The following is a 57,671-nucleotide window of genomic DNA, read 5'->3' on the forward strand; positions in this document are numbered from 1 at the left end:
CTACCTGCTCGGCACCCTCGCCGTCTTCGGCGCCGTCCCGCACGCCGAACTCGTCGCCTCCAGCGCTCCGTTCACCGACGCTGCGGATCACATGGCGGGCGGTTCCTGGGCCGGCAACGCGGTTGCGGTGGCCGCCATCGTGTCCGGGATCGGGGCGCTGGGCGGCTGGACGATGATCTGCGCCGAGATGCCCTACGCCGCCGCCCGCGAGGGCCTGTTCCCCAAGGCATTCGCCCACAAGCGCGGCGACATCCCCGTCTTCGGCATCCTCGCCGCCACCGTCCTGGCGTCGCTGATCACGGTGGCCGCCTACACCAGCTTCGACAACGTGTTCACCAGCATCGTGTTGCTGAGCGTGCTGACCGCAGCGATCCCCTACCTGTTCTCCGCCGCCGCGCAGCTGTACTGGCTGCTCACCCACGCCCGCCAGGCGAGCCGGGGCCGCTTCGTGCGCGACGTGCTGATCGCCGGCACCGCGTTGGCGTTCTCCTACTGGTCGATCCAGGGCAGCGGCTACCAGACCGTCTACTACGGACTGTTCGCCGTACTCCTCGGCATCCCCGTCTACATCTACCTCAAGCGAGACCGCGGGGAGTACGGGGAGCAGGAGGCTCCCCCCGCCGTGACGTCCCTCGGGCAGCCCACCCCACCGCGGAGTCCCTCGATGCCCCAAGGACACGCCGCTTGACGCCCCCTGCGGGCCGGCGAACGTGCCCGCACGTCGACGAACCCGGACGGGGCCGAAGGTCCCGTCCGGGAGCCATCTGCCTCTGGCATCGACCGCCGCTCCCACTGAACCGGTCGCGCAGCCGCCCCGGCGGAACCCGCATCCCAGGAAGCCGGGCTCTTTGTGATCACCATCGCGACGACTCCGACCGGCCACCGCGGCGCGACATCGCCCGGCACGTCCCTCATCGTCGAGCTGCGCGGCGAACTGGACCTGGACGGCGCGGCGAGCATCGAACCGACCCTGACCGCCCTCGCCCGAACCGGCCCCGCCGAACTCCGGCTCGACCTCGGCGCCCTCGCCTTCTGCGACACCTCCGGCATCAACCTGTTCCTACGACTTCGGCACCAGTGCACCCGCGCCCACACCCCGTTGGTCCTGACCGGGGTCCGAAGCCAACCAGCCCGTGTCATCCGTCTGGTGGGACTCGACCGCACGATCGCCTGCCGCTTCGTGGGCCCGGCCGCGCCCCGACGAGGCCCGATCGATCCCGCGGTCGTCCGCAGGGCCCGTGGGGGCGGGGGCCACCCGGCCCTGATGGTCCCGGGACCACCGACCCTGTTCCGATGATGCCGCACGCCCCGAAACTGATCACCGCGTCGACCCGAGCGGGCGAACGTGTCCGTCACCTCGAGGAGCAGACCATGGAAACCGGGATCACCACCGAAGCCGTCGCCGGAGCCCGCCTGCCCCGCCTCTCCGGCGCCACCCGCACGCTCGCACCGACGGTGTCGAGTGCGGATTCGCCCGCCGCGATCAGGGTGTTCCTCCTCGACGACCACGAGATCGTCCGTCGCGGCCTGGCCGACCTGCTCGGCGCCGAGGCGGACATCGAGATCGTCGGAGAATCGGCGTCCGCCCTCGAAGCGATGAGACGCATACCCGCCCTGCGCCCCGACGTCGCCGTCCTGGACGGGCGACTGCCCGACGGCAGCGGAGTCGACGTGTGCCGCGCGGTGCGGTCGTCCTTCCCCGAGATCAACGCGCTGATCCTGACCTCGTACGACGACGAGGACGCGCTGTTCTCCGCGATCATGGCCGGCGCCGCCGGATACGTCCTCAAGCAGATCCGCGGCGGCGAACTGGTGCGCGCGGTCCGTGAGGTGGCCGCCGGCCGCTCGCTCCTGGATCCGGCGATCACCGCGAAGGTCCTGGAGCGGGTGCGTACCGGCACACACGAGGACCCCAGGGTGGCGTCCCTTTCGGATCAGGAGCGCCGGATCTTCGACCTGGTCGCCGAGGGCCTGACCAACCGCCAGATCGCCGAACGTCTGCACCTGGCGGAGAAGACCGTCAAGAACTACGTCTCCACCATGTTGCACAAGCTCGGCTTCGAACGTCGCGTCCAGGCCGCGGTCTTCGCGGGCACCTTGCCACACCGCGCATCCGCCTGACCCAAACTGCGCACCGCGGTCGCGGGCGCGCGCGGTCACGCCGAACTCGCCCTGCGTCACCCCCGACCGATGCCGCCGCAGGTTCGACACTCCCCCGAACGCACCCGGACCGAGTCGCGGCCCCCGGACGTTCGCGCGCCACAGGGTCGATCGCACGGGGCCTGGCCATCGTCAAGGCGGTCGTCACCGCGCACGGCGGACCGTCGAATCGGCCGGTCACGAAGGGCGCCCGAAGTTCCTGGTACGTCTTCCTCGCAACCGGTAGCCGACGCGACATCTTCCCGGCACCGACCGCGGACCTCGTCGAGGTCCGCGGTCGGTGCCGGGACGTCTACGTGCCGGCGCTCACCGAGATCTTCCGGCTCTCGTGCTTGTCCTCGTGGAGCGGGACGGTGATGGTCGGGATGCCGTCCTTGTAGGCAGCCTTGATCTCGCGCTCGTTGGTGCCGGCCGGGAGCCGGACGCTGCGGCGCGCGGATCCGTACCGGAACTCCGTCTGATGCTTGCCCTCGGGTCGTGTCGGTCGGCCCCCTCGGTCGGGCCACTCGGCCCTATGGCGGTCGTCCGCGCGTTGTGACGCTGGGGTCGAAAGCGTTACCGCTCACGTTCGGAACGGCGGACGCCATGAAAGCCCTGACCTACCACGGCGCCGGACATCACCGCGGGGAGGACGTGCCCACGCCCACCCCGCGCGACCCCCAGGACCTCCGGCGGCCACGTCGCCAACGTCGGTGTGCACGGCAGGCCCGACGGCCTGCACCTCGAAGACCTGTGGATCCGCGACCTCACCATCACCACCGGCCTGGTCGACACCATCAGCACCCCACTGCCCCTGGACCTGCTCGGCGAGGGTCGCCTGGGCATGGAGCGGATGATCACCCACCGCTTCGGCCTGGACGAAATGCTCGCCGCCTACGACACGTTCGCCCGCGCGGGGGAGACCGGCGCACTCAAGGTCGCCCTCTTCCGCAACTGAACCACCCCTACCCAGCCGTGTTCCACGAGATGCGAGGAGGCTCCCGCGATGACCGTACGAGTGGGAATCAACGGCTTCGGCCGGATCGGCCGCAACTACCTGCGCGCCGTCCTGGGTCGCGCCGACGACGGCACCACGCCGGTGGAGGTGGTGGCGATCAACGACGTCGCCCCCGCCGCCACGCTCGCCCACCTGCTCGAGTACGACTCCACCTACGGCACCCTCGCCCGCTCGGTCGAGGCAGACGGCGACACGATCGTCGTGGACGGCGTCCCCATCGCCGTCAGCGCCCACCGCGACCCCGCCGCACTGGCGTGGGGCACGCTCGGGGTCGACATCGTGATCGAGGCCACCGGCCGCTTCCGCACCCGCGACGAAGCCGGGACCCACCTGAAGTCCGGCGCCGCCAAGGTCCTGCTCTCGGCTCCCGGCCGAGGGGTCGACACCACGATCGTGATGGGCGTCAACGAGGGCGACTACGACCCGGACACCGACCACGTCGTCTCCGCCGCCTCCTGCACCACGAACTGTGTCGTCCCGATCGTCAAGGTCCTCAACGACGCCTTCGGCATCGAACGCGGCCTGATGACCACCATCCACGGTTACACCAACGACCAGTCCCTGCTCGACGCACCCCACAAGGACCTGCGCCGGGCCCGCTCCGCCGCGCTCAGCATGATCCCCACCAGCACCGGCGCCGCCCGCTCCGTCGGCCTCGTGCTGCCCGAACTGGACGGCGCGCTGGACGGGATCTCGATTCGCGTCCCGGTCGAGGACGGCTCGCTGACCGATCTCGCCCTGATCCTGCACGACGAAACCGACGCCGCCGGCGTCAACGCGGCCTTCGAGGCCGCGGCCGAGGGACCATTGCGCGGCATCCTGCGGGTCACACGCGTGCCGATCGTCTCCCGGGACGTGATCGGCGACCCGCACTCGTGCGTCGTCGACGCCGAACTCACTCAGGTCAAGGGCGACCTGGTGAAGGTCTTCGGCTGGTACGACAACGAATGGGGCTACACCAATCGCCTGCTCGACCTGACCGAATACGTCGCCCACCGGCTCTGACCCGCCACCCCACACGACCTCGCAGGAAGGCCGGCCATGACCACCGCGTACGTGTACGACTTCACCGAAGGCTCCCGTGAACAGGCCGCGTTGCTCGGCGGCAAGGGCGCCAACCTCGCCGAGATGACCCGCCTGGGACTGCCGGTGCCGCCGGGCTTCACGGTCGGCACGGACGCGTGCCGGGCCTTCCTGCGCACCGGGCGCGTCCCCGAGGGCCTGGAGGACGAGATCACCGCCCACCTCGCGCGTCTGGAACGGGTCATGGGGCGCCGCCTGGGACACGCCGACGACCCGCTCCTGGTGTCGGTGCGCTCGGGCGCACGCTTCTCGATGCCCGGGATGATGGACACCATCCTCGACGTCGGACTCAACGACGCCTCCGTGCTCGGCCTCGCCAAGGCCACCGGCCGCGAACGCTTCGCCTGGGACTCCTACCGGCGCCTGGTCCAGATGTACGGCGCCACCGTGCTCGGCGTGGACGCCGCCCGTTTCGAAGCCGTGCTGACCCGACGCCGCAGGCAACTTGGCGCGACCGACGACCTGGGCCTCGATGCGCACCAACTCGGCGAGACCGTAAGGGAGTTCCAGAAGCTCATCCACGACACGACGGGCGAGGAGTTCCCGCAGGACCCACGCGAGCAGCTGCGCCGCTCCGTGCTGGCCGTGTTCGAATCCTGGAACGGCGAACGCGCCGCGGTCTACCGTCGCCGCGAGCACATCCCGGACGACCTCGGCACCGCCGTCAACATCCAGGCCATGGTCTTCGGCAACCTGGGACCCGACTCGGGCTCGGGAGTCGCGTTCACCCGCGACCCGGGCACCGGACGGGCGGGCGTGTACGGCGACTACCTCCCGGATGCCCAGGGCGAGGACGTGGTCTCCGGCGTGCGCGACGCCCTCGCCCTCGACGAACTGGAGCACCTGGACCCGGACTCGTACGGCCGACTGCGCACCCACCTGGCCCTCCTGGAGGCGCACTACCGCGACCTGTGCGACGTCGAGTTCACCGTCGAACGCGGCCGGCTGTGGGTGTTGCAGACCAGGGTCGGCAAACGCACCCCCGAGGCCGCGTTCCGGATCGCCTGCGCCCTCGTGGACGAAGGCATGATCACCTGGCCCGAGGCCCTGTCCCGGGTCGACGCCGGGCAACTCGACCACCTCACCTTTCCGCGTTTCGACGCCGACCCCGACACCCCGATCCTCGCGCACGGCGTACCGGCCTCGCCCGGAGCGGCGGTCGGCGCCGTCGTCTTCGACGTCGCCGAGGCGGTCCGCCGGGCCGAGGCCGGCGAGCACGTGGTCCTGGTCCGCCACGAGACCAGCCCCGACGACCTGCCCGGCATGATCGCCGCGGAAGCGGTGCTCACCGGCCGCGGCGGCAAGACCAGCCACGCGGCGGTGGTCGCCCGCGGCATGGGCAAGGTGTGCGTGTGCGGCGCCGCCGAACTCGACATCGACTCGGAACGCCGCCGGTTCACCACCGCCGACGGCACCGTGGTCGAGGAGGGCGCCGTCGTCTCCGTCGACGGCACCGCCGGCACCGTGCACCTCGGCGCGCTGCCGCTGGTCGCCTCCCCGGTCACCCGCTATCTGGAGACCGGCACTCGAACGAAGGGCATCGTCGATGCCGTCGCCCGCTGCCTGGAACAGGCCGACACGATCCGTCGGATGGACGTGCTGGCCAACGCGGACACCCCCGAGGACGCGGCCCGCGCCCGGCGCTATGGTGCGCACGGCATCGGCCTGTGCCGCACCGAACACATGTTCCTGGGTGACCGTCGCCGCCTGATCGAGGACGTGATCCTGGCCCGCACCGACGCCGAACGCGATACCGCTTTGGAAGCCCTTCTCCCGCTCCAACGCAACGACTTCATCGGCATCCTCGACGCCATGGACGGACTGCCGGTCACCATCCGGCTGATCGACCCGCCCCTGCACGAATTCCTGCCCGACCACACCGAATCGGCCGTACGTATCGCCCGTGCACACGCCCTCGGACGACAACCCGACCCGCGCGATCTGCGGCTGCACGAGGCCGGCGAACGGCTCCACGAGCAGAACCCGATGCTGGGCCTGCGCGGCGTGCGCCTCGCGCTCGCCGTACCGGGCCTCATCGCCACCCAGGTCCGCGCCGTCGGCGAGGCCGTCGCCGCCCGCGTGCGCGCCGGCGGCGACCCCCGCGCGGAGATCATGATCCCGCTCGTGGCCACCGAGACGGAACTGCGCATCGTCCGCGCCGAGGTCGACCGGGTACTCGCCGAGGTCCGCGAAAGCTCCGGCGTGGACGTGCGCTGCCCGGTCGGCACCATGATCGAACTGCCCAGGGCCGCTCTGACCGCCGACGAGATCGCCCGCTCGGCCGACTTCTTCTCCTTCGGCACCAACGACCTGACCCAGACCACGTGGGGCCTGTCCCGGGACGACGCCGAGGCATCCTTCCTCGCCACCTACCTGGAGCGCGGCATCCTGACGGTCTCCCCGTTCGAGACCATCGACCGCGAAGGCGTCGGCCATCTGGTCCGCGCCGGCGTCGACCTGGGCCGCACCACCAAGCCGGACCTGCGCATCGGCGTTTGCGGCGAACACGGGGGCGACCCCGACTCGATCCACTTCTTCGACGAGTGCGGCATCGACTACGTCTCCTGCTCGCCGTACCGCCTCCCCGGCGCCCGCCTGGAGGCCGCCCGAGCCACGATCGAGCGGACCGAGCCCGGACGCGCCCAACCCGACCCCGACTGAGCAACATCGGGACCGTTCGCGCCGACACGACGGCCCCATCGCGAAGGAGCACCCATGGACAACGAAACGGCAGGCACCCGCCTTCCCGATATCGTCGACATCCCTCGCAACATCCGACGCCGGCGCGAGCAACTGGGCATGACCCGAGCTCAAGTCTGTGCCCGGGCGGTGCTGCCCCCGAAGTGGCTCGTGGAACTGGAGGCCGGGGACGCCCCGTTGACCCGCGCCGCCCTCGGCGGCTTGGCGGCGGCGCTGAAAACCGACATCAACGCCCTGATGTCCGGCGCGTTCGATGCGCCGGAGGTCGCCGCGCCCGACATCCGCAGCCTGATCGCGATGAATGAAGCGGAATGTTACGCCCGTCTGGCCACGCACGAGGTGGGTCGACTTGCCGGAGGTATGGACCACACGCCGTGGGTACTCCCCGTCAATTACGCGGTCGACGGGAAGGAGATCGTGTTCACCACCGGCCCCGATTCCCCGCTCGCCCATGTCCGGGGCACGACGGCCTTCGAGGTGGACGACGTGGACCGCTACGACCGACTGGGCTGGAGCGTCCTGGTCATCGGTGTGGTCGAACCCGTCACCGACCCCGTCGGCATCGCCCGGCTCGCCCAGGCAGGCGCCGGTGCCTGGCCGGGCCGCCGCGGCGAACTGTGGCTCCGGATCCACCCGGGCCGCGTCACCGGACGCCGGCTGTGCTCGGGCTCGACGCGACGGTGAACGGAACCCCGGGAATACCGGCCGGCCGCGGCGAACTCGCGTCGTCTGACGAAGCCGTCCCGACGAACCGTCCGAACGACCGACCGCCCGAGCCTGGACATCAGGCTCGGGCGGTCGGGTGACGGGTGATGTGTGGGATCAGGCGTCCGGTGCGGGGACGCATACCACCGGGGTGGCGCTGTGGCGCAGGCAGTACAACCCGGTGGGGCCGGGGATCGGGGGACATTCGATGCCGCTGGTGCCCGGTACGAGCAACCGGGCGTCCCGTGCACGGGCGACCAGGACCTCCCCGGCGCTGCCGCGAAGTGGGGTGGCCACGATGCGTTCGGGCGGGATCGGGGCCCGTACCAGGCGCGCCAGTGCGCGCTCCAGACGCCCACCCGCCACCGACAAGGGGGAGTCGGGCCGGTCCAGCGTCGGACGTTCGGGGTCGGCGTCCGTCCATGCGGCGACCACGTCCAGGACGATGCCGAGTTCGGCCGCCTCCCGTGCGGCCCACCTCACCGCGGCGGCGGATCCGTACGAGCCGTCCAAACCCACCACGATGCGGCCCTTTGGGCGGACCATAGTGGCCTCGTCGGCGGGCGGGGTGTCCTGCTGTGGGGAGGTGCCTGTCGCCTCCCGGTCGGACCGGGTGCCGAGCGATTTCATGTCGAGCTCCTTCGGTGGTCTTGTCGGTCTCGGTTGCGATGACATGTCGAATGTCGAGAGTTCGGGCGGGTGGGTCAGGTGTGGCGCGCCGGCGGAAGCACCGGTTCCAGCCGGAAGAACACCGGTCCGTGATCCCGGGGCCGCGATCGAGTTCGCCGTGGAGCGGGCCCGCCGCATCGGCGCCAGGGTGATCCCCGTATACAAGTGGACCCCGACGATGGCGGGCTACTTCCCCGGCGTGGTCGCGCCGCTGCCAGGCGACCCGCTGGACATGGCAACCAGCCACGACCATCTCCTGACCGAGCACCGGCACCGCCCGCGTGCCGCTCGGCGGATCGGTAGGCGACACACCCTGGATCTGGCCCGACACCGCAGGCCGGCCCACCACACCCCCACCGACCCACGACGTGATCGTCGTCGACGAGATCACCGCGGGCATGTTGACCCTCTCCGGCACGCTCATGGTGACGGCCGGGGCCTTCGGCCCGGAGCGGCTCCTCGTAGTCCGCCGTCGGGTGCGCGCCTGGGAACGGGATTGGGCGGCGGTGGAACCCGGATGGAGCGGCCGAATCGAGCACTGAACCCGCGCGAGCCGACCGGCGACGCTCTGTCGAACGAATATCGTCGATACGAGGAACGGAGTACGACATGGCAACCCTACGCAACGCACCCCTGATGCAAAGTGGCCGGTCAGGCGGTCGAGACCACGACTATTCGGCGCGGCCGAAGCCTGCCGTGCTGACCTTTCGGGGTGGGGCGGAGACCGTAACGGGAAGCAGATTCATGGTCGAGAGCCGCACACGCGTGCTGCTCGACTGCGGCCTGTTCCAAAAACTCGCGGACCTTCGACGGCGCAACTGGCGCCCGCTTCCGTGCGACGTGGACAACGTGCGCGCGGTGGTCTTCACCCACGCCCAACGATGTACTCCGCAAGGACACGGACGGCGCCGAATCAAGTCCCGACGCCCCCGGTATCGATTCCCAGGGTGGGCGACGTCATGAGCGCGCCGGTCGCCTACGTAGCTCTCACCGACACCCCACGCAGAGCCCGCGAGCTGATGCTCGCGCTCGGACTTCACCGTCTCGCCGTGGTCGACCCGGGCAACGGCGAGGCCGTGGGGGTGCTGCGTGACCGCGACCTCGCCGAACCGGTTTTGCACCGCTGCCGGCATCTGGGACGAGGTCCCCGTACCGTCGCCGAACTCGTCCGACGGTGCGTGTCGATCGTCCGCCCGGAGGTCGATGTCCTCACGGCCGTCGAATACATGCTCGCTGCCGAGGTCGACGCGCTGATCGTCGCCGGCCGCTCCCGAGTGCCGCTGGGAGTCGTCACCAACCACGACCTGGTACGTGTCCTGACTCGGATCCATCACGACCGGGAAACCGGCTGACCGCACGGACGCCCACGCGGTCGGTGGGCCGGATGCCGGTGTCGATCCGACCCGGCCCACCGGAGCGGACTGTCGCCCGAGGCTCACGACTGACGCTCGGGATCCGTTCCGTAGTAGGCGTCGCGCATGATGGCGATCATGTCGTCGAGCATCGCCATGCGCGGGTTCGCCGGGGCGCATTGGTCCTCGTACGCGTTGAGCGCCTGGCGGGGCAGCGCGTCCAGGAACGTCTTCTCGTCGATGCCCAGGGCCCGGAACGACGGTTCGATGCCGACACGGTCCCTGAGTTGTTCGACCGCGGCGGCCACGGATCGCACTCCCTGCGCCGGAGTCGCGGCGGGGAGGCCGAGTGCTCGCGCGATGTCCGCAAAGCGTTCGGGTGCCCGGTAGTGCTCGTACTTGGGCCAGCCGGCGAGCTTGCCGGGCGGGCTGCCGTTGTAGCGGATCACGTGGGGCAGCAGGACGGCGTTGGTGCGGCCGTGGGCCACGCGGAACGTGGCGCCGAGGGTGTGGGACATGGCGTGGACGATGCCGAGGAAGGCGTTGCCGAAGGCCATGCCCGCGATGGTGCCGGCGTTGTGCATCTTCTCGCGCGCCACGGGGTTGTTCGCCCGATCGGTGACGGCCGGTTCGAGGTTGTCGAAGACCAGTCGGATGGCGTGCAGGGCGAGGCCGTCTGTGAAGTCGTTGGCGTAGACCGAGACGTACGCCTCGATCGCGTGGGTGAGGGTGTCCATGCCGCTGTCGGCGGCCAGGGCGGGCGGCAGTTCGGCGGCCAAGAGCGGGTCGACGATGGCCACGCTCGGGGTGAGGGCGTAGTCGGCGAGCGGGTACTTCTTGCCGGTCGTCGAGTCGGTGATCACGGCGAACGGCGTGACCTCGGCGCCGGTACCCGACGTGGTGGGTACGCACACCAGTCGGGCCTGTTCGCCCAGGACGGGGAAGCGGAAGGCGCGCTTGCGGATGTCGAGGAACTTTTGCCGCATGTCCGCAAAGTCGACGTCGGGCTGTTCGTACAGCAGCCACATGACCTTGGCGGCGTCCATGGGCGAGCCGCCGCCGAGGGCCACGATGGTGTCCGGACGGAAGGTTCGCATGAGGTCGGCGCCGCGGCGTACCGAGTCGATGCTGGGTTCGGGCAGCACGTCGTCGATGATCTGTATCGTCACCGGGAGTTCGCGCGAGTGCAGTACGTGTCGGACGCGGTCGACGTAGCCCAGGCGGGTCATGGTCGCGTCGGTGACGATGGTCACCCGATGCACGTGCGGCATGTCCGCCAGGTAGCGGATCGCGTGCGGCTCGAAGTAGATCTTCGGCGGGATCTTGAACCACTGCATGTTGTTGCGGCGCATACTCATCCGCTTGATGTTCAGCAGGTTGACCGCCGAGACGTTGTCGGACGTCGAGGTACGGCCCCAGGAACCGCAGCCGAGGGTGAGCGAGGGCAGCAGGCCGGTGTAGATGCCGCCGATGGCGCCCTGGGACGACGGCGCGTTGACGATGATCCGCGCCGTTTTCATGTGCCGCCCGTACCCCTCGGCCACGGCCGGGTCGCCGGTGTGGATGACGGCGGTGTGCCCCATGCCGTGGAAGGCGACCATGTCGGCGGCGAGGGTGAAGCCGTGTGCGCGCGAGTCGGCGCGCAGGACGGCCAGGACGGGGCACAACTTCTCGCGCGTCAGGGGCTCTTGCGGGCCCACCCGATCGGCGCGAGCGAGGATAACGGTGGTGTTCGGCGGCACGGTGAAACCTGCCCGGGCGGCGATCCACGCCGGGCTTTGTCCCACCGCCGCGGGATTGACCCGGGGTTCGCGGCCGGGGGCCGTGCCGCTGCCGAAGAGGTAGGTCTCCAGCTTGTGCTTCTCGTCATCGGTGGCCAAGTGGGCCCCGAGCGCGGCGAATTCGGCCAGTGCCGCGTCGTGGATGTCGGTGTGCAGGACGACGGCCTGTTCGGAGGCGCAGATCATGCCGTTGTCGAAGGACTTGGACAGCACGACGTCGTTGATCGCGCGGCGCAGGTCCACGTCGCGGTCGATGTAGGCGGGCACGTTGCCGGCGCCCACGCCCAGGGCGGGTTTGCCCGCGGAGTAGGCGGCCTTGACCATGCCCTCGCCGCCGGTCGCCAGGATCAGCGCGACTCCGGGGTGGCGCATCAGCGCGGTGGTCGCCTCGATCGAGGGGTTCTCGATCCATTGCACGCAGTGCTCGGGTGCGCCGGCGGCGACGGCCGCGTCGCGCACGATCCGGGCGGCCGACGCGCTGCACCGCTGGGCGGACGGGTGGAAGGCGAAGACGACCGGGTTGCGGCTCTTGAGGGCGATGAGCGCCTTGAAGATGACGGTGGCCGTCGGATTGGTGACCGGGGTGACGGCGCACACGACGCCGACCGGTTCGGCGACCTCGACCATGCCGGTGATCTCGTCCCGGGCCACGACGCCGACCGTCTTGAGGTCGCGCATGCTGTCGGTGGTGTATTCGCAGGCGAACATGTTCTTCGCCGCCTTGTCCTCGAAGACGCCCCGGCCGGTCTCGTCCACAGCCTCGCGGGCGAGCCGGGTGTGCTGGTCCAGTGCGGCGACGGACGCCTTCTTGACGATGTGGTCGACCTGCTCCTGGGTGAAACCTTCGTAGGCGGCCAACGCCTTGGCGGCGTCGGAGACCAGGGCGTCCACCGCGGCGTCGATGTCGGATGGGCCCTGGTCCGCGGCGGGGGCGGATAAGGCAGTGGCGGCGCGGCTGCTCATGGCTGTGTTCCTTCCGGGGGTTGCAAGAGACGATCGACGGGCGTCGGGCGTTGAATGGGGCGATGTGCGGGCTCGCGAAGTGCGCGGCGGCGCGATCCGGTTCGGGCGTTGTGTTTCTTCGCGGGCACGGTGTGCGTCAGTGCGGGTCGCGGGCGTCGGTCGGCCAGGTCCAGTCGCGTACCTCGGGCATGTCCTCGCCGTGTTCGAGGATCCAGGCGTGGTGTCGGGCGCGGGCGTCGGCCATGTTCTGGCGTACCGTCGCGGCGCGGGTGCCCAGGCCGGGGACGCGGTCGATGACGTCGATCACGCGCTGGTAGCGGTCCATGTCGTTGAGGACGACCATGTCGAAGGGGGTGGTCGTGGTGCCGTGCTCCTTGTAGCCGCGTACGTGCAGGTGGGGGTGGTTGTGGCGGCGGTAGGCGAGGCGGTGGATCAGCCACGGGTAGCCGTGGTAGGCGAAGATGACGGGGGTGTCGGTGCCGAACAACGCGTCGTATTCCCGGTCGGGCATGCCGTGCGGATGCTCCGTCTCGGGGACCAGTCGCATCAGGTCGACCACGTTGACCACGCGTACGCGCAGGTCCGGCAGGTGGCGGCGGAGCAGGTCGACGGCGGCGAGGGTTTCCAGGGTGGGTACGTCGCCGGCGCAGGCCAGGACGACCTGGGGGTCGCCGTCGTCGTTGGAGGCCCACTCCCAGATTCCGGCGCCGCGGGTGCAGTGCAGGACGGCCTCGTCCATGGTGAGCCAGTCGGGGGTGGGGGTCTTGCCGGCGACGATGACGTTGACGAGTCCGCGGCTGCGCAGGGCGTGATCGCCCACCGACAACAGGGTGTTGGTGTCCGGCGGCAGGTAGACGCGGACGACCTCGGGGCGTTTGTTGATCACGTGGTCGACGAAGCCGGGGTCCTGGTGCGAGAAGCCGTTCTGGTCCTGGCGCCACACGTGGGAGGTGAGCAGGTAGTTCAGCGACGCGATCGGCGGCCGCCAGTCGATCTCGCGGCAGGCGTGCAGCCACTTGGCGTGCTGGTTGAACATCGACGAGACGATGTGGGTGAACGCCTCGTAGCAGGAGAACACGCCGTGTCGGCCGGTGAGGAGGTAGCCCTCCAGCATGCCCTGGCAGGTGTGTTCGGACAGGATCTCCACCACGCGCCCGTCGGGGGCGAGGTGGGTGTCGAGGTCGGTGATCGGTTCCTGCCAGGCCTTGGCGGTGGCGCGGTAGACGGCGCTGAGGCGGTTGGACTCGGTCTCGTCCGGGCCGAACAGGCGGAAATCGCGGCGGGTTGCCGTCCGGGCGAAGATCTCGCGCAGGAACTCGCCCAGCGCACGCGTGGGTTCGGAGGCGGAGGCGCCGGGTTCGGTGACCTTGACCGCGAAGTCGTGCAGGTCCGGCAGCGGCAACTCCCGCAGCAGCGTGCCGCCGTTGGCCTCGGGGACCGCGCCGAGGCGGGTGTCGCCGGTGGGGACGTTGGCGAGCACGATCGGGGTGGGGTGCCCGTCGGCGTCGAAGAGTTCGTCGGGGTGGTAGGACCGCATCCACGCGTCGAGCAGGGCCAGGTGCTCCGGGTTCTCGCGCACGCCGGCGAGGGGGACCTGGTGCGAGCGCCAGGTGCCCTCGACGGGGGTGTCGTCGACGGTGCGTGGGCCGGTCCAGCCCTTGGGGGTGCGCAGTACGAGCATCGGCCACCGGGGGCGGGCGCGCGCGGTCGCCTTCAGGTGCGTGATCTCGTCGAGGGCCTCCTCCAGCGCGGCGGCGAACTCCGCGTGGACGCGGGCGGGTTCGTCGCCCTCGACGTGGATGGGGCGCCAGCCGTAGCCGGTGAGCAGCGCGTCCAGCTCCTCGCGGGGCATGCGGGCGAGCAGGGTGGGGTTCGCGATCTTCCAGCCGTTGAGGTGCAGGATCGGCAACACCGCGCCGTCGGTACGCGGGCTGAGGAACTTGTTCCCGTGCCACGACGCGGCCAGCGGCCCGGTCTCGGCCTCGCCGTCGCCGATCACGCACGCGACGACCAGGTCGGGGTTGTCGAAGGCGGCGCCGAACGCGTGCGAGAGGCTGTATCCGAGTTCGCCGCCCTCGTGGATCGAGCCGGGTACGCCCGGGGCGATGTGGCTGGGCACGCCGCCGGGCTGGGAGAACTGCCGGAACAGGGTGGCCATGCCGACCGCGTCCCGGGGGACGTTCGGGTATCGCTTGCTGTAGGTGCCGTCCAGCCACGACGCGGCGAGCGCCGAAGGGCCGCCGTGCCCGGGACCGGTCACGTGCAGGGCGTGGGTGCCACGCTCGCGGATGATCCGGTTCAAGTGGGCGTAGATCAGGTTCAGGCCGGGCGAGGTGCCCCAGTGCCCGAGCAGCCGCGACTTGATGTGCCCGGGCCGCAGCGGCTCGGCGAGCAACGGGTTCTCCCGCAGGTAGATCTGCCCCACCGCGAGATAGTTCGCCGCCCGCCACCAGGCATCCACCGTCGTCAGGTCCGGTGCCGCGGGAGTCGCCATCGTCATCGATCTTCCTTTCCTCCGTCGCCGTGATTCCGCTCCGCCCACGCTCGTGCCCCACCATTTGCCCGGCAAAGGGCCGAACGGCCCTGCTGAAGGGGCCGCATGGGTCGAGATGTCGCTGTCAGGGCTGTGTCGAGGGATCCGTTCCCGGGGTGGTGGGTACGACGACCAGCGGGCAGCGGGCGTGGTGGATCAGGCCCTGACTCACCGAGCCGAGGAGCATGCCGCGGAAGCCGCCTACCCCGCGGGTTCCCACGACCAGGCACAGGGCGTGCTCTGCCGTCTTGACCAGTGTCCGGACGGGGTGTCCGACGACGACCTCGCGGCGCACGCGCACATTCGGGTATTTCTCGCTCCACCCGGCGAGCGTTTCGGCCAGCCGGATCCTTCCCTCCGCTATTTCCTCCGGCATGGCCAGGGACATCATCAGACCGGATGCGGGTTGGCGGACCTGGACGGCGACGAGCGTGGCGTCGCGGCGGGCGGCCTCGTCGAAGGCGTAGGCCACGGCCGATGCGGAGCGTGGTGAGCCGTCCACCCCCACCACGACCGTGCGTGGGTCGGGGGTGGCGTGTTCGGGTTCGCGTACGATCACGACTGGGCAGGGGGCGTGTGCCGTGACGGGCACCGCGATGCCGCCGGTGGTCAGCAGTTCGGTCGCCGAGGACAGCCTCCGCGAACCCAGGACGATCATGGCTGCCCGGGGTGCCTGCGCACGCAGGACGGCGGTGGGTTCTCCGTCGATCAGGGCGGTGTCCACGACGAGTTCGGCATGTCGACCGGAGGCAAGGACGGCGGCTTCGGCCAGGGCCCGCAGTCCCGCGTCGCGGAAGCGTCCGCTCCAGGTCTGTCGGTGCGGATTGGCCTCGGGGTCGCGGTCGGCACCGGCCGGCCAGTCGAGCGCGTGCACCAGGCGCAGGGGCAGGCCGCGGCGGGCCGCCTCGTCGGCGGCCCAGACGACGGCGAGCCGGCCGGCGTCGGTGTGTTCGACCCCGACGATGATCGGAGCGGGTCCTGTGTACGTGTCCATGGCGTTTTCCCTCGTCCCGAGCGTCGGCCGCGTATCGGCCTGCGATAGAACCTTCGCGGTTCGGTCGTGCGCACGGACATGGTCGTTCGACCCGTGCTCGCCGACCGGTCGGCCCCGGCGGTGGTGGGTCGGGCGTCGGGGCGTCTTCTCGATGCGGTGCCGGTGCGGTTCGGCGCCTGTTCGCCTCGGCGTGCGCGCCGGTTGGGTCGGCGTTGTCACTTGCCCCAGGGGTCGGCAGGGTCGAACGTCTCCGTCACGGGGCGGCGAGGGGTGGGGACTCCCGGAGGCCCGTATCCCATCCGCAGCACCATCCGGACGAACCCGGGGCCGGTCTGCGGATCGCGCAGATTGGCACGGGTGTCGGGCCATTCCACGGCTTGGTGGAGGACCGACATGCGCAAGCCGTGGACGGTCGCCAACAGCCTTGCCCGTTCCATGGCCTGCCCTGCGCGCAGCCAGTCCCGTGGTCGATCGAAGCGGGTGGTCAGGGTCGCCACTCGAAGCGCTGCGTCTCGGTGGGAGAGGTGGGCGGGTGTCCGGTGAAGGCGCGGACGGGTACCCGGGCGTCGTGTGGTCCGTTCGGTCGGGCCCGGGCGGCACTCGCACCGATCTGTGCGGACTCGGCCGCACCCGGCGGCCAAATCCGCTCCAGGTTCCCCCGGACGCCCGACAAGATGCGTGGTGAGGCAGGGCGAGGGCCAGGACCAGGCAGCCCACCGTGCCGACGATCGGCACGATCCGGGCCGGACGGCCCTCCCCGGGCGCGAGCATCCAGGCGGCGGGGTTGGCGATCGCGTAGTAGGCCAACAGTCGGTGAGCGGGGTCAGGCGGGCGCCGTGGTCGCCCAGCACGTCGGTGGTCACTCCGCCGAGGCCGAACAGGACCAAGAGGCCCGGTACTTCGTCCTGGGTCACCCCGGCGATCAGCTCGACGCCGGAGGCGGCCATGAGCTGGATGACCACGCTGTCCATCAGGGCGCCGATGCGATGGGTGAGGTCGGTGAAGGCCTCGCGTACAGCGTCGTCGCCGACCGGGCGCAGCCGAACCCCGCCCACGTCGCTCTTGTGCGCGATGTGCGGCCCGTACGCCTTGAGCACGACGGCGCCATCGGCGCCCAGTGGCGCGAGCTCGCGGGCGAGCGCCAACGCCTCGTCGGCGTCGAACGCCTTTCGCCAGGGGCTCACCTCGATGCCGTACGCGCCCAGCAGGCGCGCGCAGGCGAGCGGCTGCAGCCACCCGCCTTCGGGCTCGCACGCCAGGTGGTCGGCGACGAGCGCGCGAGCCGCGCCGCGGCCGACGTCGACCAGGCGCGGCACCTTACCGCGTGGTCGGGTCAGCCACATCGACCGCTCGTAGGCGTGCGCGAGGGCGACGGCGGCGGTGCGTGCGTCGTTGTACACCGGGACTGTCCCGCCCTCGGCGGGCAACAGTTCGACGGCCGCCGCGCGTTCGGGGGCGATCACCATCACGGGCCGCTCGCGGACCGCGGGGCCCGCCAGAAGATCACCGAGCGGATCGCCGAGTGCGGTCGGCGCGAGGGCCAGAAAGACCGCGTCCACGTGACCGTTCGCCACAACCAGGTCCACGCAGCGCCGCAGGGTCTCGCCGTCGACGGTGGCGGTGGTGTCCACGGGGTTGGCGCACGCGGCACCGGCGGGCAACAGCACACGCAGGTCGGCCTCGACGGCCGGGCCGAAGCGCGGCACGGCCAGCCCGGCGTCCACGCAGGCGTCCGCGGCCAGTACTCCGGCGCCGCCCGCGTTGCCGATCACCGCGACCGAGGCGCCGTCGCAGGCCTTGAGCACGAGGCGCACGCGGTGGAGGTGCCGCGGCAGGCGGGCCCGGCCACACCGCCCGCCGCGCACGGCCATATCGGCTACGACGGCCTGTGGACGGCCCTGGAGTGGCAACCCGGCACCACCCTGTGGGAATGGTTCGCCCCGGCTCGCTGCAACTTGCCTATCCGTTGCGCGTCCGAAATGCGCGGTCGCACCGATAATTAAGGCGTTGTTCGCTCCCTCTCGCGTCGTCAGTCCAGGTCGTCCCAGCCCCAGGGTTCGGCCGGGTGGCCGTTCGGTTCGCGGCCGAATCGGAAGCGTGTGCGGTTGTCGGACTGTTCGGCAAAGAGTGGGAATTGCCGCATGGCGGGCAGACGCTCGATCAGGGCTTCGGCTTGCGCGTACGTGCGAGCCGATCGCAGGCGCCCCAGCAACAGCGTCAGGCGTTCGTCGACGTTGCCGGCGTCGAGTGACGGATCGGCGACGATACGGGCGGCCAGGAGAGCCGCCTGGTCGTCGGCGCCCGCGTTGTGCAGTTCCACCAGCAAGCGTCCGATGCCGAACAGGTCGCCGAGTGGTGCCCCGGCAGCGGCACGGGCCGCGAGCAGCCGGATGTGGTCGGTTGCCTCCGCCTCGCGCAGCACGTCGAGCAGGCTTGCGAGCACCCTCGGGTCCGTGACGGGTACCTGTTCGGCGAACGCCGTGATGCGGGCCAACAGCGTGCAGATGTGCCGGTCGGCACCTACGCTTCGCAGTGCCTCGAGCGTGTCTTCCGGATTTCCCGGCCGATCGAGCGGGGTATGCGCGGCCAGGTGTGCCGCGAGCGCGGAGGATTCCTCCACCGCGCCCAGCTCCCACAGCCAACGCAGTAGGCGCCCGACGGGCAGCGGATAGTCCGGCGACACCTGGGTGGCAGCGCGAACGGCCAACCGTTCGACCTGGTCCAGGGCATCCACCTCCAGGAACTCGGCCAGGAGGTCGAGGACGTCGTCGGCGCTGTCGAGGGGAACCCGGGCCGCGGGGTCACGCTCCAGCAGCTTCGCCAGATGTCCGGTGGCGCCCATCCTTCGCAACTGCCGCACCAGGTCGACCAGGGCGCAGACACTGCTCCGCAGCGATACCTGGGGACTGCGGTCGAGCACGATGGTGCGGGCGGGCGGTTCCAGCCACCACAGCAACCGGGCGATTTTCCCGGTCTCTTCGAGGGGCGTCTCGCCGGCCGCGCGAAGGGCGAGAGCCGAGGCATGCTCGGCGGAGCCGACCCGGTCGAGAGCGCGGATGAGGTCGGCGACCCAGTTGGGGGTGTCCAGGGGCGCCTCCGCCGCCGCACGCGCGGCCAGCGCGGCAACCTGCTCGGCGGCGCCGATCCGGTGTAGTTCCAGCAGCAGGCCTGCGGCCTCGGCCGTCCGAATCGGATCGCGGTCGAGCGATACCCGCCCGGCGGGGTCGCGGCCCACCAGGACCCGGGCCTGCCGGGACAGGCCCGCCTCGCGGAAGATCCGCAGCCACGACTCGACCAGACCCGCGTCGTCGAGGGGGTAGGTGCCGGCGATGCGGTCGGCCAGCCTGGCCGCCTGGTCGACGGCGCCCGCGTCGTCGAGTCGAGCGAGCAGCGGCCGCATGACGGCGGGGAAGTCGAGGTGCGTCTCGATGGCGATGCGGTCGGCCAGCGTCCGTAACTGCTCGACGGCGCCCACCTTCCCCATGGTCTCGACGAGGGAGGCGGCGTCGTGCGGCTTGTGCACAGGGCTGAAGCGGGCGGCACGACCAGCGAGCGTGGCGACCTGGTCGGCGGCGCCGAGTTCGCACAGGTCGCGCAGCAGCGTCTCGACGCCGCCGCTGTCCACCTGAGCGTGCCGGGCGGGTTCGCGCGCGAGGAGCACCCCGATCGCCTCGTCCGGGCCGCTTTCCCGAAGCTCGCGCAGCAGGTTGTGCAGTTCCCAGCCGTCGTGGAGCCGGACATGGCGGGCGGCCCAGGCGGCGGGCCGGTCGTCGGTGGGATGCAGCCGGCGCAGCAGTCCGACCAGGCTTGCCGCGCCGCGGCGGCCCGAGACGGCCGCGCGCTTGTGGAGCCGGGCCGCATGGCGATACAGGCCCCGCAGATAGGCGGCCGAGGCCAGGTCCGGCAGGTCGCCGGGATCGGCGTGGGCGGCTACGGCGTGCCAGAACGGAGCAGGGGGGATCACGCTCGCGCGGCAGCGAAGTCCGTGCTGGTCGAGGTAGTCGGCCAGGCGGTAGCCGACGACGCCGGTGCCGTTCTCGGGGGCGACGGGCTCCAGGGCTTGGATCGCGCCCTTGAGCGTTCGGGTGGCGTAGGACCATGCGGCGTCGCGCCACTCGGCGGCGTCGACCGTGCGGTGTCGGGGGGCGAGGTAGCCGAGAGCTGCCTCCTGGAGCAGCGCCGACGGGTACACACGCCCGCGGCCGACGCGGGCGGCGTCCATGGCCGCGGTGATCAAGGCGTGCCCGTACGGGTCGGCGCCCGGCCCCTGGTAGTGGGCGATCAAGTCAGGGATCGCGGCCAGGTATTGGGCGAGCCGGCCCGCCGACCCGGCGCGTTCGGCCGCGCCGGCGGCCTCCCGTAGGATCGGGTCGTCGCGGCGGCGGGCCCTGGCCAGGTCGTCGTCGGTGAAGTGATCGGGTACGTCGAGGACTCCGCCGCACCGCGCGTCGACGTCCCGAGCATGTCGGCCGGTCAGGTCGGGAAGTGGTGTGAGCAGGGCCCGCGCCGCACGGAACGGGTCCGGGGTGCCGGGACCGCCGTGGGGGTCGGCGAGGTACGCCGCCCAGTAGTCGGGCCACACGGTGGTGACGGCCACGATGTACGCCCGGTCGGACACGAGTTCGGCCAGGTCGAACAGGGCCTGCTCTCCGGTGGGATCGTCGGCGTAGTGCCGAAGCTCGTCGAGCCACAGCACCGTCCCGGCGGCGACCCCCTCCCGTAACTGCGCGGCCAGCGCGGTCGCGGTTCGTGGGTGGATCAGCGGCCGGCGCGGAAGACGCGCCGCAAGTGCCTGATAGGCGGTACGCGACTTGCCGATCGACGAGCCGCCGCGCAGCACGACCAGCCGATTGTCGGCGATGTCCGGGTCGAGGACGGCGTGGAGCACCTCGTCGTGTGCGCGGCGCACGTATGGCGGCAACGGCCCGCCGCCGATTGCCTTGTGCACCCCCAGCACCACCGGATCCCACCTGTCCACGGGCCGTCCCGCTCCCGTGTAGCGGGTCGACACGGACCAACTCCCGCGTGCCTGCGCGGTACGGGAGTCGCGCGACTGCTTGGCCTCGGCCAACAGCGTGAGCCACTGCCCGTCGTCGCCCGGCACCGACATCGAACCGGCCGTGAGATCGTGCCCGGCCGCCAAGTCCAGGCACAGGTCCACCACCGCGAGCAAGGGCGCGGTGTCCTCGGGAAGATGCTCGCCTTTGCGCCAGTCGTACAGCGTGCTGCGGCTCACCAGGCCCCGGCGCTCCCCCAGCAGCCTGCGCACCCCGTCCACACTCACACCGGCGGCGTTCAGCAACGCGGTGAACGCTGCCCCGAAATCCTCGGGTGTACGCGGCGACGACACGAAATCCTCCAGCCTCCGCGGCCGAGTCACGCGCGGGCCCGCCGGGCGATGTCCGAACCCTCAAGATATCGCCCCGAACCCGAACACCGCCCCGAGCCGGGAAGCGACCACCCTGGGTCCGAACCTGTCCGAACCCCGTACCGGACCACCGCGCGCCCGCCCCAACCTGCGGACATGCCTTCCACACGCCAAACCGGGCCCCACCGACCCACCACCGCCGCCGCAGCGGGTACGACCTGCACCGTGGCCGGCGCACACGCCACGCTATGGCTGACCGCACCCACCGCGGCGATGGTCCTCACCGTCCCGGAAGCCGCCCTGGCCGTCACCGTCGTCCTGACCGCGTTGTACGCGCCCGACCGACTGAGTGACCGCGCCTTCCGCCTCCTGCCCTGGGCGAGTCCCGCATCCCACCGCCTTCCGGACCCGAACACCAGCGGCCCACCGGCTACCGGACCCGAATAGGCTTCCGCCTCGACCGTGCCCGAACATCCATGCAGCCAGGCGCGGATATGGGAGTCCGGGCCGGGGCCGACTCTCCTCCGACCCGACTCAGGCCGTACGAAGAAAGCGCACCGCACCGCGCACAGCGCAACCCGAACTCCTCGAGTTCACCGCACCGCGCGCACGTACGGTGTGCGGGTGCGATGCGGTCGGGACCGCACCCGGGGCCGGATCCGTACGGGGGGGGTTGCCCGAGGTGCCGCCGGAGCACGCCGTTCACGTCGGTCAGCGTCGACAGGCCGTCGGACTGGCCCGCGCTGAACCCGACCTTCAACCCGAAGGAACCCTCCTTGGTCGGCAGCCCCTGCACGTTGTAGTCCGCGTACAGGTGCGCGCCGAAGCTCGCCGACGTGTTCGCCGAGATCGCGCCGGCCTCGCCCTCGCGGATGTCCACCCCGAGGCGGTCGTCCCGCACCGACCAACTGGCCGCGTCGGCGAAGGCGTTGTAGGTTCCCGACGGGTCGCGGACGTCGTCGTGGTAGTCGAACCCGTGGGTGTTGAACAGGCGGTTGTCGTCGCCGAACTGCGACACCGACGCCGGCAGCGTCTTGGCGAACGCGCCTGTCCGGCCCTTCGGTACTTCCAGCGCGGGCGCCGGGCCGGCGCCGGCGGGCCCACCCCCGGCCGCCAGACCCGGCGGGGCGACGCCCAGCGCCGGCAGTGCCAGGCTCAGGACCGAGACCAGGACAGCATGACGGGCGCCCCGTTGGTTGCGGGCACGACGAGTTGACGCCAAGACGGACACGCCCTGCTTCCCCCCGGGTGGGCCATTCCCATGGCACTGCCGATGCGCCCGGCGATCACCGGGTCGTGCCCCGCAGAAGTCCGGACAGCGCAAAAGCGCAGTTGTCCCCGACTGAACGCGGACCAGTACGAGTCGCGTCCGGGAGAACTCGATGATCGTTCCGGGCCGTTCTAGGCCGCACCTTCAGGACGATCTCTTGCCGTGCCGTGCCGCGCGGCACGGCATCCGGACGCGGCGGAAGTCGACGGCGTCGAACCGCAGCACCACGGAGACCTACCCGATCGCCGTCTGGGACGGGAACTCCGGCCGTGTCCGCCTGAAGCTGCCCTTCTGCATGGCGATTCCGAGCGGAGCCGACCAGGCGGCCGACAGCCATGCCGCCGCCCCACCGCGCACACCCACCGCCAAGGGGCCATGGCTGGATGTCTCCTTCGGGTGTATTCGGATCGTGCGGGCGGGATCGAAGCAGGCCGCGGACGAAGCCGCCGGATGCTTTCCCGCTCCATCAACCCGGTAGGCCACATTCTCCGCACCGCACGCGAATAGCCCCACCCGAAACCCGCCGCCCCCGCCGGCCCGCTCCACAACGCACACCGGGATGGGCGTCGGAGCGCAGCCGGCGGTGGCCATCCGTCGGAGCCGGCGGACAGCCTCGGCGCACACTTGATCGGATCGCCGTTCCGGGACGCGGTTGGGCTCGCCTGGGAGCGGGGGCCGACCGGGGGAACCGGCAAGTCCGACACACCCGTTCCCGGCGACCCGCAGCGCGGGTCCGACAACGAGGCATCACCCCCACGTCCCCCGGGCGACGTCCGACGACGTGACGCCGTCGGACCGCGTGAGCCCGGTAGGGACGGTACGGACGACGCGCCCGCCGGAAGCGGGTCGACACCCGTGCCGCCGGCGCCCGGTCCCGGTGGGGCTGCCGACGCGTCGTCGTCCGACCGGCCTCCGTCGGTTCCGGCTTCGAGGTCGGCGGGGGGTTCGGCGCCCGGCGAGCAAACCCACGCGAACCGACGCGCCCAGGACCGGCGGGGGCAAACCATCCGGCGGACGCAGCGCGGCGCTGGACGCGTTGGTGGAGGGCGAGCCGTGGCATCCACCGCATCGGCCGGTGGCGCGGCAGCGCCACGTCAGGCACGCGGCCGCGTTCCTGACCGAACTCGGCGACGGAGCCCGGTTGGACGACGTCGGCTTGGACGTGGTGCACCGCGGTCGGCCGGTGGGTCGCGCGCCGGCCGTCCGGGTGGGATCGGCTGAACGCGGCGCAGCGCGAGCAGTTGCTCGCGCTCGGGCTGACGGCGCCCGCGATGGTCGACGCCTCGGCCTCGGCGGCGGTGGTGCCCACGCCGGAGAGGCCCCGGCCCAAGCGCAATCGGGAGCAGGTGTTCGAGATCGCGTTGAGCGCAGTCGCGGCCTACCGGGAACGAGTCGAACACCTCGAACTACCGCGCAGGCACGTCGAGACGGTGATCGCGTTCGGCGGGTGGCCGGAGGACGTACGACTCGGCGTACGGATCACCACCACCAGAAGCCGACGACCGGAACTCCCGGACGAGCGGATCGCCGCGTTGGACGCGCTCGCCATGCGGTGGACGTAGGTTCGAGTGTCGGTTCCGGTGTCGCGTTCGGCCGCGCGCTGTCCCGCTGGAAGGAATTCCGCGCCCCTTCGGTGCCGACCGGGCACCGAAGGGCTGGATGGGTAATCCGTCTCTCCCCGTCCACCCCTCTGTGTGCCGCTCCTGGTCGATCCGCCCAGGTGGCTACTCCCGTGCGGTCCCATGGCCAGTGCCGTCGCGCCGGAGGTGACCTTGCTCGACAGCGCGGCCAGTCCGACGCCAGGGCGGTCGCGCGGCCGATCGTCGACGGGGCCGACGCCGGGCCGGGAGGCCAGGGTCCTCGGCCCGGATGGCTGAGGATCGCCTCGGCGGCGCTCCGGGTGTCGGACGCCGGGATGCACGGGTAGCCGAGCCCGGTGCGAACAACGCTCCGGCAGCACGGGATTCCGGCCGACCGTGTGCCCGGTCGCGGCGGGGTGGACGGCAGCGCCCGGCTTTGCCGGGCCGCCGTCTCCGTGGGAGGGCGTCAGGGCTTGGGCAGGGTACAGCCCGGCAGACTCAGGTCGACCTTGTTGCCGATACCTATGCAGGGCACGATGATGTACGTCTCCTGGGCGTAGTTGATGCCCTGACGGATGGTGACGTTGCCGTTCTCGTCGACCTCACACGGGTTGTTCTCCGTGCAGGTGGCGCCATCCTCGTTGCCGGTGTTGTTGACGGCGACGACCTTGCCCGTCGTGGTGTCGATCACCGGGGAGCCGGACGTACCGCCGATGGTGTTGCAGGACGACGTGTAGCGGACCGAGTCCTTCCAGGTCCAGTCGGCCTCCTTCAGGCGATAGACGAAGCCGTCCACGTTGCAGCTGTAGATCCGCTTCCAGTACCCGGAAACCACCTTGATCGCCGAACCGGCCACCGGATGCCGGTCGTTGAGGGTCAGCGCGCTGATCCCATACGACCTCTGGATCTGCGCGTAGGTCCGGGTGAGCTGGTAGATCGAGATGTCCGTGTCGGTCATCGTGGCGTACGCGACCTTGTCGGCCCGCAGAGTGGCGACCCTGGAACCGGAGGCGCCGAGCATCGAGAAGGTGCGGGACGACGGCCGGTCGGTGATGACCTCGCCGGCGCCGGGGAATCCGGTTTCGAGGCAGTGGCCGTTGGAGAGGACGAGCGCGGGGTCGTCCGGCCGCGAGCCGGGCATCCGGATCACGGATCCCGAACAGTTGCTCAGCGCCACCGTGCCGGCGAAGTCGACCGCCTTGACGATGGACTTGTCGGTGGCCGCTGGGGCGCCGACGGCGGGTGCCGTGCCCGCAGCCGCGAACAGCAGGGCACAGACGATGCCGAGCGCGCCGACGAAGGACTTCTTCATGTGAGGTTCCCCTTTTGAGGGTGGGGACGATGAAGGAGCGCGATTGTGTCGTGCATGCGCATTGTTGAGTGTTCGACACCCAGGGGACAAGTAGACAAAGGGAGTTGGGAGTTTCTTTGCGCGCCGACCTCGGCCGCACCCGATGCGCCCGAAGCCGCCGAACCGGCGACGCGCCTCCACGCACGCATACCGGGCGGGCCGGCCGGCCGCGTGCGTGCGGTGGATATGCGGTTCGTGTGATCCGCGCGTGGTTCACGCGGGTGATGCCCTCGACGAACTCGGCAACCAGCGCGGCCGGTTCCAGCACGGAGTTGCACATCTACGCACTCTCGCCGATCAGTTCGACGGCTTCGGCGAGGCCGCACCCCGGTGGTGCCGGGGTGCGCCTGTGTCGGATCAGCGGTTGTCGTGGAGTTCCTGGTGCATTTGGGGTTGATCGTCCGTGTCGTGGGTGAGGGCGTACCTTTCGACATCGTTGAATGCCTTGGAGGCGACGCCGATGATGTCGGTGTAGGGGTTGACGCCGACGGTCTTTTTCGCGGTCTCGCCGAACAGTCCGCCGGCCGTGTGGCTGAGGAGGCCGTGGCCGGTGGCGAGGGGCGTGCCCGCGATGTCGAGGGGGCTTCTGGGGATGCCGGCCATGTCGGCGTACTTGTCGGTGAGCGCGACACGGGTCAGCGCGATGTACGCGTCGCTGATGCCGGGGCCGAGGAGTCGCCGGTAGAAGTCGAGGGCCTGGGCCGTCATGAACAGCCCGTCGTCGGTCTTCTTCCATTCGTCGTCCCGTACGTGGTTCCACAGGCGTTCGAGTTCGTCCGGGTCCTTGGGCAGGAGCCACTTCTCCTGGGTGCCGAGATAGTGGTCGACGTAGTGCCAGGCGCCGGCGAACCCGCGCGCGTCGTCCTTGGACACGTGCAGGCCCAGGCGCGCCATGCCCTGGAGGATCTGGGTGCTGAAGACACAGGAGGCTCCGGTGGTGTACTTCTGGGAGACCGGCTCACCCCACTTCTCGTAGTCCCACTCCCCGCTCTTCTTATGCAGTTGCCGCACCGAGGCGTGGACCAGGCGGACCTTGGTCACGGTGGCGGCGAGAGTGCCGTCGCGCAGGGCGTCCTTCCTGCCCATGTCGAGGAACAGGCGTGAGGACTGCGACAGTCGCCGACCGGGACCTTCCACGCCGCCGAGCCGGCCGGTGGAGCGGAGAGTGAAGGCGCCGGTGGGTGAGAGGTAGGTGCCGATGAGGCCGACGGTGCCCTGGAGCATGGACGCTTCGCCGTGATGGTGGGCGAAGAAGCCCTCCGCCGCCTTGACATCCGCCTCGCTCCAGCCGGGCGGTGGTGCCTGGGCCTCGCGAAGGAACTGGGCGAGGCGCTCGGGCAGTCGGGACAGATCCTGGTCGGGTCCCAGCGTGTTGATGGTGCGGAACAGGTGGTTGACCCCGTCGACCTCCCGGTTGTCGATCAGATCGGACACCAGCGCGTCGGCGGCCGGGTCACCGACGCGGTTCGCGGTCTCCAACTCGGTCGCGATGTTCGCCGTCGTCAAAGTCACAGCACAACTCCATCCTCGTCGGGAGGCGGCCTCGGGTTCGTCCCGGCAAGGGGCGCCGGCGACGGTGCGCCGCGATACGGCGCGGCGTCGGACGACACAGGTCACGCCGGAAAGGGGCGAGATCGCCGTCCGTCATCCTGCCGAAGCCGACTCGGACGCACATTGCCCCGTTCGAGGGACGTGGTGGTACGCCGGGCGCACTCCGGGGCCGGCTCGCGCGAGCCGGCGTCCGGGGTCGGTCGAGTCCTGGGCCGGCAGCGACCCGGTGGCAGGCGGTCGAGAGTGACGACGATGTCCTCGAGCGCGGTGGTCCTCGTCCTGACGATCTCCCGAGACAGGGTGGTGGGTTCACTGCTTCGTGCGGTCCGACGGTTGTGGCGCGAACGCCGAATCGGTGCGTCGTGGCCGGCGCGGCGCCGGGTCGCACGGCGAGGTGTCGCGCGACCCGGGTCGCAACGATCAGCCGACCAGGCGCGCGGGTCGGCGGCGGCCGCGGCGATGACGCGGCCGTGGGAGCGGCCGGACGACCGCCGTCGCCCTGGGGCGCCAGGTGGGGGCGATGGTGGCGTCGGCGACCGCGCGGGCCAGGCGGCCTGCGCGCATGTCGGGCGGACCGCCGCCTCGATCGGGGTGTCGTGACGCGGCTCCGCGGGCCCGCCCGACGACGATGGCGCCGCGTCGCCGGGCGTCATTTCACCCTCGGATCAGGTGCCCAGCACGTTCTCGGGGTGGTCCGGTCCGGTGTCGGGGACGGTCGTAGGGGCGTCGAGGTAGCGCCGGGTACCGGCCTGCCAGGCGTGATGGCCGGTCATCCAGGCGGTCATGACCTCGATGTAGGCGTCCACCGCCGCGCGTTGCCCCGCAGGCAGGCCCAACAGCGCGCACGTCTCGGGAATCGCGTCGGCCGGCCGCCGGAAGCGTTCGCACCGGACGCGGACCTCCTCACACGCGGCGGCGACGGCCTCGTCACGGGAAAGGCGCCAACTCCCACTCGTGCGCGGCCCGCGCCGCCCACCCCGGCTGCGCCCTCTCCAGGCGGTGTACCAGTGGCGGGCGCGTTCACCGCGCACCAGGCCGACGCGCCGGGCCCACGCGAGGTTGCGGCCGCGCACGCCCTCGATGTCCTGGGGCACGACATCCCAGTGTGCCCTTCCACCGCGGCAACCAACGATCGAGGCCACCGAACATCGACGGGCCGGGGGTTCGGGTCGGCGCGAATGCGGGTGGGCGTCCATCGCGGAGACCACACCCGCGCCTGACGGCACGTGGTGCGGGGGGCGCCGCCTGGACCGCCCGCGCGCCTTGGGCCGCACCACGCCGGCGGCCTTCGTCTCCGCCGTCACCGTCACCGTCCGCCCCGGGCCTGTTCTTCCTCGCACGCAGCACCTACAACGGATGACAAGCGGCCGAGACCCCGAGCACCACGCGGCCGAGACTCCGCCTCCCGTGGACACGATCGGCAACCCCGGCCACGCATCGGTGGCTCCGGGGACGGTCGCGAACAGGCGCCGGCCTACTGCGCACGACTGGTTGAGATGAACCGGGCGCTTGTGAAGACGCGGGAATCGGTTGCTCGTCCTGTGCCCGGACGCGAACTCCGCCTACCTGCTCGACTGTTGTGCCTGCCGCCGGTCTCATTCACGGTCTGATATCGATCGGCGTCGGGTTCGGGTTCGACCTTGTCCGGTCCCGTTGAGCAAGGCGAGTCGGGCGAGAGGTATTCCCTGGTTCCAGAGTCCGAAGAAGTCACGGTGGATGGCGAGGATGCCGTTGTCGAGGGCAAATGCGGTGGACTGCCTGCTGAACGTGCTCGTGGTGACCAGAACGGCGACGTCGGCGGCGAAGTGCGTCTTGGCACCGAGGAGGTCACGGACTTCTCGGGGGACAATCTTGCGCGTGGGCGCGTAGCGTTTGCACTGGATGACCGCCGTGCGCCCGTCGGGCAGGCGGCACAACACGTCCGCCCCGTTGTCCCCGGAACCACCGACCCGACGCACCTGCCTGCAACCGTCGCCGCGGCAGAGGTCGGCCACCAATTCCTCGAACTGCGTCCCCGTGAGAGCGTCGACTTCCGCCAGGGTCCGCCGTCGTCCGGCGGCCACCGCGTCCTGGTGTCGCCACCGCTCGTCCGCGACCCGAGCGGCGCGATGCGCACCCCACAGCCTCCGCCCCGCCTCCGCGAGCACGGCGACCACCGACACCCCCACAGCCACCCAGATGCCGCCGACAACGAACGCGACCACCACGATCAGCAGCGCGACGATCGCCACAACCCCCACACCTGTCGACCGCGGCACCCTTGGCACCGAACCACGCCGCTGCGGCTGCGACATCGCAATCCCCCTCGTCAGAGTCCTTGGAGTCAGTGTGGAGGCCCATCCGCACAGAAATCCCCCGACTCGCGAAACCGGGCCACCCCGACCGCACCGTCGAGAACCCGATCGGATGGCACCCGTCGGGGCCATCCAGGCCCGGGCCGCCGCGCGCGTACAGCGTACGCGATGGGGACGTTCACCATGCCGGCTCCCCGGGGGACGCGCTCGGCATGCGGCCCCCGTGGAAGGTGCGACGGGGGCGGTTGCCCGGCCTCCGGGGCCGTTCGGCCCGGCTTTACCACGCGTCCTGGCTCGCCACGCGGTGCGCGCCACCCGGAGTGGGCCGGCACGCGGTGGCTCGAATGAGGGGCGCACGGGCTCGAACGAGCCATCTCCGGAGCGACGTTCGGCCCTTTTGCGGGCCTCTCGTCGGCGGGCAGGCTGGGACGCGACCCAGGGGAGGGATTATGCGTCGACAGGAGCTGAAGATCGTGGTGACCGAGTCACACACGGGCGGCTGTGAGCCGGTCGCGAGCGAGTTGGCCGCAGCCGGGCACACGGTGCTGCGCTGCCATGGCGGATCGGCGGCCGGCACCGAAGCAGCGTGTGCGGCCTGGGCGGTGGGCGGTGGATGCCCACTGCTCGCACCGGACGTCGATGTCGTGGTGGACGTGCGTACCGAGGCGGGACCACAGACGACACGCGAGCAGGGCGCGATGTGCGCGCTCGTGGCCGGTGTCCCGCTGGTGGTCTGCGGACCCGTCGACACCCTCGACGGGAGCGGGACACTGTCGCGTGCGGACGTGGTGTGCGGGCGAGCGGATGTCGAGGCCGCCTGCCGGCGCGCGTTCTCCCCGATCGGGCCCACGGCGCACCGGGTGGTGGCGCGTGCCGTGTCCCGCGCGCTCGCCGGGGTGACCGCTCCCGACGACGTGCACGTCGACCTGACGGCGCGCGAGAGCGTCGTGGTCGCCGACATAACGGTCGCTGCCTCCCCGACGGCCACCACCTTCCGTCGTGTACGCAGCGCCGTCCGGACGGCCCTCGCCCCCTTCACCCCGGCCTGGCCGTACGTCCCGGTGACGCTGTATCACCGCACACCCGAAAACCGGCGCGGGTGATCCGGCCGAACGTCTCGCAACTCCCTTCGGGCCCGGCGATCTTCCGCGCGAGCGGGTCCAACGGCCCTGGCGCAATCCCCCTGTGGCGAAACCGTCGGTGGAGTAACGCACCCATCCACGGACGCGGCACGTGGGCGGCGAAACGGCGGGCACCCACCGCCCCGACCACCTTGTCCTGGCGGTCGGCGTGCGAGGGCGGCGGCGTGACCTGGGACTCACGGTGCGGCAACTCGCGCGCCGGACGCACCTGTCGGTGGACTGGCACGAACACTTGGAGGAGGGGTCGGCGCCTGTGTCGTTCGGGTGTGCGATGCGAGGCCACGGGGCCGAACTCTCGGGGGGCGCCGGGGTCGTGATTCCCTCCCCGCCCGGGGTCCGTCGGGCCTAACCGGTCGTTCGGGCGCCACCGGCCGCGATGCACCGGTCGGCGCGGGCGGCGAAGAATCCGAGGACGGCGCCCGCGAGTGGGATCAGGAGGTCCCCGGCGGGGAGGACGTGCGTGCCCAGCAGGTCGCGCAGCACCGGTACGTACACGCCGGCCAGTCCCAGGGCGGTGGAGCCGAGGACGGTGATCGGCAGGAACGGGTTGTCGCGGGTGAACAGTCGGGTCCGCAGGCCTGTGACGATGCCGAGTTGTGCGGCGAGCAGGGTCAGGAAGAGCACGCTCTGCCAGGGCCGCCCGGTGTGGTCGCTCCACGCACCGGCGGCAAGGCTGACGGCGGTGACGCACAGGCCCAGGCGTAGGACGCGTTGCCACAGTCCGTCACCCAGGATGCTCTGCTCGGGTGGACGGGGTGCACGCCTCATCGTGCCGGGGCCGGCGGGTTCGGCACCGAGGGCGACGCCGGTGAGGCCGTGGGTGAGCAGGTTGATCCACAGGATCTGGGCGGCGAGCAGGGGCAGTGGCAATCCCAGGAGCGGCCCGAGCATCATCACGGCGATCTCGGCGGCGCCTCCGGAGAGGCCGTAGACGAGGAAGCGGCGGATGTTGTCGTAGACACGCCTGCCCTCCTCCACCGCGACGACGACGGTTGCAATCTCGTCGTCGGCCAGGACCAGGTCCGCTGCCTGACGGGCCACTTCCGTGCCGCGTTTGCCCATGGCGACCCCGATGTCGGCCCGGCGCAGGGCGGGACCGTCGTTGACACCGTCGCCGGTCATCGCCGTGACATGGCCCCGTGCCTGCCATGCCTGGATGATCGTCAGTTTCTGTTCGGGGGTCGTCCGGGCGAACACGCGGACGGTGGTCGGGTCCCGGTCGGGATCCGCGCGTAGGTCGGCGCCGGTCAGGACGGTTTCGTCGCCGCTGCGCAAGATGCCCAGACGGGTGGCGACGGTCCGGGCGGTGGAGGGATGGTCGCCGGTGATCATCACCGGGGTGATGCCGGCGTCGTGGCATGCGGTGATGGTGGTGCGGGCGGCCTCTCGGGGCGGATCGCTGATGGCGATCAGGCCGAGCAGGGACATGCCGTCCTCCGCGTCTTCCACAGGGTCGGGTACGGCGTCGAGGTGGCGGGTGGCGACGGCCAGGACCCGGTAGCCGTCCGCGGCCAGCAGGTCGGCCCGGTGGCGAATCCGGTGCAGGCGGTCGGGTTCGGTGGCGAGGAAGCGCGCGTCCAGGACGACCTCCGGGGCGCCCTTGAGTACGGCCCGCAACCGGCCGTCGTGGTCTCGGTGCACGGTGGTCATGCGTTTGCGGTCGCTGTCGAAGGGCGCCTCGACGATCCGGGGATGTTCCTCGCGCAGCGTGGTGTAGTCGATTCCGGCTTTGCCGGCGGCGGCCAACAGGGCCGCCTCGGTGGGATCCCCCAACGCCGACCAGGAGGCGTCCGGGCCCGGCGGTACGAGGCCGGCGTCGTTGCACAGCGCTGCGGCGGTGAGCAGTTCGCGCACGGAGGCGGCGGTGTGCGCGTCCATCGCCCGCCCGTCGGCCAGTACTTCGCCCTCGGGCGCGTAACCGGTGCCGGTCAGTTCGGCCGTTCCCTCGGGGGTCCACACGCGTTCGGCGACCATCCGGCCCTCGGTCAGGGTGCCGGTCTTGTCCGTGGCCAACACCGTGACCGAGCCGAGCGTTTCGACGGCGGGCAGGTTGCGCACGATGGCGTGCCGGGCCGCCATCCGCCGGGCGCCCAGGGCCAGGCCCAGAGTTACCACGGCGGGCAGCGATTCGGGGACGGCGGCGACCGCCAGGCTGATGGCGGTGACTGCCATCGACTCGGTCGGTTCACCGCGCAGCAGGCCCAAGGCGAAGACCAGCAGACACAGGCCGATCACCACCGCGGCCAGGACCCGTCCCAGTTGGGCGAGTCTGCGCTGCAACGGCGTCGGGCCCGGACGGTCCTGCATCAGCGCGGTGATCCGGCCCAGGGCGCCGGCCGCGCCGGTGGCGGTCACCTCGGCGACCGCGCGACCGCGCACGACCACCGTGCCGGCCTGAAGGAGGTTGTCGGCGGTCGTCTCACCGGCGGGATCGAGTGCGCTCTTGTCCACCGGCACCGATTCACCGGTCAGGGCGGCCTCGTCGACGAGAAGGCCCGACGCCTCGCACACGACGGCGTCGGCGGGCACGATGTCGCCCTCGCTCAGCAGGACGATGTCGCCGGGCACGAGGTTCGCCGAGGTAACCTCGCTTTCGGTCCCGTCGCGCAGCACCCGCACGGCCGGCACGGACAGGTCCGACAGGGCCGTGACGGCCCGGTCGGCGCGGGTTTCCTGGACGACCCCGACGAGCGTGTTGACCGTGACGACGAACAGGATGACCGCCGTGTCCGCGGCGTCACCGGTGAGCGCGGTCAAAACGGCGGCGGCGAGCAGCACCAGGACCAGGGGGTCGCGCAGTTGGGTCGCCACGCGCGCCCACAGCGGTGTCCGCCGCGCCTGCCGTACCGTGTTGGGGCCGTACCTGGCGAATCGCTCGTTCACCTGCCCGCTGGTCAACCCGCGGACGAGGACGGGGTGTTCCCCGGATGCCGTCGAGGCCGGGGGCACCGGTGGCGTGTGTGGCACGGTCGTTTGCCGATCTGTCGGAATTGACCTGCGGCCGGATGGCAGCAAGGTGGCAGGGGACGGCAGCCCGGACGTCTCCTCGGCCGAATGACGCGATCGGGCCGACGCAGTGCACGGCCGACGGTCGACCCGACCGCTCCGGCGCGCCGGCCCTCTCGCCCGACTCTGCTGCCGACACCCGACCTCGGGCAGGGCCGTTCGGCCCGGTCGGATTCGGTGAAGGACCCTGGGCCCGACCGAACGGGCCGCACCCGAGTGTGCGAGCTCACCGGTGCGGGACCACTGGTCCGAGCGCTCGTGGTCCACGGGCAACTCGCCCGAGCCGATGGGCATGGGCCCGCGGGTCCCCGCGAGGGGGGCGTTCGGCCCTGGTCGCGGCCGGGGTGACACCGCAGGGTTGGGATATGAGCGAATACACGACGAAACGTCCCCTCGACCGTGGGGAGACGTGGGCCCTGATGGCGGGAGTACGGATGGGGCGCGTTGTCGTGAGCGAGGGCGCGCTGCCGGCCGTCCACCTGGTGGCCTTCGCCCTCGACCGGGACTGCGTGGTCTTCCGCACCCGCGCCGACTCCCCCCTGGCGAAAGCCGCCCTCGACACGGTCGTCGCATTCCAGGCCGACGACGTCGGCCGGCCCGAACACACCGGCTGGACGGCCACCGTCATCGGCCACGCCTCGCGTGTCGACGACCACGAGGACCTCGCGCGGTTGGATCGCCTGCTTCCCGAGCCGGACGACGACGGTGGGAAACGGGTGTGGTTCCGCGTCACGTCCGAGTTCGTCACCGGCCACCTCCTGCGCCCGGTGCCGAGCACCCGCACCCCCCGCAACGAGGAGGCCCGCATGTCGAGGACGCCGCCCGCGCGGTGAGCCGACGTCCTCGACCGGCCACGCGTCACGACGCCGGGCGGACCCGGGGAAATCCTGCCACCAAACGCCGCACGCGAGACGGCGCCATCCTCCGGGCCGGGCCTGCCCACGGGTCGACGAGCACATGCGACGTTGCGTACTCCCGCGCCGCTCACCGTCTACCACGCCCGGGCCCGGGACCGCGCGTTGCCGCACGAACCGGCGACCCGCGCGTCCCGTTCCTCTTCGTCGCCGTCCCGCCCACCGCGACCGGGCACTCCGCCGACAGCGTGCGACGTCGCCGCGTTCGTTCGACACCGTGTGGACCGTCGAAGCAAGCGCTTCGCCCGGCCGCCACCCGGCCGAGGCGGGCCTGCGCCGTCTGTCTCGCCCCTTCGGTCGACGCGACGCGTCAGTGCCGGCCGGCGCGCCCGGGCGGGACCTCCGGCCCTGGGCGGCACTCGAACCGCATCGAAAACTGATCACAGTTCGGCTCGCCAAGGTCGCCGACCGCATTCTCGAAAGGACTCGTCGTGCATCAGGCAGCGTCAACCACCGCCTCCCACCCACGGCCCGCCCGTGGACACGTCGTCGTCGGTTTCGACGGCTCCCCCGGCGCCGAACACGCCGTCGACCTCGCCGCCGACGAAGCCACCCGCCGAAATACCACCCTCGAGGTACTGCACGCCCTGGAATGGGTGGAATTCGACAACGCGGACGACCGCTTCGGGCAACAGTTGCGCGAGAACGCCCGAGCGATCGTCAACCGGGGCGCCGCACGCGCCCGCCGACGCCGACCCGACCTGTCGGTATCGGCCACCGTCGAACTCGCCGACGCCGCAGACGCGTTGGAGGCCGCGAGCGAGTGCGCAGCGCTCCTGGTCGTCGGCAGTCGCGGCCACGGCGGCTTCACGGGCCTGCTGATGGGCTCGGTCAGCCTTCCCGTCGCCACGAGGGCCCGCTGCCCGATCCTGCTCGTCCACCCCGACCACGACACCGCCATCGATCCCGCCACCAAGCCGATCGTGGTCGGCGTCTCCACCGCGGACTGCTCCCCCGCCCTGGAAGCCGCCTTCGCCCAGGCCGGAGCCCGAGCCCTTCCGCTGCACGCCGTCCACACGTGGTACTACCCGGCAATGATGGCCGGTGGCCCCGGCTATGCCCCGGCCATGTGGGTCCCGGACGACCGGCGCGACGCCGAACGCGCCGTCCTGCGCCGGGCCCTGACACCCCTGCGCACGCGGTACCCCGACGTGAGTGTCACCGAGGAAGTCCTGATCGACACACCCGGTCGCGCCCTGGTCGCCGCAAGCAGCGACGCCGCGTTGGTCGTCCTGGCCGCCCACCGCAAGACCGCTCGCTTCGGGGCCAACCTCGGGCGCGTCACCCACACCGTGCTGCACCACGCGAAGGCCCCGGTCCTGCTCGTTCCCGTCGACGACTGAGAAAGGCATTCGGGTGATCCGGGTCTTTCCCGACCGGCTGTCGCACCGTCCCGTCAGCGTGGACCGCCGCGAAGGACGGCATGCGATGAGCCGTTGCCCGACCGGCCGATGGCCCGGCCATGATCTCGCCGGCGTCCCGCCTCCGCCGCATCGCGCACCGCACCCTCCGGACTGTCTCCGGGGCGATCACCCGAACAAATGCGGAGCGGCGACCGTTGTGACGCGAAGCCCGTGCTCGGTCCGTCGGCGGCCCCACCGCGACGGAGTTCGTGATGCGGCGCTCGATCGAGCCGCCCCGGGTGCGGTCGACGATGCGGGCGGCGGCGTTCGCGGCAGCGCCGCTTTCCGCGGTGCGCTCCGTCGGCTTCATTCGCTGCTCCTCGCGATTCGCTGCTTCTCACGGCGAGATGCGCACCGGGCGTTCCTGTGCGACCATGCCGCCTGCGTGCGCTTGACACCGGTCAGGAAACCGGACCGAGTCCCGCCTCGTACGCGAGGATGACCAGGTGCACACGGTCGCGCGCGCGTCCAGCTTGGTGAACAGCCTCGCCACGTGCGTCTTCGCGGTGGCGGTGCCGATGGTCAGGTGGGCGGCGATCTCGCTGTTGGACAGCCCGCGCGCGACCAGGGCCAGGACCTCGCGCTCGCGGCCCGTGACGCCGTCGAGCGGGCGGCGCACCGGCGTTGCAACGGCGGACGCCGCGGAGCGCGGCGCCGTGAAGTCCGCGATGAGGCGCCGCGTCACGCCCGGTGCGATGAGCGCGTCGCCCGCGGCGACGACCCGGATCGCGGCGAGGATGTCGTCGAGCGCCATGTCCTTGACCAGGAACCCGCTCGACCCGGCGCGGAGCGCCGCGTAGACGTTCTCGTCGTCGTCGAACGTCGTCAGCACGACGACCCGCGCGGTCGACTCCGCCGTGATCCGCCGGGTGGCCTCGATGCCGTCCACGCCCGGCATGCGGATGTCCATCACGACGACGTCGGGCCGCAGCCGCGCGGCGAGGGCGACGGCCTCGGTACCGTTCGCCGCCTCGCCGACGGGCGCCGCGGTGATGAGCATGCGCAGCCCGGAGCGCACGAGCGGCTGGTCGTCGGCGAGCACGACACGAACCGGCGGAAGCGGGGCGGGCCCGGTGGGGGCCGGTGCGCGGTCACGTGTGACGTCCGGCGCACCGCCGGGCAGTCCGCCCGACATGTCCTCGAACGCGCCGTCGTACGCGTCGGGGCCGGTCATGCCGGAAGCCTCGCGGCCACCCGGAACCCGCCCTCAGGGCGCGGCCCGGCGGAGAACTCGCCGTCGAGGAGGTGGGCGCGCTCGCGCATGCCGGTGATGCCGTAACCGGGGACGACGGCCTCGCCCGCGCGCCCGTTGTCGGCCACCTCGACGACGAGTTCGCGCGCCGCGTACGTGACCGTGACCCGGCAGCCCGGCGACGCGGCGTGCCGCACCACATTCGTCAGGGACTCCTGCACGATCCGGTACACGGCCAGCTCGATCTCGGCCGGCAGCGGCCGCGGTTCGCCGCGCCGCTCGACTTCGACCAGAACGCCGCCACCGCGTGCCGTCTCGGCCAGCCGGTCGAGGTCGGCGAGCCCCGGCGCGGCCGGGCCGGTGTCGCCGGGGTCGGCTTGGCGCAGTGCGACGAGCATCCGGCGCATCCCGGCCAGGGTCTCGCGGCTGGTGGTCTCGATGGCGCCGAGCGCCTCGCGTGCGTCGCCCGGCTGCACGTCGATGACGCGGCGTGCGGCGCCCGCCTGGATGGCGATGATGCCGACGCTGCGCGCGACCATGTCGTGGAGTTCCCGCGCGATCCGCAGGCGTTCGGCGACGACGGCGCGTGCGGCGGCGTGGTCCTGCAACGCGGCCGCGTATTCGCGGTTGCGTGCCACCGCGTTGCCGACCAGCCACATGACGGCCACCACCAGTGCGTACAACGACGCCTCGCTCAGCACGTCGCTGAATTGCATCGACCCGGGCGGATCGGCGGCCCACGACACCAAGCGTTCGGTCGTCGCGACGCCGATCGCGGCGGCCGCGCCGAGCAGGCCCGCACGGCGTGTGCGCGTCGCGACAAGGTAGCCGACCAGCACCGCGGCGGCGACCAGCGGCGGCCACGTGGCGATCGTCAGGACCGACGCGACCGCGGTCTCGGCCAGCAGCAGCCCGAGCGTGAGCGCGGGACGCCGTCGGCTCAGCGTGAGCGGCAGCGCCAAGAGCACGGACACGGCGAGCCAGACCGGCGGGGGACGGACGTAAGCCGATAGGGCAGTAGATGCGGCGACAGCCGCAGCGGAATCGTGCTGCCGACACCGCCCGGCAGCCGACTTCGACCCCCTGCACAAGGCGTTCGGCGCCGACGCCTGGTCGGTGGTGTGTGCGGGAACCGCCGTGCTCGGTGTGCTGACCGTGGCCGGAGAATACGCGTCCGGGTCCTCGCGCACGACGTTTGTCGCGGTCCCCGCGCGCGGCCACGTCGTCGCGGCCAAGGCTGCGGTGGTGGCCGTCGTCGCGTTGGCCGCGGGGGCCCTGACGTCGGTGACCGCTTTCGCGACGAGCCAGGCGCAACTGGCTGATGAGGGGCTCGGCATGTCGATACGCGACTTCGGGGCGGCGCGTGCCGTCGTCGTCTCGGCCGTGTGCGGGCTCATCGGGATCGCCGCCGGTGCCGTGGTGCGGCACCTCGCGGGCGCGGTGGCGACCGCCTGCGGAGTGCTGGTGCTGCTGCCGCCGCTGATCTCGTCGGCCGGCGCCGGCCGGTCGGGGGCGCTCGGTGCGGCCCTGCCCACCCATGCGTGGCTCGGCCTGGCGCGCATCGGGCCCCCGGGCGCCGGCGGTTACCCGTCGCCCGCGGTCGCGGCGGTCGTGCTCGCGGCGTGGGCCGCGGGGGCGGTCGCCGTCGCGATCGGCGCGATCGTGCGTCGCGACCAGTGACCCCGCCGTGTCACTCGACCGCGTGATCCTTCCCGGCGGGGAGCCAAGCGCGTCCGCGAGCGCTGACGAAGCCCTCGCGGACACGCGGCGGCCCATCGGTGGCGCCACCGCGGCGTCAGCAGCCGGACCACGGGTGGACCGGCAGCCCCCGCGGAGGTCACCATGAACGCCAAGCACCCGCCCCCGTCGTCCGCACCGCCTTTGGCCTGCCTCCCTCGCCATCGGTGCCGGCGGGGCCGCCCGCTCCCGCGAGCGCGTCCACCGCGGTCCAACGCCGGTTCCAAGAAGCTCGGTTCGCTGCCCGACGGCTACCGCGTCGGGATCGCCTTGCGGTGAAGGGCGAGTGCATCAATCGTGTGCATCCGCTTCCTTCGGCGTGGCTGGAACAGACCGCGCCCGGCGGCCGGATCGTCACCCTCTGGGCCACCGCCTGGACCGCCTACGGCACCCTGCGCCCGGACGTCGGGGCAGACCGCGGACGGCCGGCCGGCGAGTGGGACGTTTGCGCCATGCGCGGTGCTACCGAACCAACAGGGCCAGCGCCTCATTCGCGTTGTGCTCGGCGATCTCCCGCATGAACTCCCGGTTGGGGAAGTCGCCGTCGAGGAGGCGTAGGGGTCCGGCCACCAGTGACAGGCGCATCGCGAGCATGAAGAGGTCGAGCCGTGCGGGATCGAGCCCGGGGCGTGACAACGCCCGGTAGTGCGCGCCGAAGCGAAGCCGAAGGAAGACATGCTCCCACTCGACATCGAAGAACATCAGACCCTCGATGTCGATGAGGACGGGATGCCCGGAGACATCGACCAGGACATGGTCCGGCCCCAGTTCGCCGTGGATCAGCCCGTGTTCCATGCGCGGGGACACCCGCGCGGACAGTTCCTGCAGGCGGTCGTGCAAACGGGTCGAGGCCGACCGGATCCCGGGGTCGCGCTCCGCTGCCTCGGCGAGATCCCCCACGGCACGCTCGAGCACCACCTGCTCGCACGAAACGCCGCTCGCTGTTTCGCCACGTTCAAGCACATCCACCCTGCCGTACTGCGGACTGTGCTGCCGGTGCATCACGTCGAGCATCGCTGCCAGGTCGTTCAAGGCATGTGATGCGCGTTCGGGATCCGTCTGCAGGAGCGCTTCCAGAGTGTCGCCTGCGACATCTTCGACTACCGCCACATCCGCCGGGTAGCCGCGTCGGCTGTCGTCCGCCAGGAGCACCCCCGGCACCTTGACCCCAAGGCTGTCCAGCTTCCGCTGCGCGGCCAGGAAGGGGACCAGCCCGGACGCAGGAGCGAACGGGTCGGCCGCGTCGACACCTTGCCCGGCCGGCCAGAAATTCTCGGCCTCGGCCCAGCTGTAGACGATCACGCTTGCCGGACGCGCCCCCTCCACATGAACTCGATAAACCCCCTTCTTGCTCCCGCCTCGTAGCCGGTCCATTCCGACGACCTGAGCCCCCGCCCCCAGTGCGTCACGCACGATCCCCGACACGGCTTCGGTCTCCATGAATTGGCGCATCCGCCGACCTTAACCGGCGTCGGGCACAGGCCACCCTCCGACAAGTCAGCCGGCTTCGGCGGGCTCTTCGGCGCGGGCTGCCCCGCGCTGTCGACGATGCCACCGGAAGGCGGGGGTGACCTCGGCCATCGTTCCTCGTCTGCGACAGCCGTCCGCCACGCCGACTCCGTACAACGGGCCCCGGCCGGGCGGAGTGAGCCGGAGGCCGTGGCACCCGGCGTGTTGCGCACCGACGCTGTTCGCATTGCGGGTCGCTGCCCGAGCTGCGAGTGCGCGCCGCGCGCGCCGCGCGCGCCGCCGACGGCGTGAACGCCTTGGTCCACGACGGCGACACCTCCTCCACGTCGGGAGAGTGGCGGCGGACATGGGGGAGTTCGCGCCGGTCGAATGCGGATGGCCGCTTTCGAGGATCCCCATCACCGGTGGCACGTGCGGTCGCGAGGGCCGCAGGGCGCCCCCGCGGGCTCCGTCGGTTTCAGCCGACCCGGAGTGCGGAAGTGACCTCCCGGGCCAGGCGTTCGGCGTCGGCGGCTACACGGTCGGCCTGTTCGGGCGGCACCTCGGGAGCGAGGTAGGAGACCGTCACGATCACGTTCGCGCGACGTACGGTCACTGTGACCATGCCGCTCGAGTGCTCCCGGTACGCCGCGTCGCCCAGCCCGGGCACCGGCGAGGCGTTCTTCCGGGTTTCCGCCTGGGAGTCGCGGTCGAACCATTTGCGCGCGGACTCCGTCGCGGACGGGCCCCAGCCGTAGGTCGGCTCGAAGTGATGTACGGCGAGCGTGAGGCGGCGTCCGTCCTCCGATTCCGCGTCACATCCGGCCGGGCTTTTGGGCCCCCCGGGGAGCCGGACCGATTCGTGGTACAGCCCGAGGCGGGCCGCCGGTTCGCGGATCAGCTCGCACGCGGGCGCCACGCTCGCGACCTCGTGGCGGTTCGACCACCAGGACATGGTCCAGGGTCGGTCGATCACGAAGGCCACGGCCAAGAGCGCCGGAAGAAGGCACGCGACGGCGATCCCCCGGGAACGGCTCTGCGACCCGGAGGGTTCGACCGGCTCCGAGATCGGCACGCCGGGCGGCAGGGCATCGGCCAGCCGCTCGACGTCACGACGGAAACGACGTTCGCGGCCGAAGAGCGAGAACGACGGCGCGGCGAGCAACACGACGGGCCGGTCGCCGCTTCGACAGCTCACGACGGATACCGCGCCACCGTTCACCGAGACGCTCGCGACCTGCTCCCACGGGATGTGGACGGATCGCACGTGGACGCCGGTGGTGATCCCGTCCGGCCCGACCCTCGTGCGGCCGATGTGGGTCCATATCGAGAGAACGGCCGAGATCGTCACCACGACCAACACCAAACGCACCATCTCGGGCCGCTCGGAGCGGGTCCCCAGCCACCACCACGTCGACGCGGCGACGACGGCCGAGGACACCGACGCCACCAGCGCGACCCGACGGTGGAACTCGACCGTCGTCCGTGGTTCCGAAGTGGGTTCGCCGGTGGGATCATCACGTTCGACCGCGTCCGAATCCATCCGTCCCCCCGGCCGTTGATCGGCCGACACTATCGACCTCCGGACCGCTCCGGAACCCTCACGCGAGATGAGAAATGCGGATCGGCGAACCGTCCGAGCGCACTGGCGTCAAGCGCGGTGGCGTCGGCGAGCGGCGCCCGCGGTACTGCGAGGCGCAGGTGCTGCCGCGCGCGGAACGCACTCCCGGCGGTCAACGGGTCCGCAGGGCCGCGCGGCTCCCCCGGCGCCCTCGTGACGGCCGAGCGTCAAGACACGGTGGAGCCGGTGCAGGGCCGGCCGCCCGGGTTCTCGAGGGTGGCCATCATGTTCTCGATGAGGTCGGCGGCGCGCCGGGTGCCGCCCTCGACCCGGGTGGCGGCCTGCAACTGCTTGGACCGGTCGACACGTTCCTGGTCCGTGACCAGGTCGTGCAGCGCCGCGCGAAGCGTCTCGGGTGTCGAAGCAGGGGCCGACGAAGGTCACCCTGTCGGTGTCGACTCGGTCGGCGTGCGGCTGCATCGCTCTCGGGATGAGGGCGAGAGTCCGGGTGGGTGAGCCGGAGAACGTGTCCACGTCCTTGGTGGTCGCACCGCAGTCGGCGAACCACCGTGCGAATCTGTCCTGGTACGCGTCGGCGCCCGGCAGCTTCCGCAGATGTGCCGCGACTTCCTCCTCGTAGCCGCCCCAGCCGACGAACGTCGGGGACAGTTGCACGACGGGGCGGCCCTGCGCTTCGGCGAGGGCGCGCGCGGCGTAGGCGCCGACGTCGTAGAGGTACAGGTCGGCCGGATCGTCGTCGTAGGCGGTGTGCAGTTGCGGGAGCGCCTGGATGGCGTCGTCGAGGAAGAGGCTCGCCGCGGCGATGGGATCGGCCGGCCAGTCGTTGTCCACGACGGGCAGCGTGGAGGTGCAGGGCACCAGTTCCGCGCCGGCGGACTCGATCCGGTCGGCCACGAACGGGTCGTTGGCGTAGGTTGCCCGGTGCCTGCGGGCGACCAACTCACGGATGAGCGCGAGGCTGGGCAGGACGTGGCTGACGATGGGGATGCCGACCATCGCGATAGGTTTCGGACCCGCGACTCCCGGAACGAGCCGCGGAGGCGGCCGTCCTGGCGGCTGCTGCGGGTGCCTTCCGCGCCCGTCGGGAGGAGAGCGTGTGATCGAGAGGCGCCCGACGACCGCCCCCGAGCGCGCACCCGACGAGCGCCGGGAGCGGCCGCCGTAAACGGCGGCCCGGACGCCTGGCGGACAACGCCCGGACGCCCTGCGACACTCGCGGCGGCGAGCGACGGTCCGCGCGCACGCCGCGGGCGCGAACGTCTCGGCGGCCGGGTCGGTATCGGGCGCGGCCCGTGCCCGAGACGGTGCGAATCGTCAGGTCCCGGCCTCACCGGACAAGCGAAGCTCCAAGAGTTCCTCGTCGCCGAAGGTCTGCCCGGTGGGCACGAAACCGGCGGAAATGTACAGCGCCCTGGCCGCGACGTTGTCCGTCCGAACTCCGAGCCGAAGGACAGGTGCGCCGAACACCTCCCCCACGTGTATGACGATCTCCCGGAGAGCGGCGCGACCCAGACCTCGCCTCTGGTGGTCCTCGTCGATCATCAGGCGATAGAGCCAGATTTCCCCGTCGTCGGGGTCGGGCCCGTACATCGCGAAGCCCACCGCGCGCCCCTCGTACAGCACCGCCCTGGTCACGAAGCCCGGGAGAAAACGACTCTCCGCGATCGAGTACAGGTTCGGTGCGATGAAGTCGCGTTGTTCTTGGCATACCGTCAGATCGATCACCTCCTCCCAGTTCTCGCGGTCCAGGTCGGCAAGTTGCACACGAATCGACATGGGCGTATTCCTACCGGGTCCCCCATGGGCGGGCATCCGGATTTCGGATGACCGGACGTGCGCAAACGCCGCGGCGTGGAGCCGAATCGGCGACGACGCCGCGCAGCCACCGGCCCGGCGCCGTCGGCGCTCGCGCCAAACGTGGCCACCACGTCGAGACGATGTCCCACTTCCCACCCGTGCGCCGGCACGTATCACCGCCGGATCGCGGGCCCGGCGCGACCTACCATGACGAGCATGGAACCAGTGCCCGCCCTCGTCCACCTGGCCGGCCCCTTCATCAATTTCCGAGACTTCGACTTCGGCGAGGGCTCCCATGGCTACCGCTGGGTCGATGTGAAGCATTTCCGGTTGCCGTCGGAGGTACCGGACGACCGAGACGTTCTGGCGGCCTTGATCGCCCACCCGGAGTTTCGGGACACCTACGACGGGGCTGGTGTTCAGGACTGGCCGCGGCACGGCCAGTGGTGGCTTGACCGCATCACCCCTGACATCTACGGGGTCGTGGACGTCGCGACGTCCGTCGAGGTCATCCGCTCCTGGGCCAACCGGCACGGCGACGTCCCGGAGCCACTCGCGTCACGCCTGCGTCGGGAGATCTACCTCCCGATCCGCGCGGCGACCAGCAGATTCCTGCTGGGGCAGCTTCCTGAGGACGCGTTTCACGACTATGGCCCCATCCACCTCGCCTTCCACGAACTCGTTCTCATCGACCGCCCTGCGGGGACGCTCACTCTCCTCGTCGCAGCCGACGACTGACGGTGCGACGAGCACGGCCGCCGACACTGATCCCCACCCCGCACGGCGACGGCCCGCCGACACCCTGCCGGTGAGTCAGGGACGTTCGAACAGTTGGAGAACGCCGCCGACGGAGAAGCACAAGGCTCCGGTAAGCCGAAGCCGTCGGGGCGGCCCGACTCTTCTTCCACAACGCCGCCGACGAGGCCGGACACCCCGGGCCTTCCAACAGGCGATCGACAACCCGAGCTGATACGCACCAACCATTCAGGCTCGACCCCGCACCGCAGCCGCGCGCGGAGCCGTCCGGCCGAACATCACTCGACAGAGATTCCGCCCACTGCTGCGAAACCGTTCCCATCCGCCCCAGACCCTCGCCGCCCATCGACCCTGGCAACCGCCGGGCACGCCACAGCCCGGGCGGCCCGGCGGCGCTGCGCGCCTTCGTCACCGTGCGGCCGGTGCGAGTGCGCGGAGCGTCCGCCCGGGGCGCGGGGCAGGTCCCGCGTCAGGGTTCCCTGCGGTACAGCCATACCCCGATCGGCGCGAAGACGGCAACGATTGCGGCGTCCCACGCCAAGGCCTGCCAGACGTCGGTGGCGGCGGGGCCGCCCAGTACGAGGTCGCGTACCGCGTCGGCGTTGCGTGACACCGGCTGATGCTCCGCGAAGGCTTGCAACCACCCCGGCATGGTCGCCACGGGAACGAACGCCGACGACGCGAAGACCAGCGGAGCGAGCACGGGGAAGGCCGCGGCCTGGGCGGTCTCCGGATCGCCGACCGCCATCCCGACCACCGCGAAGATCCACGACATCGCGAAGCCGAAAGCCAGGACCAACAGGATGGCGCCGAGGAAGGCGGGAACTCCGGCGTGGATGCGGAATCCGATGGCGAAGCCGACCGCGGCCATCAGTGCCACGACGAAGACGTTCCTGGCGAGGTCGGCGGTAGTACGGCCGACAAGTACCGCGGAGCGGGCCATAGGCAGGGATCTGAACCGTTCCATCAGGCCGGTGTCCATGTCGGTGGCAAGGCCTATCGCGGTGTTCATGGCGCCGAACACCGCGGTTTGCACGAAAATGCCCGGGATCAGGAAGTCGACGTAATCGACCCCGTGCAGGGCCGGTTGTACGACGCCGCCGAATACGTACCGGAACATCAGCACGAAGACCAGCGGCTGGATGGTGGAGAAGATCAGCAGCCGTGGCACTCGGCGCAGGGCGATCAGGTTCCGCCACGCGATGGCGAGTCCGTCCTGAGCGGTACGAACGAGGGGCAGCGCTCCGCGCGTCGACGGCGCCGAGACTCCCCCGGCTCGGCCGCTACGGGCAGCTGCCGTGAGGGACGCTCCTGGCCTGGTCACGACTCCTCCGGAGAGGTTCGAGCGGAATCCGGGGCGGCGTTTGCGCGGCGGCCGGTCAGTTCCAGGAACACGTCGTCGAGACTGGACTCGTGGACCGCCACGGCACCGGGCACCAGACCGTGGGCATCGAGGAGGCGCAGGATGTCCAGCAGCGGCCGCGACCCGTCATGGGACGTCAAGCGCAACCGCGAGCCTTCGACGTCCGCGCGGGTGGAGATCCGGCCGCTCACGAGTTGCGCCGCCCGCTCTCCGCGGCCGGCCTCCTCCAGGTCCAGTTCGATGACCGTGTTGCCCAGGCGAGCCTTGAGCGCGGCCGGCGTGTCGTCGGCGATGACCCGCCCCCGATCGATGACCACCACCCGCTCGGCGAGTTGGTCGGCCTCCTCCAGGTACTGGGTGGTGAGGAGCACGGTGGTCCCGTCGGCGACGAGGCCGCGGATCATCTCCCACAACGCATTGCGGCTTTGCGGGTCCAGCCCGGTGGTGGGCTCGTCGAGGAAGAGCACGGGCGGGTCGGGGACCAGAGCCGCGGCGACGTCCAACCGCCTGCGCATGCCGCCGGAGTACGTTCGGGCAGGGCGGTCGCCCGCGTCCGCGAGGTCGAACCGCTCCAAGAGCTCTGCCGCCCGGACACGGGAGCGCCGGATATGGGTTAGGCGCCCGATCAGGCGCAGGTTCTCCCGGCCGGTGAGGTTCTTGTCGACCGCCGCGTACTGCCCGGCCAGCCCGATCATGCTCCGAACCGTGGCGGCATCCCGGACCACGTCGTACCCGAACACCGCGGCCCGCCCGGCGGTGGGACGCGCGATCGTGGTCAGGATCCGGATCGCGGTGCTCTTGCCCGCGCCGTTCGGGCCCAGAAGGCCGAAAACCGTCCCGGCGGCGACGCGGAAGTCCACCGATTCAAGAGCCGTCACAGCGCCGAACCGCTTGCTGAGGCCCTCGACGTCGATCGCCTCGTTCACGGGGCTTTCTCCCTCGCATGGAGGACACCCGTCCGTTCCATTCTCCCCCGCGCCCGAGTCTTCGCAGCCGCGAGCAGCGCCCCTCCCGGCCTTTCCCTGGATCATTCGTGGTCCGGACCGACCTCGGCGGCCGTGACCACCCCGGACGAAGCCCGGGTCGACCTGTTCGACCCGCGTGACGGACACGTTCTCGCCCGCGTCCCGTGTGCTGCGGACGCGCTCCTGCACGGCGCGGCCCTCGACCACAGGTCCTGGACCCGCAACGCGCAACCGGCCGCCTGATCCCAGGCCGGAACCCCGTGGGCGCGGTCGCCGCGATCACCACTCGCCCGGCACCGGCGGCACAGGGTCCAGTCGACGTCGGCGAGCCCCGCCAGGGTATGGGCTCGGTGCGCGACCCAGCGGGCGATCTCGCATTGCGTCGCGTCGCCCACGCGCGCGATCGCGTGGACCAGGTGCACGTCCAGCATTCGCATCCTGTGCACGTTCCCGCCCACCCGCCGCAGCCGCTCGGTCGGCAACCGGCCCGCCCACTGGTGCGGTTCGTACTCCCGGACCCGCTCCGTCCGCGCGCGGACCCGCGCCTCGCGGGCGACGCGCCCGGCCTCGGCCCGCTCCCGGGGCGCGGGCGGCGGCTGTTCTCGGGCGAACTTGTGCCAGTACGCCGCCTTGTCGCTCGTCTGCCGCACCACGCGGTCCGGCTCCGAAGGCGCGGGCCGGAACCGCAGCAGGTAGCGGTCGACCGGCAGCTCGCCATCCAACACGACGCCGTGGGCGCTCGCCTCGTCCATCCCCACCGCGCAGTAACGCACCCGATACTCGACCGTGTCGAGTTCGAACTCGCACGCGTCCACATCCGCCCACTGCGCAAGCCGCACGGCGCGGGTCTGCGGGGTGAACGGCGCCTCGACCACCTCCTCCCACCGCCCATCCACGGTGGGCGGGCCCTCGTGGACCTCGATGGTCAGCCCGACGTGGCCGGTGTGCACGCCGGTGATCAGGAACAGGAACCCCCTCCACCGCGGCGCCACACAAGCCGTTCGCCTGACCCGCCCGGTGATCCCCCTCGACCGGTACCGCCTCCGCGCGGCTTCGACGTACATCTGCATGTACGCCACCCGCACCGAACCCTCGAACACCGTCCGCACGAACACTCCCCCGCAGCGTCACCGGCCGAGCGTCCTCGCCCCGGGACTCCAGGCGTCACGCTGCCGCACGGCACGGACAACACGAGCACAACCGAACCGGCACCGGCTCTCCCGGGAACGTCCGCCCACGGCAGAGGCGAGTTGCAGGCACGGGGGCGTGTGCGACACGGCGAGTCGGGCGGAAGGCACCCGAATCAACGACGCCGCCGACAACAACCCGGCCGGCGCGCTTCACTGCGTGGTTCCGGCCGGAGGACCGGCCCGTACGGCTCCGACTCCTTTGAGCCGTCCGCTCACGCACGACGGTTGCGTACACGATCCGACAGGACGCACACGAGGTGCCGCCCACTCGTCTACAGACGCCGACCGGTCCCACCGCGTGGCCGGCGTGAGGCGATCACGCGGTGGACCGGGGCTCACCGGCACCCGAACCTTCGGGCCGCAGCACCAGGATCAGGGACGTCCGAGGGAGGGGTCAGGTGGCGACTCGGAGCCGGAAGTGCAGGTCGGTTGCGGCGGCGGGGGCGGGCTTGCCGTGCGGATCGGTGACTGCGGTAACGACCGGACCGGCGGCCGTGACCAGACTCTCGAACCGGTCACGGGTGTACCAATGCAGGACCCAGGGGCGCTCCACGACGCTGTGGTCCGAGCCGTGATGGCGTTCGTAGCGCAGAAGCGTCGTCTGCGTCCGAGTCGCCTCGTCGCGTTGCTCGGCAACGACGAACACCCGAAGCTCGGCACCATCGGGTGCACCGGCCGTACGCACCCGGCCGATCTGTTCGGCCGGGGTCGGTGCGGGAGCGAACCGGGGTACCAAGGCAACGCCGTCCTGCGCCAGGTGAGCGCGGATGCAGCGCAGGGCGGCCGGCGCGGTGGCGTCGTCGGGAAGCAGGGTGAACGTCGGCCCGGCAAGGAAGATCGCCCCGTATCGGCGAAGCAGGTCCAGGGCCTCCATGCGCTGAAGTAACACGGTGACGGGGATGCCCTGCTCGTCTGCCCGGTGCCGGAGGCGGCCCAACATGTCCGCGGAGGAGTCGACGCCCTCGACCTCCAGGCCGCGTCGGCGCAGTTCGAGAAGGGCGTCACCGTCTCCGCGTCCCAGCTCCAACGCCGGGACGCCGGCTTCTTGAACGAAGGCCGCGTACGGCTCGGGGTCCTGGGAGAAGGACTTCAGCGGCCCGTAGAGGTCTGCGACGATGCCCGTAGAAGTCGGCTGGGTCCACGCCGTGCACCCTATGCGAGCCCGTTCCGTGCGTTCGATCGAATATCGGTCGTACGGCGCGGAGTTGGCACGCCGCCCCACGAGTGGACCGACCGGCCGACGGACGCCGGATTCGTCGTGGACGCGCGCCGTCCCTTCGAGATCGGCTTGCACGCCTCGCAGGCGGGCCCGGCGCTGGGCCGCTACGCCCGGACCTGCCTGACCAAGCTGCGCTCCCACGCCGACGAAGCACTCGACGTGGACGACTTGGCAGCCTCGACACCCTCCTGGACGAACGCAGCCGCACGGCATCCTGCGCCGTGACGACCTGACGGTGCGCACCACGCGCACCACCTGGATCGCCCGCCGCTCAGTGGACGGTCGGGGCGGGGCCTGCCGCGGTTCCCCCCAACCCGGCACGCTGGTGCGCGAGCCCCCGGCGTGCTCACCCACACAGGCGGTCGTCTCCACGGTTGCGGTAGGCGACGAGCAGCCAGTCTTGGTGGGCGCTGTGCCCAGGCGGTGGCCGGCGTGGGTGTGGACCGCGAACTCGCGTGGCCGGTCCGGCGCCCAGCCCACACGACCGCCGAAGGGATGCGCGTGTTCGGCGGACGTCGCCGAACGCACCGGCGCCGCACCGAAACAGACCTTCTGTACTCGGTCCCGGCCCCCGCCGCCCGGCGGGCCCGCCGCCCGCATACCCCACCCGGCCCGTGGCCCACCTCCACCCCACGCCGCCGCCGGGTCCGTGGAACGCGGCACAAGCGGATGAACGGACGCCGGTTGCCCGTTCAGGGCACGCCGTGCCGCCGAGTCAGGGCGCTGCGACGGTGTGTCGGTAGAGCGCCGCCGCGTTTTGGTGAGTCATGCGCTCGACCTCCTCGTCCGGGACGCCCGCGAACTGCCGAGCAAGGACTTCCTGGCTGTCCGGCCAAGTGGAGTCGGGGTGGGGGTAGTCGGTTTCGACCATGATGTGATCGACACCGATGAGGTGCCGCAGCCGCATGGTCGCGGGGTCGGAGAGCACGGTGAACCAGAAGTTGCGGCGCAGGTAGTCGACGGGCGAGCAAGTCCCGAAGTCGGCTCGGTAGTCGAGGTCGCGGCCCATGAACTCGATGCGGTCGATGAACATCGGCACCCATCCGATACCTCCCTCGGACAAGGCGATCCTGATGTCCGGGAAGCGAACCGGAATGCGGGCGAAAAGCCAATCGGCGGCGGCGGCCATCGAGTTGATCGGGAACAGCACCCCCAGGACCGCGGCCGTCGAGTCTCGGGACGGAACAATCGTCTCGGAGGACGAGCCGACGTGGAGATTCACGACCGTGCCGGTCTCCTCGCACGCGCGAAAGAACGGGTCCCACGCCTCGCTGTACAGGGACGGCAGCCCGAGACGCTCCGGGTTCTCGCTGAACGTGACGGCGACGAAGCCGCGTTCGGCGTTGCGCCGGACCTCTGCGGCGGCGAGTTCGGGGTCGCCGAGCCAAGGGAGCTGACAGGCGATGAATCGTTCGGGGTACGGAGTGATCCAGGCGTCGAGCAGCCAGTCGTTGTAGGCCCGCAGGGAAGCGAGCCCCAGGTCGTGGTCCCGCATCGTGAGAAAACGTCGCCCTGCGAAGCCGAACGGCGCCGACGGGAAGTTCAGTTGTGCGGCGATGCCGGCGGCGTCCATGTGGCGTACACGTTCGCCCGCGTCGTATGTCGCGGGGTGCAGCTCGTCGAAGTTGACCGGGCCGAGGTAGCCCTTGCCCGTCTCCCAGCCCCGGATGGCGTCGGAGCCGAGCAGCGGGACGCGTTCGTTCTCGAACACCCACCAGTCGTTGCCCGCCGCGTCACGTTCGAGGTGCGGCGCGGCGTCCCGCATGCGCGCGGGCACGCGGTCGCGGAACAGGTCGGGCGTTTCGATGAGATGGTCGTCGACCGAGATGATGTGGAACCGGTTCGTGCCGGTCGGGACTTCGCCGCGCAGCACGAGGTCGCCCTTCGGACCGGCGTAGGCGAGGATGCGTTCGAGCAGGTCAGCCATGGGAAACCTCCGGGAATTCGGTGCGCGGTGATGGCGGCGCGGTTGATCGGGGCGCCGAGCGGGGTCGCGTGGTCGTCGAGTTCGACGACCGCGCTGTCGCGGCGGGCATCGTGCTCACTCCGCGTCCCGGACGCCGCTGCGCAGGAGGGTGCCTGGCAGGCGGTCCAAGCGGTCGGTGATCTGCGTGCCGTGCTCGCGGATCGCGACGCCGGCCACGAGGATGTGGTCGAGTCCCGTGGGCGTGTCGGCGATCAGGCGTTCTCCGTCGGCGGGCAGGTCGCGCACCCGCCGGGTCGGGCCCGGGGAAAGGGCGTCGTAGTCGATGACGACGAGGTCGGCGTGGCCCCCTGGGCGCAGCCGTCCGCGGTCGACCCCGAGCACGTCGGCGATCTCCCCGGTGAGTTTGTGGATGCCGTGTTCGAGCGGCAGGACGCCGCGGTCGCGAACCCAGTTGGCGAGGAAGTCGGTGGGCATGACGGCGTCGCAGATCTGACCGACATGCGCTCCGGCGTCGGACAGGCCCATGATGCAGCCTTCGCCGCGGATGAGCGTGGTGACGCCGTCTGCGTCGTCGTTGGCGAAGGTGACGGTGAAGCGGCTCGCCAGAGCGTCGTCGAGGGCGAGGTCGCAGATGACGTCGAAGGGCGTGGTGTCGCGTTCGGTGGCGATCGCCGCGACCGGCGCGCCGACCAGGTCCGGGCGCGTGGGCGAGTGTGTGACCGTGATGGTCTGCCAACGCGGGTCGAACCACCGTCCGCTCTCGAACTCGGCCCAGGCACGCGCCCTCCAGGTCCGGTCCCGGAAGACGGTGTGGCGGCGGTCGACAGACACCGCGACCAGGTCGGCGAACGCGGGTAGCGAGTAGAAGGAGGTCGGCTCGGCGACGCAGAACTCCTGGGTGATGGGTCGGCAGGTGACCTGCGCCCAGACGTCCGCGCCGTCTCGGCGGCCCCGTAGATGATCGGCGAGCTTGTCCTGGTACGGCGCCCGGGAGGCCGTTCCCTCCGGGTAGGTGAGGATCGATGTCCAGGTCAGCGGGCGGCCGAGGCGGCGCTGGAAGTCGTACACCCAGCGGTAGTTCTCGCCGGTCGCGATGTGCACGATGCCGAGGCCGATCTCGGCGGTGACGGACGCGAGCGCTTCGACCTCCTCCTGGGTGGCGACCATGGACGGGACCAGGCGGCCGCCGTCGCCGAGGTGGAAGCCGGCGCGGTCGCTGGAGAATCCGAGTGCGCCGCCGCGGAGCGCCTCGGCGACGACACCGCGCATTCGGGCGAGTTCGTCGTCGGTGGCGGGGCGTTCGTAGGCCTCCTCGCCCATCACGTAGGTGCGGACGGCGGTGTGCCCCACGAATCCCCCGAAGTGGATCGCCGTACCGCGCCGCCGTACGGCCTCCAGGTACTCGGGGTAGGTCTCGAAGTCCCATTCCACGCCGGCCGCGAGGGTGGCGCCGCGCATGTCCTCGACCATCTCCAGCGTGCCGAGCAGCGAACGGCGGTCCTGCGGGCGGGCGGGGGCGAGGCTGTAGCCGCAGTTGCCGGCCACGACTGCGGTGACCCCGTGCCACGACGACGGCGTCAGGAGCCCGTCCCACAGGACCTGCGGGTCGTAGTGGGTGTGGATGTCGAGGAAGCCCGGCACGACGAGGCGCCCGGTGGCGTCGATCTCGTGCCGGCCCGTCACGGCGTCCTCGATCTCGGTGACACGCCCGTCGCGGATGCCGATGTCGGCGCGGCGCGAGGGTCCGCCGGTGCCGTCGACGACCGTCCCACCGCGCACTGCGATGTCGTTGGTACTCATGTCTGTTCTCCTGGTCGTTGCGTTCGTGCCGGACGTGCCGGAGGCGGGTGCGCACCGCGCCAGGACGGTGGGCCGTGGAGCTCGCCACGACGTCCACGACGGCCCGCGTGTCTTCCGGCGTACCGCGGCCGCCTCCGCCGCCGGCCTGCGGAACGCCGGGGAGTCCCCGACGGTGTCGGCCGCTCCCTGCCCGCAACGTATCCGGAGTAGATGCCTAAGGCAAGAGTTGCCTTAGGCAATTCATGAACCTGAAGAGGAACCTCGGACCAGGGGAATCACCGGCCGACCGGTACCGTTCTGCCATGGTTGATCGCCGTGCCCGCAGCACACCGAACGTGTCTTGCCCCCCGGCCGAACCCGCCGCCGCGGACGCCGGCGGCGAGGACTCCGGCGACCGCGTGATCCGGGCCATCCAGCAGTTCTCCCGCAGCCCGGCACACACCGAGCTGGCGCATGCGCTGTACGGCGCCGGCGGAAGGGAACTCACCCCCGCCCAGGTCGACGCGCTGGAAACCCTCGCGTCGCGGCGCGAGTGGCGCATGCACGAATTCGCCGAAGCGCTCGACATCGACCGGGGCGCGGCCAGTCGCACGACCGACCGCCTCCTCAAACTCGGGCTGGCCGAGCGGCGGCCGGACGAGGGCGACCGGCGGTACGTCATCGTCCAGGCCACCGCTGCGGGTCGTCGCATCAGCCGCCGGATCCAGCGGGACCGCTACGCGCTCATGCAGGAGGTCCTCAGTGGCCTGTCCGGCCGCCGGCGCTCGGAACTGGCGGAACTGCTCGAATACGTCACCGCGGCCATGGAGGCGGCGCTGAGCCGCAGGGCGGCCGAGGGAGAAACCTCGACCTGATCGCACATGCCCCGGCGCGACGTCGGCGGATCGAAGCGTCGCCTGCGACGAGTTCGGCGAGCGGGGCAGGGCGGGATCGGCCCGGCGGATGCGGGCTCGGGGCAAAAGGCGCGTCCTCTCGGCCCCACCGCCTGCTCCGGCGGCCCGGCTTGCCCTCGGCCGCCGCCTCGCGACGCCGTTCGGGGACGAATCCGATACCCGGAGGTCGCGTCGCGGGGCGGATTGATTCTGGATCCTCGGCCGGCGGATCTCCTAGGGTTCCGGTCACACCCACTTCGGCCTGACGGTGTGTGAAGTGCTCTCCGTGCGAGGGCGTTTCCTCATCGCGCCGTCGCCGTTGCGGCGTGCGACCGTGCCGGATCGATCCGTCGGGTTCGGCAATCCGGCACCGATCCACTTTCTTCAGGACGATTCGATGACGCGAGCTTGGGCCTTGCCCATGTGTGGCTGTCCGGCCGGGGATTGGTCGGCCGGGTGGCTACCGCGGCAGCGGTATCGGACCGAGAAGACCCGTCGACGCCGCGCCGGCGTCGAAGCCGGGCTGCGCACCCGCGACCGGGAGGTGCGGCATCCGACCCATCCGAGCCTGCCTCGACCTGCCGATCCCGCGCGGTGGAACGACACGTCGCCCGGTCCGATCGACGAACGGACGATCGAAACACCCGACGCACGCGACCTCGCCCGGATCGTCGATCTGCACGTCGCGGCTGCGGATCCCGAGCGCGGACCGACCGACTGCTCGGGACCGAACGTCTTCATGCCGGCAGGTTCCCCCGGCGCGAACGCGCAACGATCACGCGCGTGCCCGCACGCGCCCCACCCCTCGAAAGAAGGTCCGAAATGCGCAAGATGACGACGCTACTGGCCATGTTGATCGCCCTTGGCGCCATGGGCGCCCAGGGCACCTCCGCCGTGGCGGCCATCTCGCCCTCCACTCCCGTCGCGGCCCAGTCCGGCGGGTGGCTCTTCGTGGAAACCTACGTCGATTGGAGCACGTGCGTCGATGCCGGCCAGGAGTACCAGCGCGAGGGCTGGCACGAGTGGAAGTGTTCCTACGAACCTATCGGCGTATACCGGCTCTTCATCCGGTGACAACACACCGGAGGGTGTGGGCACGGGAGCTGCCCGACAACCGTGCCCACACAGCGGCGGTCCTCCCGCCGGACGGCGAGGGCGGCCGAGTCGACCCGAACAGAGCCGGAAACAGCGCGATCTCCTCCGCGATCTGGCAGTTCGTGCCATGAACGAAGCCGAGCACGTCTTCGACTGGTTGCGCGTCGGCCGCCGGGCGCACACCCGCCGCCGAGTCGTGTCGATCCGCGGAGAGCTTGGGGGACGGATTTGAAACCGCCGCCGCGCGTCACCGGGCAGGTTGAACCTCGCGACCGGGCCGGACCCGGCCTAGGTTCGTCGAAGCAGGCAAGCAGGCCCGACCTCCCCCAGCCGCGTCACACGGCGCGGCGACGTCCGCCTGAGAGGAGTCCGCGCACAGGACCAGGAGCCGGCCGAGATCGACGGGGCCGACTCTTCCTCGCCGAACGACGCCGCGACGCCGAGTTGTCGACCGTACTCCAGGACCGCGACCGCATCGCCCGAGACCTGCACGACCTCGCCATCCAGCGACTGTTCGCGACCGGCATGACCCTGCAGAGCGCGACCCGCTTCATCGACCACCCCGAAGCCCTCGAACGCGTCGAATCGGCGGTGGACGCCCCCGACGACACCATCAAGGTCATCCGCTCCACGATCTTCTCCCTCAAGGCCCGGGACCGCGACACCGGCACCGGACTGCGCTCACGCTGCCTGCGCGAGGTGGACGCCGCCACCGAAGTCCTCGGCTTCGCCCCGACGTTGCGCGTCGACGGGCTGCTGGACACCGCCGTACCCGAGACCGTCTCCGCCCACGTGATCGCGGTATTGCGCGAGGCGCTCGCGAACGCGGCCCGCCACGGGCACACCAACCGGGTCGAGGTACACGTCGAGAGCGACGAGCATCAGGTGCGTCTGCGGGTACGCGACGACGGCGTGGGACCGCCCGCGACACCGACGCGCCACAGCGGACTGGGCAACATGCGCGAGCGCGCCGAATCCCTCGGTGGCACCTGCACGTTCGGACCCGCACCGGACGGCGGCGCGATCCTGGAGTGGCGCGCCCCGCTGACTTGACGACGTCGGAACGTCTTTCGACTCGGCCCGGCGGGGGACGCGTGATGCGGATGCCGACGACCGGATGCGGGTCGCGGTCGGGTCGCGCGGCCCCTGTCGCCGGGCCCATCGGCCCCTGTGCGGCGCGGGGAGATGCGTTGGCATGGACTCGGAAAAGGCACCGCCTTCCGCGTGGTTGCCGTTCGAGAAGGGATGATTCCATGTCTGCCATTCCACCCCCTCCCACCGGTCACGTGGTCGTCGGCGTGGACGGATCGTCCGCCGCGCTTGCCGCCGTCACCCAAGCCGCTTTGGAGGCGGCGAACCGCCGACTGCCGTTGGAGATCGTCAGCTCCTGGACCCTGCCCGACGACGGTCAACCGGACGCCTACGTAGGGCAGATGCGTCGGGAGGCGGAGGACGCGACGAAGGCGGCCGTCGCCCACGCACAGGCGCTGTACCCGCAGATCCGAACGATCGCCCGAGTCCGCCGCGGCCCCGCGCACGAGGTATTGCTCACCTCCGCCGCACACGCCTCCCTCGTGGTGATCGGCAGCCGCGGACACGGCCGGATGGCCGGACTGCTCCTGGGTTCGGTCAGCCTTTCGGTGGCCGCGTACACACCCTGCCCGCTGTTGGTCGTGCGCGACAGGCACGAGACCTCGGGCCGGCCGGACGGTTCCGGTGCGGGCCTGGTCGTGGTGGGCGTGGAGGGCTCGGATTGCGGTCCCGCCGTGGAAGCGGCCTATGAAGAGGCGCAGTTGCGGGACTTGCGGGTGTGTGCGCTGAATGCGATTCCGCCGGTCGTCCCCACCCCCATGGGGCTACCCGCGCCTACGATGGAGTCCCTGGCCGCGGAAAGTGCTTTGCGGCGGGCTGCCGTCGATGCCTCGCAGGCCGCCTTCCTGGCCAAGCACCCGGAGATCGAATCACAGGTGCGTGTCGTACGCGAGGGAGCGAGCCGGGCGCTGGTGGGGGCGTCCCGCGAGGCGGACTTGGTGGTCCTGGCCGCGCACCGCCGCACCGCGCGTTTCGGCACGCGCCTGGGCCGGGTCAGTCACACGGTCCTGCACCACGCGCATGCCCCCGTCCTGCTGTGCCGGTCGGTTGACGCGTCGCCCCGGTTCCGGCCGAAGTCCGGTGACCGGTGGCGTGGTTGGTCGCGGACTCAGGGAAAGCGCACGAAGCGGACTCCGACCCGAGGCGCTCGTCCCCGATCCGTCGGGACGACCGCCTTTTCGGCGTGGCTCCGTGAAGTCCACCGGCAACGTCGCGACGGCAACCGGCTGTTGGACCCGGCGATTCGGGCCGGTCGGCCCTGGGGCAGGGCAGGGGGATCGCGGGAGATTGGCGGCACGGCCCAGGAGAGCTCGTTCGTGGCCGAGCGCCGGGCATCGGGCCGGGCGCCACCAGGGAGGGAACCCGACATGGCAACCGCACACGACCACCGACTGTCCTCGCGCCTGCACCTGCCCCACCGTCCCGCCTCGGCGTCGCGAACCGGGACGGACCGAGCCGGATCCGATGTCGTGGCCGGTTCCCCGGCGATCGCCACGATCCGCACCACCGATGTCGCCGTGGCGGGCCTGCGCGTCCTGCTGGGCTTCGTGTTCCTGTGGGCATTCCTCGACAAGACCTTCGGCCTCGGCTACGCCACCGCCGACGGCAAGGGCTGGGTCGACGGCGGCTCCCCCACCAAAGGGTTCCTCTCCCACGTCGACGTCGGACCCATGGCCGGCACCCTGCGCGGCTGGGCCGGCGAACCCTGGGCCGACTGGCTGTTCATGCTCGGCCTGCTCGGCGTCGGCCTCGCCCTGATCCTGGGCATCGGCCTGCGCCTGGCGGCCCTGTCCGGCACCGCGATGATGGCGCTGATGTG

At 71.3% G+C, this 57,671-nt stretch carries 43 protein-coding genes and 5 pseudogenes (2 of these 48 cut by a window edge); 23 read left to right on the top strand and 25 right to left on the bottom strand.

Going from position 1 to position 57,671, the window contains the following annotated elements; all coding sequences use genetic code 11:
* From ACFZBU_RS40370 to ACFZBU_RS40380, 3 genes and pseudogenes are all read left to right on the top strand, one after another.
* Window positions 1–688, top strand: a pseudogene (locus tag ACFZBU_RS40370) (amino acid permease) (it extends 769 nt beyond the left edge of the window).
* A 162-nt stretch (window positions 689–850) separates the two neighbouring features.
* Window positions 851–1,297 (top strand): STAS domain-containing protein, encoded by a 447-nt coding sequence (locus tag ACFZBU_RS40375; RefSeq protein ID WP_391588753.1) that lies wholly within the window; start codon window positions 851–853, stop codon window positions 1,295–1,297.
* A 74-nt stretch (window positions 1,298–1,371) separates the two neighbouring features.
* Window positions 1,372–2,121 (top strand): response regulator, encoded by a 750-nt coding sequence (locus ACFZBU_RS40380; protein WP_391588754.1) that lies wholly within the window; start codon window positions 1,372–1,374, stop codon window positions 2,119–2,121.
* A gap of 331 nt (window positions 2,122–2,452) precedes the next feature.
* Here ACFZBU_RS40380 and ACFZBU_RS40385 read toward each other — a convergent pair.
* Window positions 2,453–2,614 (bottom strand): annotated as a pseudogene (locus ACFZBU_RS40385) (Hsp20/alpha crystallin family protein); the annotation flags it as partial.
* 216 nt (window positions 2,615–2,830) lie between these two features.
* Between ACFZBU_RS40385 and ACFZBU_RS40390 the strand changes: the two are divergent.
* The 4 genes and pseudogenes from ACFZBU_RS40390 to ACFZBU_RS40405 all read left to right on the top strand — a co-directional run.
* Window positions 2,831–3,097 (top strand): annotated as a pseudogene (locus ACFZBU_RS40390) (alcohol dehydrogenase); the annotation flags it as partial.
* Window positions 3,098–3,145: 48 nt separating this feature from the next.
* Entirely contained in the window at window positions 3,146–4,162 is a 1,017-nt protein-coding gene (gene gap, locus ACFZBU_RS40395; RefSeq protein WP_391588755.1) for a type I glyceraldehyde-3-phosphate dehydrogenase, read from the top strand.
* A gap of 36 nt (window positions 4,163–4,198) precedes the next feature.
* Window positions 4,199–6,901 (top strand): pyruvate, phosphate dikinase, encoded by a 2,703-nt coding sequence (gene ppdK / locus ACFZBU_RS40400; protein ID WP_391588756.1) that lies wholly within the window; start codon window positions 4,199–4,201, stop codon window positions 6,899–6,901.
* A gap of 54 nt (window positions 6,902–6,955) precedes the next feature.
* Window positions 6,956–7,624 carry a pyridoxamine 5'-phosphate oxidase family protein gene (locus ACFZBU_RS40405; protein WP_391588757.1) on the top strand — a complete coding sequence of 223 codons (669 nt, stop codon included), beginning with the start codon at window positions 6,956–6,958 and terminating at the stop codon, window positions 7,622–7,624.
* A gap of 138 nt (window positions 7,625–7,762) precedes the next feature.
* On the opposite strand, the gene ACFZBU_RS40410 is transcribed toward ACFZBU_RS40405, so the two are convergent.
* Window positions 7,763–8,275 (bottom strand): universal stress protein, encoded by a 513-nt coding sequence (locus tag ACFZBU_RS40410; RefSeq protein ID WP_391588758.1) that lies wholly within the window; start codon window positions 8,273–8,275, stop codon window positions 7,763–7,765.
* A 320-nt stretch (window positions 8,276–8,595) separates the two neighbouring features.
* On the opposite strand from ACFZBU_RS40410, the gene ACFZBU_RS40415 reads away from it, so the two are divergent.
* Both ACFZBU_RS40415 and ACFZBU_RS40420 read left to right on the top strand, forming a co-directional pair.
* Window positions 8,596–8,856, top strand: a complete 261-nt coding sequence (locus tag ACFZBU_RS40415) for a hypothetical protein (RefSeq protein WP_391588759.1) — start codon at window positions 8,596–8,598, stop codon at window positions 8,854–8,856.
* 417 nt (window positions 8,857–9,273) lie between these two features.
* A complete protein-coding gene (locus ACFZBU_RS40420) occupies window positions 9,274–9,666 on the top strand; it encodes an HPP family protein (RefSeq protein WP_391588760.1) in 393 nt (130 codons plus the stop codon).
* Window positions 9,667–9,749: 83 nt separating this feature from the next.
* On the opposite strand, the gene adhE is transcribed toward ACFZBU_RS40420, so the two are convergent.
* From adhE to ACFZBU_RS40445, 5 genes are all read right to left on the bottom strand, one after another.
* Window positions 9,750–12,410, bottom strand: a complete 2,661-nt coding sequence (gene adhE, locus ACFZBU_RS40425; protein ID WP_391588761.1) for a bifunctional acetaldehyde-CoA/alcohol dehydrogenase — start codon at window positions 12,408–12,410, stop codon at window positions 9,750–9,752.
* Between the two features lie 136 nt (window positions 12,411–12,546).
* On the bottom strand, window positions 12,547–14,910 hold the full coding sequence (locus tag ACFZBU_RS40430) for a phosphoketolase (RefSeq protein ID WP_391588762.1): 2,364 nt from the start codon (window positions 14,908–14,910) through the stop codon (window positions 12,547–12,549).
* 118 nt (window positions 14,911–15,028) lie between these two features.
* On the bottom strand, window positions 15,029–15,937 hold the full coding sequence (locus tag ACFZBU_RS40435; RefSeq protein ID WP_391588763.1) for a universal stress protein: 909 nt from the start codon (window positions 15,935–15,937) through the stop codon (window positions 15,029–15,031).
* Window positions 15,938–16,152: 215 nt separating this feature from the next.
* Window positions 16,153–17,751, bottom strand: a complete 1,599-nt coding sequence (locus tag ACFZBU_RS40440; protein ID WP_391588764.1) for an acetate--CoA ligase family protein — start codon at window positions 17,749–17,751, stop codon at window positions 16,153–16,155.
* Between the two features lie 215 nt (window positions 17,752–17,966).
* Window positions 17,967–21,287, bottom strand: a complete 3,321-nt coding sequence (locus ACFZBU_RS40445) for a hypothetical protein (protein ID WP_391588765.1) — start codon at window positions 21,285–21,287, stop codon at window positions 17,967–17,969.
* 174 nt (window positions 21,288–21,461) lie between these two features.
* On the opposite strand from ACFZBU_RS40445, the gene ACFZBU_RS40450 reads away from it, so the two are divergent.
* Window positions 21,462–21,752 carry a hypothetical protein gene (locus ACFZBU_RS40450; RefSeq protein ID WP_391588766.1) on the top strand — a complete coding sequence of 97 codons (291 nt, stop codon included), beginning with the start codon at window positions 21,462–21,464 and terminating at the stop codon, window positions 21,750–21,752.
* Here ACFZBU_RS40450 and ACFZBU_RS40455 read toward each other — a convergent pair.
* The gene (locus ACFZBU_RS40455) at window positions 21,736–22,536 is read right to left on the bottom strand and encodes a hypothetical protein (RefSeq protein ID WP_391588767.1); all 801 of its coding nucleotides are present in this window, start codon (window positions 22,534–22,536) and stop codon (window positions 21,736–21,738) included. The two genes, ACFZBU_RS40450 and ACFZBU_RS40455, sit on opposite strands and share 17 nt — an antisense overlap.
* A 1,310-nt stretch (window positions 22,537–23,846) precedes the next feature.
* Between ACFZBU_RS40455 and ACFZBU_RS40460 the strand changes: the two genes are divergently transcribed.
* On the top strand, window positions 23,847–24,137 hold the full coding sequence (locus ACFZBU_RS40460; protein WP_391588768.1) for a helicase associated domain-containing protein: 291 nt from the start codon (window positions 23,847–23,849) through the stop codon (window positions 24,135–24,137).
* A 484-nt stretch (window positions 24,138–24,621) separates the two neighbouring features.
* On the opposite strand, the gene ACFZBU_RS40465 is transcribed toward ACFZBU_RS40460, so the two are convergent.
* The 4 genes from ACFZBU_RS40465 to ACFZBU_RS40480 all read right to left on the bottom strand — a co-directional run bounded on the left by ACFZBU_RS40465 (window position 24,622) and on the right by ACFZBU_RS40480 (window position 29,288).
* On the bottom strand, window positions 24,622–25,467 hold the full coding sequence (locus ACFZBU_RS40465; RefSeq protein ID WP_391588769.1) for a serine protease: 846 nt from the start codon (window positions 25,465–25,467) through the stop codon (window positions 24,622–24,624).
* A gap of 396 nt (window positions 25,468–25,863) precedes the next feature.
* A complete protein-coding gene (locus tag ACFZBU_RS40470) occupies window positions 25,864–27,018 on the bottom strand; it encodes an oxygenase MpaB family protein (RefSeq protein ID WP_391588770.1) in 1,155 nt (384 codons plus the stop codon).
* A gap of 704 nt (window positions 27,019–27,722) precedes the next feature.
* Window positions 27,723–28,151, bottom strand: coding sequence for a hypothetical protein (locus tag ACFZBU_RS40475; RefSeq protein ID WP_391588771.1), 429 nt, complete (start codon window positions 28,149–28,151; stop codon window positions 27,723–27,725).
* A gap of 501 nt (window positions 28,152–28,652) precedes the next feature.
* A complete protein-coding gene (locus ACFZBU_RS40480) occupies window positions 28,653–29,288 on the bottom strand; it encodes a restriction endonuclease (RefSeq protein ID WP_391588772.1) in 636 nt (211 codons plus the stop codon).
* Between the two features lie 512 nt (window positions 29,289–29,800).
* On the opposite strand from ACFZBU_RS40480, the gene ACFZBU_RS40485 reads away from it, so the two are divergent.
* Both ACFZBU_RS40485 and ACFZBU_RS40490 read left to right on the top strand, forming a co-directional pair.
* A complete protein-coding gene (locus tag ACFZBU_RS40485) occupies window positions 29,801–30,454 on the top strand; it encodes a hypothetical protein (RefSeq protein ID WP_391588773.1) in 654 nt (217 codons plus the stop codon).
* Between the two features lie 187 nt (window positions 30,455–30,641).
* Complete coding sequence (locus ACFZBU_RS40490) at window positions 30,642–30,842, top strand: helix-turn-helix domain-containing protein (RefSeq protein WP_391588812.1); 201 nt, start codon at window positions 30,642–30,644, stop codon at window positions 30,840–30,842.
* On the opposite strand, the gene ACFZBU_RS40495 is transcribed toward ACFZBU_RS40490, so the two are convergent.
* Entirely contained in the window at window positions 30,839–33,376 is a 2,538-nt protein-coding gene (locus tag ACFZBU_RS40495) for a cation-translocating P-type ATPase (protein ID WP_391588774.1), read from the bottom strand. The two genes, ACFZBU_RS40490 and ACFZBU_RS40495, sit on opposite strands and share 4 nt — an antisense overlap.
* A 488-nt stretch (window positions 33,377–33,864) precedes the next feature.
* Here ACFZBU_RS40495 and ACFZBU_RS40500 point away from each other — a divergent pair, with 488 nt between their 5' ends.
* Together ACFZBU_RS40500 and ACFZBU_RS40505 are read left to right on the top strand one after the other, a co-directional pair.
* The gene (locus tag ACFZBU_RS40500) at window positions 33,865–34,332 is read left to right on the top strand and encodes a pyridoxamine 5'-phosphate oxidase family protein (RefSeq protein ID WP_391588775.1); all 468 of its coding nucleotides are present in this window, start codon (window positions 33,865–33,867) and stop codon (window positions 34,330–34,332) included.
* Window positions 34,333–34,844: 512 nt separating this feature from the next.
* The gene (locus ACFZBU_RS40505; RefSeq protein WP_391588776.1) at window positions 34,845–35,756 is read left to right on the top strand and encodes a universal stress protein; all 912 of its coding nucleotides are present in this window, start codon (window positions 34,845–34,847) and stop codon (window positions 35,754–35,756) included.
* A 461-nt stretch (window positions 35,757–36,217) separates the two neighbouring features.
* Here the strand turns inward: ACFZBU_RS40505 and ACFZBU_RS40510 are convergent.
* Both ACFZBU_RS40510 and ACFZBU_RS40515 read right to left on the bottom strand, forming a co-directional pair.
* Window positions 36,218–36,816 (bottom strand): annotated as a pseudogene (locus tag ACFZBU_RS40510) (response regulator).
* 170 nt (window positions 36,817–36,986) lie between these two features.
* Entirely contained in the window at window positions 36,987–37,982 is a 996-nt protein-coding gene (locus tag ACFZBU_RS40515; RefSeq protein WP_391588777.1) for a sensor histidine kinase, read from the bottom strand.
* A 172-nt stretch (window positions 37,983–38,154) separates the two neighbouring features.
* Between ACFZBU_RS40515 and ACFZBU_RS40520 the strand changes: the two genes are divergently transcribed.
* Window positions 38,155–38,688 carry a hypothetical protein gene (locus tag ACFZBU_RS40520; protein ID WP_391588778.1) on the top strand — a complete coding sequence of 178 codons (534 nt, stop codon included), beginning with the start codon at window positions 38,155–38,157 and terminating at the stop codon, window positions 38,686–38,688.
* Between the two features lie 519 nt (window positions 38,689–39,207).
* Here ACFZBU_RS40520 and ACFZBU_RS40525 read toward each other — a convergent pair.
* The 4 genes from ACFZBU_RS40525 to ACFZBU_RS40540 form a co-directional block, all read right to left on the bottom strand.
* Window positions 39,208–40,197: a phosphotransferase family protein gene (locus ACFZBU_RS40525; protein ID WP_391588779.1), complete on the bottom strand. Its 990-nt coding sequence runs from the start codon at window positions 40,195–40,197 to the stop codon at window positions 39,208–39,210.
* A 475-nt stretch (window positions 40,198–40,672) separates the two neighbouring features.
* The gene (locus ACFZBU_RS40530) at window positions 40,673–41,737 is read right to left on the bottom strand and encodes a PH domain-containing protein (RefSeq protein WP_391588780.1); all 1,065 of its coding nucleotides are present in this window, start codon (window positions 41,735–41,737) and stop codon (window positions 40,673–40,675) included.
* A gap of 108 nt (window positions 41,738–41,845) precedes the next feature.
* Window positions 41,846–42,772, bottom strand: a complete 927-nt coding sequence (locus ACFZBU_RS40535) for a hypothetical protein (protein WP_391588781.1) — start codon at window positions 42,770–42,772, stop codon at window positions 41,846–41,848.
* Window positions 42,773–43,090: 318 nt separating this feature from the next.
* The gene (locus ACFZBU_RS40540; protein ID WP_391588782.1) at window positions 43,091–43,552 is read right to left on the bottom strand and encodes a GNAT family N-acetyltransferase; all 462 of its coding nucleotides are present in this window, start codon (window positions 43,550–43,552) and stop codon (window positions 43,091–43,093) included.
* A 237-nt stretch (window positions 43,553–43,789) separates the two neighbouring features.
* On the opposite strand from ACFZBU_RS40540, the gene ACFZBU_RS40545 reads away from it, so the two are divergent.
* The gene (locus ACFZBU_RS40545; protein WP_391588783.1) at window positions 43,790–44,311 is read left to right on the top strand and encodes a hypothetical protein; all 522 of its coding nucleotides are present in this window, start codon (window positions 43,790–43,792) and stop codon (window positions 44,309–44,311) included.
* 487 nt (window positions 44,312–44,798) lie between these two features.
* Here the strand turns inward: ACFZBU_RS40545 and ACFZBU_RS40550 are convergent, their stop codons facing one another.
* The 4 genes from ACFZBU_RS40550 to ACFZBU_RS40565 form a co-directional block, all read right to left on the bottom strand.
* The gene (locus ACFZBU_RS40550) at window positions 44,799–45,653 is read right to left on the bottom strand and encodes an ABC transporter permease (protein ID WP_391588784.1); all 855 of its coding nucleotides are present in this window, start codon (window positions 45,651–45,653) and stop codon (window positions 44,799–44,801) included.
* Window positions 45,650–46,618, bottom strand: a complete 969-nt coding sequence (locus ACFZBU_RS40555) for an ATP-binding cassette domain-containing protein (protein WP_391588785.1) — start codon at window positions 46,616–46,618, stop codon at window positions 45,650–45,652. Before ACFZBU_RS40555 ends, ACFZBU_RS40550 begins: the two co-directional genes overlap by 4 nt.
* A gap of 101 nt (window positions 46,619–46,719) precedes the next feature.
* On the bottom strand, window positions 46,720–47,766 hold the full coding sequence (locus ACFZBU_RS40560; protein WP_391588786.1) for a hypothetical protein: 1,047 nt from the start codon (window positions 47,764–47,766) through the stop codon (window positions 46,720–46,722).
* 475 nt (window positions 47,767–48,241) lie between these two features.
* The gene (locus ACFZBU_RS40565; protein WP_391588787.1) at window positions 48,242–49,069 is read right to left on the bottom strand and encodes a class I SAM-dependent methyltransferase; all 828 of its coding nucleotides are present in this window, start codon (window positions 49,067–49,069) and stop codon (window positions 48,242–48,244) included.
* A 36-nt stretch (window positions 49,070–49,105) separates the two neighbouring features.
* Here ACFZBU_RS40565 and ACFZBU_RS40570 point away from each other — a divergent pair, with 36 nt between their 5' ends.
* Window positions 49,106–49,291, top strand: coding sequence for a hypothetical protein (locus ACFZBU_RS40570; protein ID WP_391588788.1), 186 nt, complete (start codon window positions 49,106–49,108; stop codon window positions 49,289–49,291).
* A gap of 490 nt (window positions 49,292–49,781) precedes the next feature.
* Here the strand turns inward: ACFZBU_RS40570 and ACFZBU_RS40575 are convergent, their stop codons facing one another.
* Window positions 49,782–50,993 (bottom strand): amidohydrolase family protein, encoded by a 1,212-nt coding sequence (locus ACFZBU_RS40575; RefSeq protein WP_391588789.1) that lies wholly within the window; start codon window positions 50,991–50,993, stop codon window positions 49,782–49,784.
* Between the two features lie 114 nt (window positions 50,994–51,107).
* The gene (locus ACFZBU_RS40580; protein ID WP_391588790.1) at window positions 51,108–52,793 is read right to left on the bottom strand and encodes an amidohydrolase family protein; all 1,686 of its coding nucleotides are present in this window, start codon (window positions 52,791–52,793) and stop codon (window positions 51,108–51,110) included.
* A 302-nt stretch (window positions 52,794–53,095) separates the two neighbouring features.
* Here ACFZBU_RS40580 and ACFZBU_RS40585 point away from each other — a divergent pair, with 302 nt between their 5' ends.
* The 5 genes and pseudogenes from ACFZBU_RS40585 to ACFZBU_RS40605 form a co-directional block, all read left to right on the top strand.
* A complete protein-coding gene (locus tag ACFZBU_RS40585) occupies window positions 53,096–53,647 on the top strand; it encodes a MarR family winged helix-turn-helix transcriptional regulator (protein WP_391588791.1) in 552 nt (183 codons plus the stop codon).
* Window positions 53,648–54,514: 867 nt separating this feature from the next.
* Entirely contained in the window at window positions 54,515–54,739 is a 225-nt protein-coding gene (locus tag ACFZBU_RS40590) for a hypothetical protein (protein WP_391588792.1), read from the top strand.
* A 465-nt stretch (window positions 54,740–55,204) separates the two neighbouring features.
* Complete coding sequence (locus ACFZBU_RS40595; RefSeq protein ID WP_391588793.1) at window positions 55,205–55,813, top strand: sensor histidine kinase; 609 nt, start codon at window positions 55,205–55,207, stop codon at window positions 55,811–55,813.
* Between the two features lie 200 nt (window positions 55,814–56,013).
* A pseudogene (locus ACFZBU_RS40600) lies at window positions 56,014–56,883 on the top strand (universal stress protein); the annotation flags it as partial.
* A 336-nt stretch (window positions 56,884–57,219) separates the two neighbouring features.
* Window positions 57,220–57,671, top strand: the 5' portion of a protein-coding gene (locus tag ACFZBU_RS40605; RefSeq protein WP_391588813.1) for a hypothetical protein. 196 nt of this gene lie beyond the right edge of the window; 452 of the gene's 648 nt are visible here — the first part of the coding sequence; the start codon lies at window positions 57,220–57,222; its stop codon lies off the right edge, out of view.

Source organism: Embleya sp. NPDC008237 (assembly GCF_042956465.1).
Taxonomy (GTDB): domain Bacteria; phylum Actinomycetota; class Actinomycetes; order Streptomycetales; family Streptomycetaceae; genus Embleya.

What these genes read in the sequence shown, in the direction of transcription:
- ACFZBU_RS40410 (WP_391588758.1), bottom strand. Translation starts at nt 8,275, where the DNA reads ATGAAATCGCTCGGCACCCGGTCCGACCGGGAGGCGACAGGCACCTCC.
- ACFZBU_RS40435 (WP_391588763.1), bottom strand. Translation starts at nt 15,937, where the DNA reads ATGGACACGTACACAGGACCCGCTCCGATCATCGTCGGGGTCGAACAC.
- adhE (WP_391588761.1), bottom strand. Translation starts at nt 12,410, where the DNA reads ATGAGCAGCCGCGCCGCCACTGCCTTATCCGCCCCCGCCGCGGACCAG.
- ACFZBU_RS40530 (WP_391588780.1), bottom strand. Translation starts at nt 41,737, where the DNA reads ATGGATTCGGACGCGGTCGAACGTGATGATCCCACCGGCGAACCCACT.
- ACFZBU_RS40405 (WP_391588757.1), top strand. Translation starts at nt 6,956, where the DNA reads ATGGACAACGAAACGGCAGGCACCCGCCTTCCCGATATCGTCGACATC.
- ACFZBU_RS40545 (WP_391588783.1), top strand. Translation starts at nt 43,790, where the DNA reads ATGGAACCAGTGCCCGCCCTCGTCCACCTGGCCGGCCCCTTCATCAAT.
- ppdK (WP_391588756.1), top strand. Translation starts at nt 4,199, where the DNA reads ATGACCACCGCGTACGTGTACGACTTCACCGAAGGCTCCCGTGAACAG.
- ACFZBU_RS40540 (WP_391588782.1), bottom strand. Translation starts at nt 43,552, where the DNA reads ATGTCGATTCGTGTGCAACTTGCCGACCTGGACCGCGAGAACTGGGAG.
- ACFZBU_RS40535 (WP_391588781.1), bottom strand. Translation starts at nt 42,772, where the DNA reads ATGGTCGGCATCCCCATCGTCAGCCACGTCCTGCCCAGCCTCGCGCTC.
- ACFZBU_RS40500 (WP_391588775.1), top strand. Translation starts at nt 33,865, where the DNA reads ATGAGCGAATACACGACGAAACGTCCCCTCGACCGTGGGGAGACGTGG.
- ACFZBU_RS40420 (WP_391588760.1), top strand. Translation starts at nt 9,274, where the DNA reads ATGAGCGCGCCGGTCGCCTACGTAGCTCTCACCGACACCCCACGCAGA.
- ACFZBU_RS40430 (WP_391588762.1), bottom strand. Translation starts at nt 14,910, where the DNA reads ATGACGATGGCGACTCCCGCGGCACCGGACCTGACGACGGTGGATGCC.
- gap (WP_391588755.1), top strand. Translation starts at nt 3,146, where the DNA reads ATGACCGTACGAGTGGGAATCAACGGCTTCGGCCGGATCGGCCGCAAC.
- ACFZBU_RS40465 (WP_391588769.1), bottom strand. Translation starts at nt 25,467, where the DNA reads ATGAAGAAGTCCTTCGTCGGCGCGCTCGGCATCGTCTGTGCCCTGCTG.
- ACFZBU_RS40590 (WP_391588792.1), top strand. Translation starts at nt 54,515, where the DNA reads ATGTTGATCGCCCTTGGCGCCATGGGCGCCCAGGGCACCTCCGCCGTG.
- ACFZBU_RS40380 (WP_391588754.1), top strand. Translation starts at nt 1,372, where the DNA reads ATGGAAACCGGGATCACCACCGAAGCCGTCGCCGGAGCCCGCCTGCCC.
- ACFZBU_RS40525 (WP_391588779.1), bottom strand. Translation starts at nt 40,197, where the DNA reads ATGCGCCAATTCATGGAGACCGAAGCCGTGTCGGGGATCGTGCGTGAC.
- ACFZBU_RS40580 (WP_391588790.1), bottom strand. Translation starts at nt 52,793, where the DNA reads ATGAGTACCAACGACATCGCAGTGCGCGGTGGGACGGTCGTCGACGGC.
- ACFZBU_RS40485 (WP_391588773.1), top strand. Translation starts at nt 29,801, where the DNA reads ATGCGTCGACAGGAGCTGAAGATCGTGGTGACCGAGTCACACACGGGC.
- ACFZBU_RS40575 (WP_391588789.1), bottom strand. Translation starts at nt 50,993, where the DNA reads ATGGCTGACCTGCTCGAACGCATCCTCGCCTACGCCGGTCCGAAGGGC.
- ACFZBU_RS40460 (WP_391588768.1), top strand. Translation starts at nt 23,847, where the DNA reads ATGGTCGACGCCTCGGCCTCGGCGGCGGTGGTGCCCACGCCGGAGAGG.
- ACFZBU_RS40450 (WP_391588766.1), top strand. Translation starts at nt 21,462, where the DNA reads ATGCCTTCCACACGCCAAACCGGGCCCCACCGACCCACCACCGCCGCC.
- ACFZBU_RS40585 (WP_391588791.1), top strand. Translation starts at nt 53,096, where the DNA reads ATGGTTGATCGCCGTGCCCGCAGCACACCGAACGTGTCTTGCCCCCCG.